This is a genomic window from Longimicrobium sp., from assembly GCA_036389135.1.
Classification (GTDB): domain Bacteria; phylum Gemmatimonadota; class Gemmatimonadetes; order Longimicrobiales; family Longimicrobiaceae; genus Longimicrobium.
In genome coordinates this window covers 1-56,737 of sequence record DASVQP010000007.1, presented here as the reverse complement: position 1 = coordinate 56,737, position 56,737 = coordinate 1, and the positions used below count along the sequence as shown (strand labels likewise).

At 69.4% G+C, this 56,737-nt stretch carries 49 protein-coding genes; 24 read left to right on the top strand and 25 right to left on the bottom strand.

Going from position 1 to position 56,737, the window contains the following annotated elements; all coding sequences use genetic code 11:
* The first annotated feature begins 105 nt into the window (after positions 1 to 105).
* From VF584_01770 to VF584_01760, 3 genes are all read left to right on the top strand, one after another.
* The gene (locus VF584_01770) at positions 106 to 1,140 is read left to right on the top strand and encodes a carboxypeptidase-like regulatory domain-containing protein (protein HEX8208886.1); all 1,035 of its coding nucleotides are present in this window, start codon (positions 106 to 108) and stop codon (positions 1,138 to 1,140) included.
* 284 nt (positions 1,141 to 1,424) lie between these two features.
* Positions 1,425 to 1,826, top strand: a complete 402-nt coding sequence (locus tag VF584_01765; protein HEX8208885.1) for a response regulator — start codon at positions 1,425 to 1,427, stop codon at positions 1,824 to 1,826.
* Positions 1,823 to 3,514: an EAL domain-containing protein gene (locus tag VF584_01760; GenBank protein HEX8208884.1), complete on the top strand. Its 1,692-nt coding sequence runs from the start codon at positions 1,823 to 1,825 to the stop codon at positions 3,512 to 3,514. The genes VF584_01765 and VF584_01760 overlap by 4 nt, the downstream gene beginning before the upstream one ends.
* Positions 3,515 to 3,818: 304 nt before the next feature.
* On the opposite strand, the gene VF584_01755 is transcribed toward VF584_01760, so the two are convergent.
* The 5 genes from VF584_01755 to VF584_01735 form a co-directional block, all read right to left on the bottom strand.
* Positions 3,819 to 4,322 carry an SRPBCC family protein gene (locus tag VF584_01755; protein ID HEX8208883.1) on the bottom strand — a complete coding sequence of 168 codons (504 nt, stop codon included), beginning with the start codon at positions 4,320 to 4,322 and terminating at the stop codon, positions 3,819 to 3,821.
* Positions 4,319 to 4,666, bottom strand: a complete 348-nt coding sequence (locus tag VF584_01750; GenBank protein HEX8208882.1) for a metalloregulator ArsR/SmtB family transcription factor — start codon at positions 4,664 to 4,666, stop codon at positions 4,319 to 4,321. The genes VF584_01755 and VF584_01750 overlap by 4 nt, the downstream gene beginning before the upstream one ends.
* Positions 4,667 to 4,824: 158 nt before the next feature.
* Positions 4,825 to 5,886: a hypothetical protein gene (locus VF584_01745; protein HEX8208881.1), complete on the bottom strand. Its 1,062-nt coding sequence runs from the start codon at positions 5,884 to 5,886 to the stop codon at positions 4,825 to 4,827.
* Complete coding sequence (locus VF584_01740) at positions 5,883 to 6,776, bottom strand: outer membrane beta-barrel protein (GenBank protein ID HEX8208880.1); 894 nt, start codon at positions 6,774 to 6,776, stop codon at positions 5,883 to 5,885. Before VF584_01740 ends, VF584_01745 begins: the two co-directional genes overlap by 4 nt.
* Complete coding sequence (locus tag VF584_01735; protein HEX8208879.1) at positions 6,773 to 7,636, bottom strand: hypothetical protein; 864 nt, start codon at positions 7,634 to 7,636, stop codon at positions 6,773 to 6,775. The genes VF584_01740 and VF584_01735 overlap by 4 nt, the downstream gene beginning before the upstream one ends.
* Before the next feature lie 463 nt (positions 7,637 to 8,099).
* Here VF584_01735 and VF584_01730 point away from each other — a divergent pair, with 463 nt between their 5' ends.
* From VF584_01730 to VF584_01695, 8 genes are all read left to right on the top strand, one after another.
* Complete coding sequence (locus tag VF584_01730) at positions 8,100 to 9,392, top strand: aldo/keto reductase (protein ID HEX8208878.1); 1,293 nt, start codon at positions 8,100 to 8,102, stop codon at positions 9,390 to 9,392.
* 16 nt (positions 9,393 to 9,408) lie between these two features.
* A complete protein-coding gene (locus VF584_01725; GenBank protein ID HEX8208877.1) occupies positions 9,409 to 10,077 on the top strand; it encodes a hypothetical protein in 669 nt (222 codons plus the stop codon).
* 85 nt (positions 10,078 to 10,162) lie between these two features.
* Positions 10,163 to 10,834, top strand: coding sequence for a hypothetical protein (locus VF584_01720; protein ID HEX8208876.1), 672 nt, complete (start codon positions 10,163 to 10,165; stop codon positions 10,832 to 10,834).
* Positions 10,835 to 11,428: 594 nt separating this feature from the next.
* Positions 11,429 to 12,139 (top strand): dienelactone hydrolase family protein, encoded by a 711-nt coding sequence (locus VF584_01715; protein ID HEX8208875.1) that lies wholly within the window; start codon positions 11,429 to 11,431, stop codon positions 12,137 to 12,139.
* Positions 12,140 to 12,324: 185 nt separating this feature from the next.
* Positions 12,325 to 15,222 (top strand): pitrilysin family protein, encoded by a 2,898-nt coding sequence (locus VF584_01710; GenBank protein HEX8208874.1) that lies wholly within the window; start codon positions 12,325 to 12,327, stop codon positions 15,220 to 15,222.
* Between the two features lie 41 nt (positions 15,223 to 15,263).
* Positions 15,264 to 16,610, top strand: a complete 1,347-nt coding sequence (locus VF584_01705) for an MFS transporter (protein HEX8208873.1) — start codon at positions 15,264 to 15,266, stop codon at positions 16,608 to 16,610.
* Positions 16,611 to 16,857: 247 nt separating this feature from the next.
* Entirely contained in the window at positions 16,858 to 17,655 is a 798-nt protein-coding gene (locus tag VF584_01700) for a LytTR family DNA-binding domain-containing protein (GenBank protein ID HEX8208872.1), read from the top strand.
* Positions 17,656 to 17,825: 170 nt separating this feature from the next.
* The gene (locus VF584_01695; GenBank protein ID HEX8208871.1) at positions 17,826 to 18,743 is read left to right on the top strand and encodes a histidine kinase; all 918 of its coding nucleotides are present in this window, start codon (positions 17,826 to 17,828) and stop codon (positions 18,741 to 18,743) included.
* Positions 18,744 to 19,111: 368 nt separating this feature from the next.
* On the opposite strand, the gene VF584_01690 is transcribed toward VF584_01695, so the two are convergent.
* On the bottom strand, positions 19,112 to 19,579 hold the full coding sequence (locus VF584_01690; protein HEX8208870.1) for an SET domain-containing protein-lysine N-methyltransferase: 468 nt from the start codon (positions 19,577 to 19,579) through the stop codon (positions 19,112 to 19,114).
* Positions 19,580 to 19,694: 115 nt separating this feature from the next.
* Here VF584_01690 and VF584_01685 point away from each other — a divergent pair, with 115 nt between their 5' ends.
* Positions 19,695 to 20,420, top strand: a complete 726-nt coding sequence (locus VF584_01685; GenBank protein HEX8208869.1) for an energy transducer TonB — start codon at positions 19,695 to 19,697, stop codon at positions 20,418 to 20,420.
* Positions 20,421 to 20,478: 58 nt separating this feature from the next.
* Here the strand turns inward: VF584_01685 and VF584_01680 are convergent, their stop codons facing one another.
* Positions 20,479 to 21,156 (bottom strand): hypothetical protein, encoded by a 678-nt coding sequence (locus tag VF584_01680; GenBank protein HEX8208868.1) that lies wholly within the window; start codon positions 21,154 to 21,156, stop codon positions 20,479 to 20,481.
* Positions 21,157 to 21,259: 103 nt separating this feature from the next.
* Between VF584_01680 and VF584_01675 the strand changes: the two genes are divergently transcribed.
* The 4 genes from VF584_01675 (at position 21,260) to VF584_01660 (ending at position 24,212) form a co-directional block, all read left to right on the top strand.
* Positions 21,260 to 21,691: an AAA family ATPase gene (locus VF584_01675; GenBank protein ID HEX8208867.1), complete on the top strand. Its 432-nt coding sequence runs from the start codon at positions 21,260 to 21,262 to the stop codon at positions 21,689 to 21,691.
* 184 nt (positions 21,692 to 21,875) lie between these two features.
* Positions 21,876 to 23,042: a bifunctional oligoribonuclease/PAP phosphatase NrnA gene (locus tag VF584_01670; GenBank protein ID HEX8208866.1), complete on the top strand. Its 1,167-nt coding sequence runs from the start codon at positions 21,876 to 21,878 to the stop codon at positions 23,040 to 23,042.
* 393 nt (positions 23,043 to 23,435) lie between these two features.
* Positions 23,436 to 23,693, top strand: coding sequence for a GlsB/YeaQ/YmgE family stress response membrane protein (locus VF584_01665; protein HEX8208865.1), 258 nt, complete (start codon positions 23,436 to 23,438; stop codon positions 23,691 to 23,693).
* A 12-nt stretch (positions 23,694 to 23,705) separates the two neighbouring features.
* Positions 23,706 to 24,212, top strand: a complete 507-nt coding sequence (locus tag VF584_01660; protein HEX8208864.1) for a ferritin-like domain-containing protein — start codon at positions 23,706 to 23,708, stop codon at positions 24,210 to 24,212.
* A 59-nt stretch (positions 24,213 to 24,271) separates the two neighbouring features.
* Here the strand turns inward: VF584_01660 and zapE are convergent, their stop codons facing one another.
* Entirely contained in the window at positions 24,272 to 25,300 is a 1,029-nt protein-coding gene (gene zapE, locus VF584_01655) for a cell division protein ZapE (protein HEX8208863.1), read from the bottom strand.
* Between the two features lie 458 nt (positions 25,301 to 25,758).
* On the bottom strand, positions 25,759 to 26,637 hold the full coding sequence (locus tag VF584_01650; GenBank protein HEX8208862.1) for a DMT family transporter: 879 nt from the start codon (positions 26,635 to 26,637) through the stop codon (positions 25,759 to 25,761).
* Between the two features lie 148 nt (positions 26,638 to 26,785).
* Between VF584_01650 and VF584_01645 the strand changes: the two genes are divergently transcribed.
* Positions 26,786 to 27,358 carry a pyridoxamine 5'-phosphate oxidase family protein gene (locus tag VF584_01645; GenBank protein HEX8208861.1) on the top strand — a complete coding sequence of 191 codons (573 nt, stop codon included), beginning with the start codon at positions 26,786 to 26,788 and terminating at the stop codon, positions 27,356 to 27,358.
* A 175-nt stretch (positions 27,359 to 27,533) separates the two neighbouring features.
* Here VF584_01645 and VF584_01640 read toward each other — a convergent pair whose 3' ends face one another.
* Together VF584_01640 and VF584_01635 are read right to left on the bottom strand one after the other, a co-directional pair.
* Positions 27,534 to 28,100, bottom strand: coding sequence for an outer membrane beta-barrel protein (locus VF584_01640; protein ID HEX8208860.1), 567 nt, complete (start codon positions 28,098 to 28,100; stop codon positions 27,534 to 27,536).
* Positions 28,101 to 28,308: 208 nt separating this feature from the next.
* Positions 28,309 to 29,886, bottom strand: a complete 1,578-nt coding sequence (locus VF584_01635; protein ID HEX8208859.1) for a VWA domain-containing protein — start codon at positions 29,884 to 29,886, stop codon at positions 28,309 to 28,311.
* Positions 29,887 to 30,193: 307 nt separating this feature from the next.
* On the opposite strand from VF584_01635, the gene VF584_01630 reads away from it, so the two are divergent.
* Positions 30,194 to 31,951, top strand: coding sequence for a DUF885 domain-containing protein (locus VF584_01630; protein ID HEX8208858.1), 1,758 nt, complete (start codon positions 30,194 to 30,196; stop codon positions 31,949 to 31,951).
* Between the two features lie 384 nt (positions 31,952 to 32,335).
* Here VF584_01630 and VF584_01625 read toward each other — a convergent pair whose 3' ends face one another.
* Both VF584_01625 and ligD read right to left on the bottom strand, forming a co-directional pair.
* Positions 32,336 to 33,364, bottom strand: coding sequence for an ATP-dependent DNA ligase (locus tag VF584_01625; protein ID HEX8208857.1), 1,029 nt, complete (start codon positions 33,362 to 33,364; stop codon positions 32,336 to 32,338).
* A 143-nt stretch (positions 33,365 to 33,507) separates the two neighbouring features.
* Positions 33,508 to 34,464 carry a non-homologous end-joining DNA ligase gene (gene ligD, locus VF584_01620; protein ID HEX8208856.1) on the bottom strand — a complete coding sequence of 319 codons (957 nt, stop codon included), beginning with the start codon at positions 34,462 to 34,464 and terminating at the stop codon, positions 33,508 to 33,510.
* 130 nt (positions 34,465 to 34,594) lie between these two features.
* On the opposite strand from ligD, the gene VF584_01615 reads away from it, so the two are divergent.
* Entirely contained in the window at positions 34,595 to 35,104 is a 510-nt protein-coding gene (locus VF584_01615; protein ID HEX8208855.1) for a MarR family transcriptional regulator, read from the top strand.
* A 382-nt stretch (positions 35,105 to 35,486) separates the two neighbouring features.
* Here the strand turns inward: VF584_01615 and VF584_01610 are convergent, their stop codons facing one another.
* The 4 genes from VF584_01610 to lpdA all read right to left on the bottom strand — a co-directional run bounded on the left by VF584_01610 (position 35,487) and on the right by lpdA (position 45,773).
* Complete coding sequence (locus VF584_01610; GenBank protein ID HEX8208854.1) at positions 35,487 to 41,795, bottom strand: Ig-like domain-containing protein; 6,309 nt, start codon at positions 41,793 to 41,795, stop codon at positions 35,487 to 35,489.
* Positions 41,796 to 41,960: 165 nt separating this feature from the next.
* A complete protein-coding gene (locus VF584_01605; protein ID HEX8208853.1) occupies positions 41,961 to 43,073 on the bottom strand; it encodes a hypothetical protein in 1,113 nt (370 codons plus the stop codon).
* 560 nt (positions 43,074 to 43,633) lie between these two features.
* A complete protein-coding gene (locus tag VF584_01600; protein ID HEX8208852.1) occupies positions 43,634 to 44,152 on the bottom strand; it encodes a restriction endonuclease in 519 nt (172 codons plus the stop codon).
* A gap of 217 nt (positions 44,153 to 44,369) precedes the next feature.
* On the bottom strand, positions 44,370 to 45,773 hold the full coding sequence (lpdA, locus tag VF584_01595) for a dihydrolipoyl dehydrogenase (GenBank protein ID HEX8208851.1): 1,404 nt from the start codon (positions 45,771 to 45,773) through the stop codon (positions 44,370 to 44,372).
* Between the two features lie 532 nt (positions 45,774 to 46,305).
* Here lpdA and VF584_01590 point away from each other — a divergent pair.
* Both VF584_01590 and VF584_01585 read left to right on the top strand, forming a co-directional pair.
* Positions 46,306 to 47,148 (top strand): DUF1206 domain-containing protein, encoded by an 843-nt coding sequence (locus VF584_01590; protein HEX8208850.1) that lies wholly within the window; start codon positions 46,306 to 46,308, stop codon positions 47,146 to 47,148.
* A 90-nt stretch (positions 47,149 to 47,238) separates the two neighbouring features.
* Positions 47,239 to 47,715, top strand: coding sequence for a DUF1579 domain-containing protein (locus tag VF584_01585; protein ID HEX8208849.1), 477 nt, complete (start codon positions 47,239 to 47,241; stop codon positions 47,713 to 47,715).
* A 359-nt stretch (positions 47,716 to 48,074) separates the two neighbouring features.
* On the opposite strand, the gene VF584_01580 is transcribed toward VF584_01585, so the two are convergent.
* Genes VF584_01580 through VF584_01565 form a run of 4 tightly spaced genes read right to left on the bottom strand, consistent with a single transcriptional unit; the run spans position 48,075 to position 50,661 of the window.
* The gene (locus VF584_01580; protein HEX8208848.1) at positions 48,075 to 48,644 is read right to left on the bottom strand and encodes a DUF1802 family protein; all 570 of its coding nucleotides are present in this window, start codon (positions 48,642 to 48,644) and stop codon (positions 48,075 to 48,077) included.
* Positions 48,622 to 49,776 carry a glycine cleavage T C-terminal barrel domain-containing protein gene (locus tag VF584_01575; GenBank protein HEX8208847.1) on the bottom strand — a complete coding sequence of 385 codons (1,155 nt, stop codon included), beginning with the start codon at positions 49,774 to 49,776 and terminating at the stop codon, positions 48,622 to 48,624. The genes VF584_01580 and VF584_01575 overlap by 23 nt, the downstream gene beginning before the upstream one ends.
* On the bottom strand, positions 49,773 to 50,366 hold the full coding sequence (locus VF584_01570) for a mismatch-specific DNA-glycosylase (GenBank protein ID HEX8208846.1): 594 nt from the start codon (positions 50,364 to 50,366) through the stop codon (positions 49,773 to 49,775). Before VF584_01570 ends, VF584_01575 begins: the two co-directional genes overlap by 4 nt.
* A 13-nt stretch (positions 50,367 to 50,379) precedes the next feature.
* Complete coding sequence (locus VF584_01565; GenBank protein HEX8208845.1) at positions 50,380 to 50,661, bottom strand: hypothetical protein; 282 nt, start codon at positions 50,659 to 50,661, stop codon at positions 50,380 to 50,382.
* 136 nt (positions 50,662 to 50,797) lie between these two features.
* On the opposite strand from VF584_01565, the gene VF584_01560 reads away from it, so the two are divergent.
* Both VF584_01560 and VF584_01555 read left to right on the top strand, forming a co-directional pair.
* Positions 50,798 to 51,454: a hypothetical protein gene (locus VF584_01560; GenBank protein HEX8208844.1), complete on the top strand. Its 657-nt coding sequence runs from the start codon at positions 50,798 to 50,800 to the stop codon at positions 51,452 to 51,454.
* Between the two features lie 178 nt (positions 51,455 to 51,632).
* Positions 51,633 to 52,796: a hypothetical protein gene (locus VF584_01555; protein HEX8208843.1), complete on the top strand. Its 1,164-nt coding sequence runs from the start codon at positions 51,633 to 51,635 to the stop codon at positions 52,794 to 52,796.
* A gap of 251 nt (positions 52,797 to 53,047) precedes the next feature.
* Here the strand turns inward: VF584_01555 and VF584_01550 are convergent, their stop codons facing one another.
* Both VF584_01550 and VF584_01545 read right to left on the bottom strand, forming a co-directional pair.
* Entirely contained in the window at positions 53,048 to 53,323 is a 276-nt protein-coding gene (locus tag VF584_01550) for a twin-arginine translocase TatA/TatE family subunit (protein HEX8208842.1), read from the bottom strand.
* 222 nt (positions 53,324 to 53,545) lie between these two features.
* Positions 53,546 to 53,932 carry a response regulator gene (locus tag VF584_01545; GenBank protein HEX8208841.1) on the bottom strand — a complete coding sequence of 129 codons (387 nt, stop codon included), beginning with the start codon at positions 53,930 to 53,932 and terminating at the stop codon, positions 53,546 to 53,548.
* 147 nt (positions 53,933 to 54,079) lie between these two features.
* On the opposite strand from VF584_01545, the gene VF584_01540 reads away from it, so the two are divergent.
* Complete coding sequence (locus tag VF584_01540; GenBank protein ID HEX8208840.1) at positions 54,080 to 54,517, top strand: hypothetical protein; 438 nt, start codon at positions 54,080 to 54,082, stop codon at positions 54,515 to 54,517.
* On the opposite strand, the gene VF584_01535 is transcribed toward VF584_01540, so the two are convergent.
* Complete coding sequence (locus VF584_01535) at positions 54,492 to 55,454, bottom strand: histone deacetylase (protein HEX8208839.1); 963 nt, start codon at positions 55,452 to 55,454, stop codon at positions 54,492 to 54,494. The genes VF584_01540 and VF584_01535 overlap by 26 nt on opposite strands.
* Before the next feature lie 7 nt (positions 55,455 to 55,461).
* Positions 55,462 to 56,106, bottom strand: coding sequence for a hypothetical protein (locus VF584_01530; GenBank protein HEX8208838.1), 645 nt, complete (start codon positions 56,104 to 56,106; stop codon positions 55,462 to 55,464).
* Positions 56,107 to 56,737 lie beyond the last annotated feature (631 nt).

Below are 56,737 nucleotides of genomic sequence, written 5' to 3'. Positions count from 1 at the left end.
GCATCCACATCGGCGGCGGGAACGGACGTTCCGGGACGGGGCCCCGCGCTTGCCTTCAAGCGAGTCGTCCGCATTCATCCGTTTCCTTCCGTCCCTCCCGCTTCCATGATCTCCCGCCGCATCCTCCTCGCCGCGCTCTGCGCGATCCTTTCCGCGTCCGCCGCCGGGGCACAGACCGCCGTCGTCCAGGGGCACGCCCTCGCCAACGACGGCACGCCGGTGCCGCTCTCGGTCGTCCGGCTCCTTCCGTCGGCGGGGGGCCAGGGGCGCACCGTGCTGACCGACGCGCGTGGCGCCTTCCGCTTCGACACGGTGGCCGCCGGCAGCTACCGCCTGCGCATGGAGCGCATCGGCTACACCGCGCCGCCCTCCGCCCCCTTCACCGTGGCCGACGGCGCGACCAGCGAGCAGACGCTGCGCGCCGCACTGCAGGCGGTGGTGCTGGAAGGGGTCTCCACCGGCCGCCCCGCGTGCTACACGGGCGACCGCCTCGGTGAAGCCCCGGCCGTGCAGGCGCTCTGGCGCGAGGCGATGAAGGGCGTGGAGCAGCGCCGCGCCTTCGCCGCGCAGTACGCCTACCGCTACAACCAGCGCACCCGCGGAACGGCCCACCTGCGCCTGGTCCGCGACAAGCGCATCAACAGCGACACCACCATCATCATCCACCCGGACTCCGCCCGCGCCCGCCGCGCGCGTGCCGTGGCCGCCGGTGATACGACGCAGACCAAGTCCCTCATGATCAACATTCCCAGCGAGCTGACGCTGGTGCACGAAAGCTTCCTGGTGGGCCACTGCCTGGAGGCCAACCCGCAGCTCGACTCCACCGGCGCCTGGACGCTGCGCTTCCGGGCGCTGCGCTCCGCCCGAGGCACGCTCAACCTTTCCGGCGCGCTGCGGCTGGACTCGCGCACCTTTGCCGTCCGCCAGATCGAGTTCCGCTACCTGGACGGGCGGCGGGAGTGGGCCGCGGGCACGCTCGACTTCGGTGAAGTCTCCACCCCGTTCGGCGCGGTGCGCCTGCCGCGCTCCGCCCAGGTGCGCGCCGACCCCGACGGCGCCATGGGCCTGGTGATGACGCGGCTGGAGGGAACCGTCGACTTCCACAGCTATCGGGCCTTCGAAAAGGTGCGCGGCGGCTGAAGAAAAAGCATCACACAGAGAGCACGGACGGAACCGCGAAGGCACAGAGAACCTCTTTCTGTTCTTCTTTCCGTACCCTCCGCGTCTCTGTGCGAGGCCCTTCCCTCACCGTCCACCTGCATGCGCAAGTCCGTGCGAGAGCCCACGTAAACGGGGGAAACGCATGCGCTTGCACGCGGTAAGTGGCTCGCTTCTTGCCCGCCGGGGCACACCATCCGCGGGTCCCAACAAGGCCTGCCCCTTCCCCCACGCACCACCGATCCGCCCCGGCGGAGGTGAGAAACGTGACCTCGGTAGATCCAAAGCAAACCATCCTGGTGGTGGACGACAACCTGGACAACGTGGAGATCCTCCGCGCCTTCCTCGAGTCGCGCGGCTACACCATCGCCGAGGCGAGCGACGGGAAGTCGGCGCTCGCCAAGATGGAGACCGTCAAACCCGCCCTGGTGCTGCTGGACGTGATGATGCCGGGGATGGACGGGTGGCAGGTGTGCCGCGCCATCAAGAACCACCCGGAGTTCGGCGGCACCACCAAGGTGGTGATGGTGACGGCCAAGGGCGCCTTCGAAGACAAGTTCGAGGGCCTCCGCTCCGGCGCGGACGACTACGTGGTGAAGCCGGTGGACTTCAAGGACCTGCTCGCCAAGGTGCAGCGGAACCTTGCGGCCCAGGGGGGCGCGGCGTGAGGATCGTAGGCTACGTTCGCGACGAGAGGCTGCAGGCGGCCGTCGAAGAGGCCGCGACCGCGATGGGCGCCGAGCTCACCCTGCTGCAGGCCGGCGAGACGGGGGCCGCGGGGGCCGAGGCGCTCACCGCCGCGCTCCGCACCCACCCAGACGTGGCGCTGGTGGAGCCCCGCGCCGACCTCCTGGCCACCGTGCGCGACGAGACGGGGGCACGGGGGATCTGCATGCTGGTGGCGTGCAGCACAGACGAGGAGGTGCGCCGCGCCGTCGCCGCGCGGGCGGACGACTGGCTCTACCTTCCCACCACGGCGGACGAAGTGGCGTCGCGCGTGTGGGCGGTGAGCCAGCGCACGCGCCGCGGCGAGGGCCCCAGCGACCAGACGCAGGCCGCCGAGCACCTGCGCTACGAGGAGCTCCTCTTCGACCGCTCCACCGGCTTCCCCACGCTCCCCGTGATGCTGGAGCAGGGGCGCGACATGCTGGAGCGGCGCGGGCGCATGACGGTGCTCTACATCCAGTTCGTGCGCTACAGCAAGCTGGAGGAGATCTACGGCTGGGAAAAGCTGGACGAGGTGCTGCAGACCACCGCCAACTCGGTGCGCGAGTTCTACGACCGGCGGCGCAGCAAGGAGGAGTCGCTCCTGATGGTGTCGCACACGGGCGACGACGACTTCATCTTCTTCACCGACCTGCCGGACCCCGTATCCGAGGCGGAGCAGCGCATCAACGAGCTGGCCACGGAGCTGGAGGGGCACGTGCGCGCGCGGCTGGAGGGGGAGCACGGCGAGGACGTGGCGGGGCTGTTCGAGATCTACATCGGCTCGGCGACGCTCTTTCGCAACCCCAAGGTGCGCACGGAGCGGCAGATCTACCGCGGGATCCGCGAGGCGTCGGCCGCGGCGCGCGGGGTGGAGAGCCGCGAGCGCACCCGCAAGGTGGCCGACCTGAAGACGCTGCTGCACGACGAGAACGTCTACATCGTATACCATCCCATCGTGGTGACGGCCACGCGCGAGGTGTACGCCTACGAGGCGCTCGCCCGCGGCGGAATGCGCGCCCTCCGCTCGCCCGAGGTGCTCTTTGGCGTGGCGGAGGAGGCGAACCTGATCTGGGAGCTTTCGCGCCTCTGCCGCAAGCGCGCCATCGAGGGGATCGACACGCACCTGCAGGAGAACGAGCTCCTCTTCCTGAACATCGACCCGCACGACTTCCGCGACCCCACGTTCCGCTACATGGACCTGGACGAGCTGGGCGTGGAGCACCCGGAGCGCATCGTGCTGGAGATCACGGAGCGCACCGCCATCACGGACTACCCCAAGTTCGTGGGGTACCTGAACGAGTTCCGCGAGCGCGGCTTCCGCTTCGCCGTGGACGACGCGGGGAGCGGCTACGCGGGGCTGGGGAGCATCGCCAACCTGTCGCCCGACTTCATCAAGCTGGACATCTCGCTCATCGCGGGGATCGACACCAACTTCATGAAGCAGAACCTGGTGGAGACGATGGTCTCCTTCGCCAACGACCACGGCATCAAGGTGATCGCCGAGGGCGTGGAGCGCGAAGAGGAGTTCGACGCCGTGAAGCGCCTGGGCGTGCACCTTACGCAGGGCTTCCTCTTCCACAACCCCGGCACCATGCACCACGCCGGCGGCGGAATGGGGCACGGGGTGAAGGGCGAGCCGGGGCACTGAGGGCCCCCGCGGGCCCCCTCCCCCGCTCGTTCCTCGCGGCCCCTCCCCCAAAACTACCTGGGGGAGGGGCGTTCGCATGGATCTGCCCCGTCACCCACCGTCACGGGCGCGATTCATCACGCCCGTGTCCGGCGCTGCTCCGTCACCTGCCCTCGGCACCGAAAGCCGTAGGGGCCGCCCCACGGGGCTGCCCGTGCCCGCCCCCGCACCGCCGCCTGCATTTCGCACCGAAAACCGGTAGGGGCGGACCTGCGTGTCCGCCCTCCCTGCCGCCACCTCGCCCGCGGCGGTCGGGCCAGCGTCCTCAGCCTTCGGCGGCCGCGAGGTCCATGTAATACTGCTTCTGCGACGGGTAGTAGTCGTTGAAGTCCGGCATCGTGTCGCCGGTGCGGGAGGCGACCAGGTTGTCGAGGTAGTACTCCCACCCCGGCCCCACGTCGCCGATGTTGGTCTTGTCGTCGAGGTGCTGGGTGAAGCGCATCTCGGTGACGCCGGCGGACTCGCTCAGGTGCGCCTCCAGGCGCCAGTCGCCGTAGTCGTTGATGGCGCGCACGGCCAGGTGGCGCGGCGGCTCGCATGCCTCGATCAGCATCTCGGACGCGGGACCTTCGGCCTCGAACGCCATCGTGTAGCGGATCGTCCGCCCCGCCCCCGGCTCCCCCGTCCACGGACCCCACCACCGGGCGGTGCGCTCCGACTCCGTGATGCTCGCCCACACGTCCTCGATGGGTGCGCGAAAGGTGCGGACGATCACGAGATCACTACCCTCCGGCGTGCGGACGAGGCGTCCCATGGGGGTTGGGTTCATGCGGTTCTCTCCTGGGGGATCGAAGGGGATTCACGGCGTTCGCGCCGCGTGCGGTACACCTCGGTCTCCAGCGCGTCCAGGGGACCGGACCAGCGGTCGTGCAGTTGGGCGATCCACTCCTCGAGCGGCGCCAGGGGAGCCGTGTCGAGCCGGTAGAGCCGCTCGCGCCCACGCACCTCGTCCACCACCAGCCCGCACTCACGCAGCACGCGCAGGTGGCGGCTCACCGCGGGCCTGCTGATCTCGAAGCGGTCCGCGATCTCTCCGGCCGACATCACCCGCTCCCGAAGAAGCATGAGGATCTCGCGCCGGACCTGGTCAGCGATGGCAGAAGCGACTTCCATGCTGGATATGTAACCTACTTGTTACTCTTCGTCAAGAACGATGAATACTCGCCCCAGAACATGGGAACGTGCCAATGCCCCCGCCCCCTCTCCCACGGCAGTTTGTGGGAGAGGGTGGCAGCTGTAAGCTGCCGGGTGAGGGCCCTCGCGCGCGCCGCTCAGGGGCAGGGCGACGTCGCCTCGCCGCGGGTGCGGAGGATCGCGGCCTCCGCGAAGCACGCGCGGCGGTTCTCCGCGGCCAGGGTGCGGACGCGCTGGCTCAGATCGGACACGGCAGGCGAGCCCGGGTAGCGCGCCGACAGCGCGGCGACGCTCCGCTGCGCGTTGCGGAGGGTGGCCCCGGCGTCGTAGTAGGCGCCCTGGTTCTTGAGCACCTGCGCTACGGCCAGATCGGCGCGGACTTCGGACAGCTCGCGCGCGCTCGGCGCCGCGACGGGCGGCGGGGTGCGCCGGGCCGGGGCCTCGGGCGTGCGGCGCGCGGGAGCCTCCGCGGGCGGGGCGGGCGCGCGGCGCGGCACGGTACGCGATGCGCGCGGCTCCGTCGTGCGCGTGGAGCGAGTAGCGACCTCCGCGGGCGGCGTTGGTGTGCGGCGCGGCTCGGTGCGCGGCGTGGCCCTGGGACGCGTCCGGGGCGCGGCGCGCGGCTCCGTGCGTGATGCGGCCGGCGCGGACCTGGACTTCGGCTCCGTGCGCGATGCGGTGGGCGCGGCTTTCGGCTTCGGCGTCGTCCTGGGCGGCGCCTTCGGCTTGGGGCGCTCACGCGGGCGGTCCGGCTCGCGCACGGCGATCCGCTCCGCAGGGGGCTCGGCAGGACGGGGCCTGGGCGGCGCGGGCGACTCGTCGTCGCTCTCCGTCCGCGGCGCATCGGGTGTGTCGGAGTCGATGGCAGCTTCGGCGGCGGGCTCCGACGCGGCGGTGTCGGCGCTCGCCACGTCGGCGCGGTACGCGGCGCGATTGGGCGGGGGAGTCGCGAGGAAGGTGACCACGACTACCCCCAGAGCGATGCCGAGCTGCGCGCGCCCCGCCCCCGCCCGGGCCACGGCGTAGCCGATCGCCAGCGCCCCGCTCAGCCCCGCGAGCACCCACGCCACCGTGCGCAGCGCCGGCACGGCCCCGGCGACCGCCAGCAGGAGGGCCAGCCCCGCGAACGGGTTCTCCCCCGGCCTGCGGCGCGGAGGAGACGCGATGGTGTCGTCCGGCCGCGGCCCTTCGCGGTTCATGGGGCCGGGGATCGGTTCGCGCCCGGCGTCCAGCTCAGCCCCACCATCACCCAGCCCCCGCTTCCGCCCGCGCCCTCCTCGAGCCCCCCGGGCGCGTCCGCACCTACCTGGCTGATCGACCCGAAGACCCTGCGGTAGCTGGCATCGAGCGCCACCCTGGGCGTGACCGCGAGCCGCACTCCGCCCGCGCCAGACACGCCAAAGCCGGTCGCGCTCCGCCTCTGCGTTCCCTCGCCGTCCGTGTACTCCATGGTGATCACCGATACCGCCGCGTCCACGTACGGGCGCAGGATGGCGCGCGCCGGGAGGAAGACGACGCGGGCGCCGAGGTCGCTGTTCCCCAGGTCGTACGCCTCACCCTCGGCGGGGTCGATACCGGCGAAGGCGCCGCGCGCGAAGACTGCGAAGTGCGACCCTCCCACGCCGAACTCCACCGCCGCGCCGTGCCCCGCCCCGTCGCCGTCGCCCTCGTCCGGGGTGAAGGAGCCGTTCGCGTATCCGAAACCGAGGAACGCCAGCGGCCGTCCGGAGCGGCGCGTGGCTGGGGCCTGGGGCGCGTCGGGTGCAGCCGGGGCGGGCGGGGCGGGCGGGGCGGACGACTTCGGCAGGGGGCCCCGGTGCGTCATGCACTGCGAGGGCTGGCGCAGGCCCGCCAGGAGCTCCGTGGTGGCGCCGGCGGCGGACAGCACCGCCAGCGCCCGGTCGTCCGGGTCGAAGTGGATGCACCGCTGCTGCACCAGCAGGAGGATGCGCGTGCTGCTGACGTCGCTGCGCAGGAGCTCCTCCACCTCGGCCAGCGTGAAGCCGCGCTGCTGTGCGGCGGCCGGCGCGGCGAAGAGAAGCGCGAGCGCGACGAGCGGCACGCCCCAGCGCAAGTGAGTGGCGGTCATCGGGGTGTCCTCTCGGCACGCGGTTTCGAGTCGGTCATGACCGAGGACCAGCGCAGGGCCACCATCAGCCGTTCCCCGCGCCCGCGGAGTGGATCGGAGGCCACGGGAGGAGCGTCGCCGTCATCCTTCACCTTGTACGAGATGGTGGACCTGCGGTACGCCGCGTCGATCCCCAGCCTGCTGGTGAGCTGGAGGAGGACTCCCCCCGCCACCGACCACCCCCACCCCGACCTGTCGCCCCCGGCTTCCTGGGGGTTGGTGTACGTGATCTCGGAGTATCCGCCCCCCAGGTCCACGTAGGGGCGGATGAACCACCGCGCGGGGAAGCCGAGCGCGCGCATTCCGAGCTCCGTCTGTCCCACCGTGTAGTGGGGGCGCGGGTCCGGGTTCACGTCCGCGAAGTCCCAGCGCAGGAAGAACAGGATGGGGTCGGCCCCGGCTGACAGCTCCAGCGCGGCGCCGTGGCCCACGTCGGTGGACCCCGCGGACCGGAACGTCTCTCGGTTGTAGCCGATCACGAACGACCAGACGCCGTCCGCCTCCGCGGCCGTGTCCGGCGCCTCTGCCGGGGCGCGCGCGGGTTGGGCGTTGAGGGCGAGCGTGGTGCACTGCCCCGGCGAGCGAAGCCCCGCCACCAGCGCCTCGGAGCCACCCGCGGCCGCCACCACCTTCATCGCCGCGTTGTCAGGGACGAAGTGGATGCACCGCTGTTGCACCAGCAGGAGCACGCGCTCGCTGGCGACCCCGCTGCGAAGGAGCTCCTCCACCTCCGCGAGCGTCAGGCCGCGCTGCTGGGCGGCCGCCGGGAGGGTGGACGCGCAGAGGATGCCGGCCAGGAAAAGCGATCGTAGGGTGCGCATCGGGAATGGCGGATGGGCAGGCGGCAGGAGCGGCATCTGGTTGGTCATGGCGCCCCGTACGGACAACAAACGTTGTTCGTTTCGCGTTGCGGCGCAAGGGGATACAACGGGGCCACACCGGGGAATGGGCGCCGCGCGACGACCGCACCGGCGGGACAAGCACCGGGGGGTGAATCTCCGGCTGGAATGACGCGACGCGGGGCGGGGCGTGGTGGCCGTGCCGGTCCAGCGGAGGCGAAGGGGCGTGCGGATGGTGGGATCAATCCCGAAAACAAGGGGGTCCATCCCCGCGGTATTGGCGTGGACGCCCGTTGCGGCTATCCCTGTTCCACGCCGCCGAGCCGTGGTCCGGACGTATTCCCGCGTCGCGCATCCGTGAGGCACGCACGGAGGCTCGGCACATGGTGAGGCTCAGCGGCCGCCACCCATGCGTAGTTCCCGTGAACCCCAACCTGGGCCCCACATGGTCAACCGCCGCGAGTTTTTCGGAATCACCCTCGGCGCCGGTGCTTCGCTGGCGCTCAATCCGACGCTGCTCCGCGCATTCCAGAAGCCGGGCGCAGCGCTCATTCAGCGAGCCATTCCGTCCTCCGGTGAGATGCTCCCGGTGATCGGACTCTCGTTCTCGAACCACGCGTTGTGCGCGGATCCCGCCGCGCTCAAGGAGGTCCTGAAGACGTTCGCCGACAACGGCGGCAGGGTCTTCGACGCGCAGCACGGCAACGCGGCCGCGGAGCAGTTCCACGCCACGGCCGCCAACGAGCTCGGGATTCAGAACAGGCTCTTCTGGTCGACGCGGGGTATCCGCCCCGGCGGGCCCGGCGGCCCACCGCAACCCGGCGCCGACGCCGTGCAAGCGCACGTCGAGATGTGGAGAGCGAAGCTCCAGGCGCCCAGGATGGACCTGGTCATGGTGCCCCCACAGGGGGACCCGGCGCACCTCGCCGCCCTGAAGGAGGAGAAGAGGGCCGGGCGCGTCCGGTACATCGGCGTGCAGGTGATCGCCGATCCCGTGTACCCGCAGCTCGAGGCGATCATGCGCAACGAGCCGATCGACTTCATCGGCATCGACTACGACATCGCCAATCGCGCGCGCGTGGAGGACACGATCCTGCCGCTCGCCCTGGAGCGGAAGATCGGCGTGATGGCTTTCTTCCCCTTCGGCAACAATGGCGGAGTCAGCTGCGGGAGTGGCGCCAACCTCTTCGGGCGCGTCGGCGACAGGCCCCTCCCGGAGTGGGCCGCCGAGTTCGACGCCAGGACGTGGGCGCACTTCTTCTTGAAGTACGTCATCAGCCACCCGGCCGTCACCGTGGCCCGCGTGGGGACGACCAAGGCGCACCACATGCTCGACAACATGGGCGGCGGCATCGGCCGCCTGCCGAACGAGGCGACGCGCAGGCGCATGGCGGAGCTGATCGACGCGCTGCCGCCGGTCACGATGGGGGGGGGCGGACCTGCGGCGGAGGCGGCACACGGGCCTCCAGGTTCCATGGTGCTGCCCGCGGCGGTCCTCGACCGCTACGTGGGTGAATACAGAACGGCAACCGGGGACACCTTCAACTTCCGCCGCTACGGGACGATGCTGGTCGTGAAGGCCGGCCGCGGTCCAGACACCGTCATCTACGGGCGCTCCCAGACCCGGTTCCAGCTGGGCCCGAATTTCATCGAGTTCCAGGTCGGCAGCGCCGGAAAGGCCACCGGGCTCATCTACGAGCGGGGCAGCCAGAAGATCCCGGCACCACGCATCCGCTAGCAGGAGGCATTTCGAAATGATCGCCAATCGATGCGCGGAGGGGATCGCGGCAGGTGTGCTCGCTCTCTCGTTCGCCGCGGGGCCCGTACGGGCGCAGCAGCAGGCACCCGTACGCGTACCCGTGTCAGTACTCCAGCGGTACGCGGGCGAGTATGACCAGAACGGGAGCACCGTCAAGATACTCCTCAAGGGAGACACACTGTTCCGGGAGGTGCCGGGACAGCGGATGGTCTTGAGGCCGATCTCCGAGACCCTGTTCAGGGTGGGCCCCATGTTCACGGCGGAGTTCGTGACCGACCAGGCGGGCGGGGTGACGCAAGTCGTCAGCTCCGGGACAATCCAGTTTCGGCTCCCACGCAAAGAGTCTAGCCCAGCGGCGCCACCGGCGCCGCCAGTCGCTGCGGTGCGTGTTCCCAGGCCGGTGCTCGAGCGGTACGTGGGCACATACGAATTCCTCCCGGGCCAGATGGGCCGAACCGATCTCAGAGCCAGGATAACCCTCACGGGAGACACACTCGTGCGGACGTTGAGCGAGGACGTCGTCCTCACGCCGATCTCCGAGACCCTGTTCAGGGTGGGTGATACATCGTTGGTGACGGAGTTCGTGGTCGATGACGCGGGGGTCACGATGATCATGGGCTCGGGCTTCCAGCAGCTGCTGGCTCGCCTCACGTCGAAACCCTGATCGCAGCCCTCCAGCTGCTCGGCCACCCTACCGGGGCAGCCAGAAGGCCCCGGCATCACGCATCCGCCAGGAAGAGGCATTTCGAATGATCAATCATCGATGCGCAGCAGGGATCGCGGCAGGTGTGCTCGCTCTCGCGATCGCCGTGGGGCCCATACAGGCGCAGCAGCAGGCACCCGTACGCGTACCCGTGCCGGTACTCCAGCGGTACGTGGGCGAGTATGACCAGAACGGGAGCACCATCAAGGTGGTCCTCAAGGGAGACACACTGTTCCGAGAGGTGCCGGGACAGCGGATGGTCTTGCAGCCGATCTCCGAGACCCTGTTCAGGGCGGCCCGGATTTCAACGGTGGAGTTCGTGGTGGATCAGGCAGGCGGGGTGACGCAAGTCGTCAGCGACGGCGCCGGTGTCGAGTATCGGCTCCCCCGCAAGGGGTCGCGCGCAGCGCCGCCACCGGCGCCGCCTGCCGCTGCGGTGCGTGTTCCCAGGTCGGTGCTCGAGCGGTACGTGGGCACATACGAATTCCTCCCGGGCCAGATGGGCCGAAACGATCTCAGGGTCGAGATTCGCCTCGTGGGAGAGACCCTGATCCGTTCGATGCAGGATGACCATGTCCTCACGCCGCTTTCGGAGAGCCGGTTCAGGGTGGGCAATACGTCGCTGGTGACGGAGTTCGTGGTCGACGAGGCGGGGGTGACGCAGGTCATGGGCTTGGGCTTCCAGCAGCTGCTGGCTCGCCTCACGTCGAAACCCTGATCGGAGCCCTCCGGCTGCTTGGCCACCTCGACGCCCGTGCAGTCCTGGGCGGCACTGTGAGAACCCGATGGTTGCCCACGATTGCGGCGGGCCGGCAATCGCGCGCGTTGAGCCGGGCGAAACGCGGTGGCTGTCGCGGTCGTTGCGACCGCAACTCGGCTGAGCTACCCCATCGTCGTTGTACGGACGAACCGACATGCTGGCGGAAGACCGGCAATGACCGTCCCAATGTGTCCGGCTGGCGGTGAACTGCGGTAATCGCGTAGCTATGCACGGTGCACTCTTTTGCCTCATGCTTGGAAAATCATCGTGAAACCGATGGCAATGCTAGTCGCGGCAGGGATCGCCGGATGCACCGTCTCCCCGCACGGGTCGATCGTGATGCCGTCCGGTCTGACGACGCCCCCGGCGCCAACAGGACAAGATACCTGTGCCGTCTCACGTCCTGATTTCGGCGGGCCGGCCTCCGGTGCAGAGCGCGCACTCTTCGCATACGACACCACCGCCCCCCTAAATCTGACGAAGGCCGTCGAATCCAGGGACAATGGCGTGGAGGTAAGTGTCGTCTCCTTCAGTAGTCCAGATGGAGGGACGGTGCCCGGGTTGCTCTTCGATCCAACTTCACGCGCCGGTCTGCGCCCAGGCGTGATCATCCTGCCGGGCGCCGGCGGCGCGGCGCGTCACATGACGGTCGAAGCCATGAGGCTCGCGAGGCACGGCGCAGTCGCGATCGCCATTACTCCGCCGTCCGCTCGCCGGAGCGGCCCTTGGCGCCAATTCACCATCCAGGACCGGACCGAGCAGATCCAGCTCATGAAAGACCTGCAGCGCACCGTCGACGTTTTGCGTACGCGGCCTAACGTCGATCCGCAGCGCATCGCGTTTCTGGGGATCAGTTACGGCGGTACAATGGGTGTACAATTCGTTGGCCTCGAGCGCCGGCTCAAGGCCGCGGTATTGCAAGTGGCAGATGGGGGCCTCGTCACGCACGAGACAGGTCCGGGAGACGGCAACCTTGCCAGACTGAGCTGCGGTGCGCGCAATAGTTGGCTGCGGGCTATGGTTCCCATCGAGCCGATTCGCTTCATCCCGCATGCGTCGCCCACGCCGCTACTGTTGCAGAACGGGCGGGTCGACAACTTCGTGCCCTCGGCTGATGCGGAACTCTTGCACCTTGCCGCGCCCGAGCCGAAGACCATCCGCTGGTACGATGCGGGTCATGCGCTCCCACCCCAGGCTGTGGCAGACAGCTACGAATGGCTGCATGCACACATCGGTCTCGACCTGCTAAAGCCACCGAGCTGATTCCAACTCGTGGCTGCGCATCGCTCCGACTCACCCCTGCGGCCGTGGGTGGCTCGTCGCCACGCCGGCGCTTCCGATCCGCCCATTGAGCCCAGCCAAATTCCAGATCGGGCGCATCGGAGCAGGTCTTTGCTGATTCAGTGCCTTAGGCCACGCACACACACGTTTTGAGGATGGGTGTTCACATGCTCGATTCCGGTCTCGCCCGCACCCTATCGGTACTCGCCGCGGCCTGCACGCTTGCGACAGGTCCGGCGCAGGCGCAGCGGGCAGGCACGCGGGCGGCTGCTCCCGCCGCCGTGGCGCAGGGCCAGATCACGGTACCGGCGATTGGCTACACCCGCCGGATGCTGGCGAACGGCCTCACCGTCTACGCGATCCGCGACACCGGCACGTCCAACGTTCACGTCCAGATGGTCTACGACGTCGGTGCCAAGGACGATCCGGCCGGCCGCTCCGGCTTCGCCCACCTGTTCGAGCACATTTTGAGCCGGGTCACCCGCAACCTCGCTCCCGGTCAGTTGAGCCGCATCGTAGAGGAAGAGGCCGGCGGCACCCGCGGCGCCGACACCCAGTACGACAGGACCCGCTATTTCGAGACGGTGCCGGCCAACCGGCTCGAAGCGATGCTGTGGGCGCATGCGGAGCGGCTGGCGCGGTCGGTGCTCGACCAGCCGGTGTTCGATGCGGAGCGGAGCGCCGTCAAAGACGAGACGCGCGAGCGCGTGCTCGCTCAGCCGTATGGACGCCTGATGTACTATTACGCGTACGAGCACAGCTTTATCCGTCACCCGTACCAGCGCCCGGCCCTCGGCACATTTGCGGACATCGATGCCGCGACGCTCGAGGAGGCGCGCGCATTCCACGAGAATTTCTACCGGCCGGACAATGCGACCCTGATCGTTTCCGGAAATTTCGATCCGGCGCAGCTCGAGCGCTGGGTAGACCAGCATCTGGCCCCGATTCCGCGGCCTGCGCGGCCGATCGTGCGCCATAGAATGCCGGTGCAGCAGGCATCGGCCGCCCGCACGGTCGCCGCCTACGCGCCTAACGTGCCGCTCCCCGCCGTGTTGCTGAGCTGGCAGCGGCCGAAGGGGAACCATGCCGATCACGCCGCTCTCGAAGTGCTGACGCGCATTCTAGCGACCGGTGAGTCTTCGCGGCTCATTCGGCGGGTGGTGCGCGAACAGCCGCTGGCCACATCGATCATGCCGGCCAATCTCGGTTTCAAGGAGGCCGGCTTCTTCGCTCTCCTTGCGATCGCCGCCGGCGGCAGGGAACTGGAGGCCGTCGAAGCGGCGCTCGATGCCGAGGTAGCGCGGCTCCGCGACGAGCCGGTGTCAGAGGCGGAGCTGCGCGGGGCGCTCACCGAATACGTCTCCACCGAGCTGTTCCGCCGCGAAAGTGCCACGGGTCGTGCCGAAGCGCTGGCGGAGGGTGTCGTCGTCGCCAACGATCCGGCCTGGAGCGACAAGATGCTGGTGGCGGTGCAGCGGGTGACCGCCTCCGATGTCCAGCGCGTGGCGCGGCGATATCTGCGCGACGACCGGCGCGTCGCGATCACCTATCGTGACGAAGGACAGCGACAGGGCCCCGCCGAGACCGAGCCTTGGCAGCGCCGGACGGCCGAGGCGCTGGGGCAGACGCTGCCGGCGGCAGTCGGCGCGCCGAATACGTTAGCGCGGGAGGGCGAGCGAGTGGCTCCGCCCGCTCCCGGCCCGCAACGGCCGATTGCCGCCCCCTCCTTTGCGGAACGCCGGCTGGCAAATGGGATGCGCGTCGTGGTCGCGCGGTCGGGTGACCTGCCGGTGGCCGGTGTCTACCTGGTGGTGGGAGGGGGTGCGGCGGCCGATCCCGCCAGCCGGCCCGGGGTCGCGTCGATGACCGCGACCGTGGCCGGAAAGGGCACGACGCGGCTGGCACACGACGCTCTGGCCGCGGAGTTTGAGCGGCTCGGCGCCAACGTCGGTATCAGCGCCGGCCCCGATGCCACCACTGCCTTCGTCACGGCACCGGCCGCCAACATCGAAGCGGCGACGCAGCTGCTGAGCGAGATGGTGCGTAGCCCGGCCCTGCCGCGGGAGGAGCTTGAGCGCGAGCGGCGTCGGGCGCTGGACAACCTGCGCGTGACACTTCGCCAGCCCGGAAAGGTCGGCGATCTCGCTTTGCGCCGCGTCCTGTTCGGCGATGCCCCTTATGGCGCCGGCGCGGCCACCCCCGCTTCCCTTGCAGCGCTCACGCGCGACGATCTCACCCGCCACCACGCCGACTGGTGGCGGCCGGACAATGCGCAGTTGGTCATCGTCGGCTCCCTGGGCCCGGAGCAGGGCTTTGCCCTGGCCGAGCGGGTGTTCGCCGACTGGCGCGCCCCGGCGGCCCCTTTGCCGCGCATGCCCTCCAATCGTGCCGGCACGGCCGGCCGCCCGCGCGTCGTCGTCGTCGACATGCCGGAGGCCGATCAGGCATCGGTGTCCGTCGCTCTTCGCGCTCCGACCCGCGCCGACAGCGATTATTATCCGGTGCTCCTGGCCAACAGCGTGCTTGGTGGCCTACAGACAGGGCGCCTGTACCAGGAAGTGCGCGTGCGCCGGGCACTGAGCTACGGCGCCTATAGCCTCCTCGTGACCTTGCGTGACGGAGGCCTGTTGGTGGCTCAGGCCCAGACCCGCAACAATGCGGTTCCGGAAGTGACCGGCGTCATGCTCGGCGAGATTCGGAGGCTCGCCGCCGAGCCGATCCCGGCGGACCAGCTCGCCAGGCGGCAGACGTTGATTACTGGCGCCTTCGGGCGACAGGTGGAGACGACGTCGGGCCTCGGCTCCTTCCTCAGCAGCCTCGCCGTGCAGGGCCTGCCGACGACCAGCTACAACAGCCACCTGGCCAGTATTGCCGCCGTGACGCCGCAACAGGTCTCCGCGTCCGTGGCGAGCGAGCTCGACCCGGCGCAGGCGAGCATCGTCATCGCCGGCCGCGCGAGCGAGTTCATCGACGCACTGCGCGCCCAATATCCCAGCGTCGAGGTAATCCCGCTTTCCCGCTTCGACTTCGGCCGCGCCGCCCTCATCGGCCCCCCGCAGCCATAGGCGCGCCCTGGCCGACGCCCTCTGAAGGAGACAAGCTCGTGATGACCGGCATCCTCCAGCGCTTCACGCAGATCCGCCGGGAGGAGGTCGCGCCGGTGCTCGCATCGGGGCTCACCTTCTTCTTCATCCTCACCGCCCTCATGGTGCTGCGACCCGCCCGGGAGGCGCTGGGGATGCAGCGGGGGATCGAGGCCGTCCGCTGGCTCTTCGTGGGCACGGCGGTGGTCACCCTCGCGCTGAACCCCGTGTTCGGGATGCTGGTGAGCCGCTTCCGCCGCCTGGTCTTCATCAACGCCACGTACCTCTTCTTCGCCGCCAGCCTGCTGGTCTTCTACGCCCTGCTGGTGATGGCGCCGGCGGCCATCGGCGAGACCAGCGGGATGGTCTTCTTCGTCTGGTTCAGCGTCTTCAACCTGTTCGCCACCATGCTCTTCTGGGGCCTGATGGCGGACCGCTTCTCGCTGGAGCAGAGCAAGCGGCTCTTCGGGGTGATCGCGGTGGGCGGCACGCTGGGCGCCATCGCCGGCCCCTGGCTCGCCTCGCGGCTGGCGGAGCCGCTAGGGACCGCAGGGCTCCTGCTGGTGGCGGCGGGTTCGCTGGGGCTGGCGGCGCTCTCGGTGCGGGCGGTGGCGCACCTGCAGCCGGAGCGGGCGCGTCCCGCGGCCCTGGACGACCCCGGGGCGGCCCCCGCGGTGGACGAGCGCGCGGTGATCGGCGGGAGCGCGTGGGAGGGGCTGCGGGCGGTGTTCCGCTCCCCGTACCTGCTCGGCATCGCGGCGTACGTGCTGATCATGGCGGTGATCGCCACCTTCCTCTACTTCACCCGCCTGCAGATGGTGGCCGCCCTGGGCGAGGGCCTGGACATGCGCACCACGGTCTTCGCGCGGATGGACCTCTACGTGCAGCTCACCACCCTGGTGCTGCAGGCGCTGGTGGCGGGCAAGCTGATGAAGCACGTAGGGGTCTCGGTGACGCTGGCGCTGCTGCCGATCACCGCGGCGCTCGGCTTCCTGGGGCTGGTGCTGGTGGCCTCGCTGGCGACGCTGGTGGTCTTCCAGGCGGCCTTCAACGCGGTGGACCGCGCCATCATGCGCCCCGCGCGCGAGACGCTCTTCACCGTGGTGAGCCGCGCGGACAAGTACAAGTCGAAGGCCTTCATCGACACCTTCGTCTACCGCGGTGGCGACGTGGTGGGCGCGCAGGTGGAGGGGGTGCTGGGGCGCCTGGGGATGGGGCTCGCGGCGCTGATCTCGGTCGCGGTGCCGCTCGCCGTCGGCTGGGCCGCCCTCGGCGTCTGGCTCGGCCGGCGGCAGGAGCGGCAGGCGGAGCACCGCCCCGCGACGGCCCCCGTCGAGACCCCCGCGCGGGCCGAGGTGGGCGCGCTCTAGCGGCGGGTCTCACGCAGACGCGCAGATGAGGAAAGGACGAGAACGGATGGGCTCACACAGAGACACAGAGGGAGAAAGAAAGAAGGGCCAAAGAAGTTGTCTGTGCCCTCGCCGTTGCCTCTGTGTTCTGTGTGATGCTTCTCCTGTAGTTCGTGAGCGGTCTCCTGCGTGCTCCTATTGACTGGGTCCGAAGGATGGTGGCAGGATGTTGGGAGCACAGACGGGCACGCCAGCACCACAGGACCGAATGGAGATCCGGGTTCTAATCGTCGATGACGAGGCCCTCGCACGCGAGCGAATCCGCTCTCTGCTCGTTCAAGAGACGGGCTTCCGTGTCGTTGGAGAGGCGGAGAACGGGTCCGCGGCAGCGGCCGCGGTTCGGAAGCTATCGCCCGACCTCGTCTTCCTCGACATCCAGATGCCCGGCCTCGACGGCTTCGGGGTCGTAGAGGAGGTCGGCGTGAGGAACATGCCGCTGACCGTATTCGTGACTGCCTTCGATCGCCATGCCGTACGAGCCTTTGAAGTTCACGCGCTGGACTACCTCATGAAGCCATTCACACGTGAACGCTTCCTCGAAACTCTGGGCCGCGTTCGCGATCAGCTTTTCCGGACCGATCAGGCAGTAATCTCGGACAGGTTGGAGCAGGTTCTCCAGTCGTTGAACCGGGGTTCCTCCTACGTGGATCAGTTTACGATCCGAACCGGAGTGCGGCATACGATCGTCCGCGTGGAGGACATCAACCTCGTCACGTCCGAGGGGAACTACCTGCGGCTCCACACGGCCGGGACGTCCTATCTGCTTCGCGAGCAGATGGGGCGGATCGAGGAGCAGCTCGATCCGAGCGAGTTCGTGCGGATCCACCGCTCGACGATGGTACGCACGTCGCTGATTACCGAGGTCGAATCCGTCTTCCAGGGGGAGTACATCGTGACGTTGCGGGACGGAACGAAGTTGAATTCCAGCCGGGGCTGCCGGGAGAAACTCGAGAGGGCAGTACGCATCGTCTCCAGCCGGGACTTGCCGTCCACACCCTCCCAGTGATGATGAGGCAGCCCGCGAACGAGCATCCCACCGTTCGATCGTCGCTGTATTGGCCTGCGCTGGCTTTCGCTGGATGGTCGCTTCTCGGGCTCATGACGAGCCTTCTGAATCTGATCAGTTTCCGGTTCACCGGTCCGCCTCGCCCCCCCGCGGATGCCTTCGTGATGGGGATGACCGACATGTACATGTGGGGCCTGCTCAGCGCAGCGGCCATTTTCGTGTCCCGCAAGGTCAGCTTCGAGAGGTTTGGCTGGACGTCCGTGGTCCTGTTGAATCTGGCTGCCGCGATCACTCTCCTGCTGGCCCGCTACCTCGTAGAGCGCGAGATACTTGGCTGGGCGGGGTTTCCGCGCGCACCACTCGCCCAGGGCATTACCCGTAGCTTCGCACCCAGGCTGCTGACCTATCTGGGCCTGCTCCTGGCAAGTTACGGCTGGGTTTACATCGTCAAGCACCGCGAGCGCGAGCTGCGAGAGGTTCAGTTGCGCGAGGAGCTGGTCCGGGCACAGCTCGGCAGGCTCAAAGCGCAGCTGGAACCACACTTCCTGTTCAACACTCTGCATTCCATATCCACTTTGCTGCACCGCGACCCGTTGGCTGCCGATCAGATGGTCAGCCGACTCGCGGATCACCTTCGGACGACGATTCGAGCGACCGATACCCAGCTCGTCGAGCTCGAGCAAGAGGTCGCCGAGCTGCAGCCCTATCTCGAAATCGAACAGATTCGGTTCGGCCAGCGGCTGAGGCTCACGATCGAGGTCAGGTGCTCAAGCCGTCTTCTCGTCCCGCACATGATCCTCCAGCCTCTGGTGGAGAACGCGATCCGGCATGGCATCTCCCCATCCGTGCAGGGCGGGCACGTGCAGATCCGGGCAGAGCAGCTTGACGATCACGTGGTGATCACGGTTGAGGATGATGGTGTAGGGATCTCGGGGAAGAGCGACACCTCTGGGCACGGGGTCGGGTTGGCGAACCTGCGGGCACGGCTTGAACACCTCTACGGGTCGGATCAGAGTCTCGACGTATCGCCGCGCGATGGGGCCGGCACGGCGGTGCGCGTGATGCTCCCAGTCCAGACGGGCAAGTGATACCATTCGTCGTTCATTTTTGTGCAAAGCCGGAAAGGGAAGTCTCACGCAGAGGCGCAGAGACGCAGGAGAGAACTGAAACTGCATGGCTCACACAGAGACACGAACCACAGAGAGAACCGCATCAAGGTTTTCTCTGTGGCTTTCAGTTCCTTCTGTGGCCTCTGTGTGAGCTTTTCTCTGTTGTTCTCTCCCTTGCGTTTCTGCGGCTCTGCGTGAGACAAGCCGGTCAGAATGCACACCGGTTTCATCTAAATGGTATGTTTCCCAGTTGGTGCAGTGCATCCGATATAGCGTAGTCAGGTCGCCGGTCGATGCAGGGAGGGGGCGGCGTGATGATCAGGCCCCTGCCGGCGGATCAGCGCACGTCACCGCTTCTTGGCCAGCATCGTCCCGCGGCAGTTGGGGGCGCCGCAGATGCAGGGGTAGCGGCGCTTCATGGCGGGGGAGTGGCGCACCTCCAGAATGAAGTGGTAGTCGTACGCCAGCTCCTCGCCCGGCGCGATGTCGCGCAGGGACTCGATGAAGATGCGTCCGTCCTCTTCAACCGCCTCGCAGTTGGGGTCGCACGAGTGGTTGATCCACCGCGCGATGTTGCCCCGGAACGCCGCGTCGAGCACCGCGCCATCCTCCAGGGCGAAGAGGAAGGTGTGGTAGACCGTGTCCGGATCCTCGGGATAGCGGGCCTCCGCTTCGTCCATGGTGATCCGCTCGCCCGTGTACTCCACGATGCGGGTGCCGGCTGATATTGGCACGCGCGCGTACACGCCACGGCCGTGGATTTTGGACCGGCGCATCGCCAGCCCCTTCGTGACGGAGAACTTGTTTTCGGGCATTCGTTTCCTGTGAAGTAGCGACTACAAACGTTGTCGGACGGGGCGCAACTCGCTACTATTCAGCGGATGGACCACCCGCGGGTCCGCACGAACCCCTCCAAAAGCCAACCTTCTCATGACCCATTCCCTCCGTGGGACGGCGCTCGGTGCGCTCGTCTTCGCCGTTGCGTTCGCCGCTCCGGTGGATGCCCAGCGTGCCCGCGACCCGCAGCTCCTGACCGACAAGCCCGCCCCTCGCGAGGGGTGTACCACCGTGCGGCAGCCGGGCACCCTCCCCTCCGTCGCCGCGCTGGCGGACTCCGCGGCGCTGGCGCAGAGCATGGCCAGCTTCGCCAAGGACAACCCGATCAGAGACGGCAAGATGACGGCGCTCTACTCGGTCGCCTTCGCGGCGAACGGGAGCGTGGAGCGCGTGGCGCCGATCGACTACTGGCTTCCGCAGGGCGAGGAGCCGCAGCTCACCGCGCTGGTGCGCCAGTCGATCCGCGCGCAGCGCCCGGGGAACCCGTGGAGCGTGCGGCTGCGCGTGGACCCCGCCGCCGAGACCGTCGTGCGCGTCGGGCGCTCCGAGGTCTGCCAGCCCCGCTCCACCACGCGGTTCGAGCTGGTCACCGCCGCAATCGACCAGCAGCAGGCTCCCCCGCCGATGCGCGTGCGGGTGATCGTGGGCACGCAGGGCGAGATCCGCAGCCTCGAGGTGGTGCGCTCCTCCGGCGAGAGGGAGCTCGATCGCTGGGTGCACGACTCGCTCCTCAGCCGCAGGTTCCAGCCCGGCCTCATCGACGGCGTGCCGGTGATCATGGAGCGCGACGAAGACGTACGCCTGCGCTACCGCCCCTGAGGGCGACGCAGCACGAGGATGCCCCGGAGGCGCGGAGACCCGTTCTCCGCGCCTCTCGTCATTCCACCATCCACCGCGCCGCTTCCTGCGCGATCTTCGCCGGGATGGTGTGGCCGCCGTCGAACTCGCGGTACTCCACCGGATACCGCGCACCCCGCAGCCGCGGGACGAGCCGGCGGCTGCACGCGTCGATGGGGAGCACCGAGTCCCGCGTGCCGTGCGACACGAAGATGTGCGGAGCCCCGTGCTGCTTCCCCGGCCTCGCGAACCCGGGCGAGAAGGCGACGATCCGCCTGAACAGATCGCCGTTGGTGATCCCCAGCGAGAGCGCGTACGATGCGCCGTCCGAGAACCCGCTGGCGACGATCCGCTCCGGGTCCACCGCCACGCGCCCGAAGACGTGCGCCAGCGCGCCGTCGATCGCCCGCACGTCCGCGCCGAAGCCGCCCAGGATCACGTCCCAGGTGCGCCCCGCCGACTTGAGCGCGAGCAGCACGAATCCCAGGTCGTCCACGAAGCCGTGCAGCGGATCGAGGCCGTGCCGCGCGGTGCCGCCGGCCCCGTGCAGCGCCAGCACGAGCGGCGCGGGCGTGTAGGGCCGGTAGCCGGCGGGCACGTACAGCAGCGCCTCCGTCCCGGCGAGCGCGAGGCGCTGCAGCCCCGGCTCCACCGTGCCGGAGGGCGTCCCCGGCCGCGCCGCGACCCTTCCGTCCTCTCCGCCGCTCGGTGCTCCCATCCCTCCCCCTGCGCAGAGTGCCGCCGCCCGGTTCCAGCCGACGGGTGAGCAACTCGCACGCCCCGGTGTCCACAGGGCACCGTTCTCGCGGAGCCACCGCCGCATGGAAGCCGTGATCCTTGTGGGAATCCAGGCCTCGGGGAAGTCGACCTTCTACCGCGAGCGCTTCTTCGACACGCACCTGCGCATCAGCCTGGACATGGTGCGCACGCGGCGGCGCGAGCGGCTGCTGATGGAGGCGTGCATCGCGGCGGGGCAGCGCTTCGTCATCGACAACACCAACCCGACCGTCGCCGAGCGGGCGCGCTACCTGGCCCCGGCGCGCGCGGCCGGCTTCCGCACCATCGGCTACTTCTTTGAGCCCGACCCAAAGGGCTCCGTGGCGCGCAACGCCGGCCGCCCGCGCCAGGTGCCGCCGAGCGGGATCTTTGGCACCCTCAAGCGCCTGGAGCGCCCCACCCTCGCCGAGGGCTTCGACGAGCTCCACATCGTACGCATCCTCGAAGGCAGCTTCACGATCCAGGCCTGCGAGTGACGCAGCCATCCAAAGAAACAGCCTCACACAGAGAACACAGAGGGAACCGCAAGCCACAGAGAACTTGTTTTTGTTGTTCTCTCTGTGGCTCTGTGTCTCTGTGTGAGCCAGCAGTTGCAGTGCGCTGGCACGGCGCTCGCCATCAGCGCAGCGGAAGGAACCCGACCCCCGGAAGACGCGAGCGATGTCCGAACCCGTGCAGACGTTGGAGAAGCCCCCCACGCCGCTCGAAGAGAGCGCGACGCGCGCGGCCGAGCTGGCGAGCCTCCTCTCCAGCCGGCGCGGCGAGAAGCACGTGGTGGCCATCCAGGACTTCCCGGACCCGGACGCCATCTCCACGGGGCTCGCGTACCTGGAGATCGCGCGGCGCTTCGGCGTGGAGGTGGACGTGATGTACGACGGCAAGATCAGCCACCCGGAAAACCTCGCGCTGGTCAACCTCCTGGAGCTGCACCTGGTGCCGTACGAGGAAGGGTTGGAGCTGGACGGGTACAACGCCGCCGTCTTCGTAGACAACCAGGGCACCACCACGCACCTCACGGAGCGCCTCGCCGCCGCCGGCGTGCCGACGCTGGCGGTGATCGACCACCACGATGCGCAGGGCGTGCTCGACCCCATCTTCTCCGACGTGCGCCCCGTGGGCGCGGCGGCCACACTGATCTCCGAGTACCTGGAGAGCGGCGAGCTGCTGACGCTGGAACCGGGCAACGAGGCGCACGTGCGCCTGGCCACGGCGCTGATGCACGGCCTGCACAGCGAGACGGACGGCTTCGTCCACGCGCGCCCGCCGGAGTACCGCGCCGCCGCGTACCTGAGCCGCTTCATGGACTCGGTGCTCCTGGAACGCGTGCTCTGCGTGCAGAAGTCGCACGCCACGCTGCGCATCATCGAGGAAGCGCTGCGCAGCCGCGTGGTGCGCAGCGGCTTCTCGGTGGCGGGCGTGGGCTGCGTGCGCCTGGCGGACCGCGACGCCATCCCCCAGGCCGCGGACTTCCTCCTCACCGAGGAGAACGTCCACACGGTCATCGTCTACGGCCTGCTGGAAGACGGCGACGAGGGGCGCGAGGTGATCTCCGGCAGCCTGCGCACCAACAAGGCGACGCTGCACGTGGACCGCTTCCTCAAGGAGTGCCTGGGCAACGACCCGCGCGGCCGTCCCTACGGCGGCGGCCGCTCCCGCGCCGGCGGCTTCGAGATCGACGTCGGCTTCCTCACCGGCGACGATGACGACGACGAGCAGCAGCGCCTGAAGTGGGCCCTCTTCGACCGCCGCATCCGCCGCAAGATCTTTGAGGCCGCGGGGGTGGAGCACCTGGATGACGTGTTCGAGGAGGAAAGTCCTAAGTCCTGAGTCCTGAGTCCTGAGTCCTGAGTCCTGAGTCCTGAGTCCTGAGTCCTGAGTCCTGAGTCCTGAGTCCTAAGTGCCTGGTGGCCAGTGCCTGGTGCCAAGTGAGGGCGCGGAGCCACAGAGATGGCTCTGCGCCCTTTCGTTTTCCCTCCGTGTCTCTGTGTGAGATCGCCGTATGCTTTTGCCGAGGCGGAATGATCGGGCAAAGAAGACTGCAATGTCGTTCAGCACTCAGCACTTAGCACGTTGCACTCCGCCCCAGTCCCCTCCTCACTCGCGCACCAACGCACTCCCGCACTCACGCACTTCCCCCGTTCGGCACCTGAATTGCGTTGGACGCGGCTTTGACGGCGGTCCATTGGGGGCCGACGATTTCACCCGTTCGTGAGGCGAACCATGAATATCCTTTGGATGATCATCCTCGGCCTGATCGCTGGCGCCATTGCCAAGCTCATCATGCCGGGCCGTGATCCGGGTGGCATCATCGTGACGATCCTGCTGGGCATCGCGGGCTCCGTGGTCGGCGGGTTCCTGTGGAACACCGTGATGGGCGGCAACGGCGACAACAAGGCCGGGCTGATCGGCTCCGTCATCGGGGCGCTGATCCTGCTGGCGCTGTACCGCATGGTCGCCGGCCGCCGCTCGCACGTCTAACGGAGCGAACGAATGGCGGTTACGGAGATGCGGGAGCTCCTCCTGCACGAGCTGGGCGACATCCTCTACGCCGAACGGAAGTTCCTGACCGGCACCAAGGGGATGGCGCGCGAGGTCAACAGCCCGGAGATGAAGGCCCGTCTGGAGGAGCACGTGCGGGAGACGGAAGGGCAGATCGAGCGCATCCAGGAAGTCTTCAAGGTGCTCGGCGAGAAGGCCAGGGCGGAGAAGTGCGAGGCGGCGATCGGGCTCCGCGAGGAGCACGACTCCTTCAAGTCGGAGGAGAAGCCGTCCAAGCCGATCCTCGAGGCCTTCGACATCGGGTCTGGCCTGCGCATCGAGCACTACGAGATCGCGGCCTACCGCACCGCCATCGCCATCGCCACCGCGATGGGCGAGAACGAGTGCCTCCCCCTCCTCCAGGAGAGCCTGCTGGAAGAGGAGGCGATGGCCAAGTTCCTGGAGAAGAACGCCGTCCGCGCGGTCAAGAAGCTCATCGCGCAGACGCAGGCCGAGTAGCCGGTCGGCCGGCGATACGATCGAAGCCCCCGCGGCACCTGCCGCGGGGGCTTCGTCGTTCAACCAGGCCCCTCCCCCAGCATCTCCTCCATCCTCGACAGGCAGCGCGAGAACTTCTTTCCGAACGGCCCCGCCACGAAGTCGCTTGGGAAGATCTCGCCGAGCGACGCCCGCGAGGTCGCCGCGAGCGGCAGCGCATCGTCGTACACCTTGTCGATGAAGTGCACCCAGCGCAGCCCCTCCGCCATGCTCCCGATCGGCGCCATGTCGTCTACGAGCAGCCCCTCCAGCGAATCCGCGAGGGTCGCGTAGCGGATGGGGTGCACGTCCCCCAGCGCGGCGAGGAGGGCGGCAAAGGGCGCGCGCAGCGTGCGGGGAGCGGCGGTGCGGGCGGCTTCCTCCATGCCGGCATCGTCCAGGAAGAGCGCGCGGCCGGGGTCGGCGCGGAAGAGGCGGTGGCGGAAGTCCTCGCCCTCCACGCGGAGCGTCTCGAACGCCGCGGACAGCTCCTCGATCTCGGCGGCGAAGCTCTTTTGCGGAAAGCGGCCGCGCCCCAGCTCGTCGGGGACGGTGTTGGAGGTGGCGGCCACGCGCGCGCCGTCCGCCAGCGCGCCGCGCAGGAAGGCGATCGCCATGCGCAGGTTGCCGGGGTCGTCCAGCTCCCATTCGTCCACGCACACCAGCCGCTGCCCGCTGAACAGCTCGCGCGTCCCCTCCACGCCCAGCAGCCCCATGGTGTAGACGAGCTCGTCGAAGCTGAGGTAGGCGCGTGGGGCGGGCGCGGCGTTCCAGAGCGCGGCCAGGAGGTGCGTCTTCCCCACGCCGAAGCCGCCGTCCAGGTACACCCCGCTTCCCGTGCGCGACGGGCGAAAGAGTCCGCGCCACCCCACGCGCGTCCCCTCCCGCAGCTCGGCCGCCACCTCGCGCAGCCGCTGCACCGCCGCCCCCTGCGACGGATGCCGGGAATCGGGCCGGTAGTCGTCGAACCCCTTATCCGCAAACCTCGGCGGCGGTACGAAGCCGGCCAGCAGCTCGCCCGCCTCGGGGCGTCGCGGAAGTCCACTCAACAGCGTGTCCAGCGAAAGCACGGGATCGGGGCTTGGGGTGAGGGGTGGCTTGGGTCGTGGCGAGTGAACTCGCGGCAACAACAGCACGAAGTCCGCCTGCGCGGACTCGGGGGCGGGATTCGTCCGGGCGGCGGGATGCCGGCGCGGTCAGGAGTCCGGTTTCCAGGAGCGAATGAATTCGCCGCTGGAACCACGCAAAGTCCGCCTCCGCGGACTCCGGGTCCAAATGTCGCGCTACTGGAGCCGGCTTTAGCCGCCTTCCCGTGGTTCCAGCCGGGGGATTCATCCCCCGGTTGATGCGGGGCTGGCGCCTCCCGCGTTGACGCCGCTCTCTGGTGATTAGCCGCCGGACCCGCGCCAGCGCGCCCCGCACCCACCGCTCGCCCGGAGCCTGCGAAGGCAGGCTTCCCGCGGTTGTTGCAGCGGTTTCAACCGCCGGCCCCCGGATTCCTCACCCCGGATTCCTCACCCCGGACTTCTCACCCCGGCGCCGCCTCCGGCTCCGTGACGGCGCGCCCGTCCCACCACGTCTTCAGGACGGTGGCGCCGATGATCAGCACGCCGCCCGCGATGGCCCAGCCGCTCGGCTCCTCGCCGTGAAAGATCCAGGAGAGGACGGGGTTGAGCGCGGGCTCCAGCAGGAGCAGCGTGCTCGCCTCCAGCGCGCCGACGTGGCGGATTCCGGCGCTGAGCAGGACGTACGCCGCCGCGATCTGGAAGACCCCCAGGTACCCCACCGCCAGCCAATCCCCCGTCCCCCCGCCCGTCACCGGGAGCGCGGCGGGGAGGCAGAGGAGGAAGGCGAACAGATTTCCCGCGGCGATGGTGGGGACGGCCGACCCCTCGCCGCGGCTCCCCGTCCAGCGCAGCCCCATCACCGTGAAGCCGTACAGAAGGCCGCTCGCCGCGCCCAACAGGTTGCCGCGCGCGGGGTCCGGCGCGGTGCGCACCGGCTCCTCGGCGCCCAGGAAGAAGAGCGCGAGCCCCAGCGCGATCGGCGCCATGAACGCCACGTCGCTCCTGCGGATCTTTTCGCGCAGGAGGAGGGGGCTCAGCAGCAGGACGTAGAGCGGCGCCGTGGACTGCAGGAAGATGGCGTTGGCCGACGTCGTCAGCTTGTTCGCGGTCACGAAGGTGACCAGAGTCAGCGCGTACGCCAGCCCCACCGGCACCACGTGCCACGACCACCCCCGCCGCGCCGACGGCACCAGCAGGATGATGGCGAGCGCCGCGATTCCCGAGCGGAACCCGGCCACCTGCCAGCTCGTGAGCGTGGTCGCCTTGATGGCCGCGCCCCCGGTGGAGAAGAGGAGGGCGGCGCCCAGGATCTGGAGGCGGTGCAGGGTGCGCGGGTTCACGTATCGGGCGGTGCGGAGATGCGATGGTCGTCAGAGGGCGCCCAAGGATGCCGCGCGTGCGGGCGCGGGGCAAGGCCGGGCGGCACGCATACTGCTCACCCGCCCGCCTCCGGACCTTACACCAACCTTGGATTTTGGAGGTCGTAGCATGTCGGAATGGAAGGATGGAAAGCACGGCGCGAACGAGAACGTGCCCACCGAGAAGAAGCTGGCGGAGCTGTACCGCCTGATCGAGGGGATCGAGATCGCGATGTTCACCACGCGCCGCGCGGACGGGCACCTGGTGTCGCGCCCGATGGCGGCGCAGGGGCAGGCGGAGGGCGCGGACCTCTGGTTCGCCACCGACGTGGAATCGCACAAGCTGGACGAGCTGGAGACGGACCCGCACGTCAACGTCTCCTTCTACCGCGACCGCACGCGCGAGTGGGTGTCGGTGAGCGCGCGCGCCCGCCTGGTGCGTGACCGCGCCAAGATCCACGAGCTCTACAAGCCCGACTGGCGCGCCTGGTTCGGCGACGAGGGCGGCGAGCGCGACGGCGGCCCGGACGATCCGCGCATCGTCCTCATCGCCGTGGACGCGGACTCGGTGGTCTACATGGTGAACAACACCCCGCGGCCCGTCGTCCTCTTTGAGGTCGTGAAGGGCATCGTCACCGGCAGCGAGCCCAACATCGGCGAGACGCGCACGCTGTCCGGGCAGGAGATGCACGGGAGTGCGTGAGTGCGGGGCTGTTTAAGGAAAAGAAGCATCACACAGAGGGCACAGAGGGAACTACAAGTCGCAGAGAACCTCTTTTGTGGTTCTTTCCGTGCCCTCCGTGTCTCCGTGTGCAGTTCGACGGGGTGCCTCCGAAACCGGAGACACCCCGCGATGCATCAGACGTGCTGATGTCCGTTTAGAAGGCGATGTTCAGCCCCACGCCGGCGTTGAGGTACGACACGTTCATGTCCGTGTTCAGGACGCCGCCCAGCGACAGGCCCTCGATGTTGTACTGCCGGTAGCCCACCGCGGGGGTGACGCGGATGCGCTGGCCGAGCGGGATCGCGATCCCGGCGCCGACCTCGAAGCCCATCTTCGCGTCGCCCACCTCGGTCTCCTCCACCTCCAGCTCGTGGAAGAGGAGCCCGGCGGCCACGTACGGAGTCGGGCGCCCCGCGGCGCCGCCCAGCGAGGCCGTCAGGCCCGCCGAGTACCCCTGGTCCAGCACGTCGTCTTCGGCGCCGTCGATGGAGAAGTTGGTGCGGCTGTAGCTGCCGTACAGCCCGAAGCCGGGCACCAGCTGCAGCGCCGCGCTCCCAGTGAAGCCGATGCCGTTCTCGATGTCGTCCGCGAAGTCCCCGGCCGGGATCGCCGCATCGCCGCGGATCTCCACCGACAGCGGAATCGCGGACTGCGCCGAGGCCGTACCCGCCACACCCAGCACCGACAAAGCCGCCAGAACAAACGTAACTTTCTTCATCATGTCCCCTCGTGAAAGTAGGAATGCGTCCCACGGCGAACTTCCGCGAGACGCATCCACTTTAAGCAAACGCCGGGCCAGTTTAGCCACAAACCCATTTACCCCAACAGTTTAACCATAATTACACTCCCCATCTGTTTACCTGAAAGCCACAGAGATATCCTTCTGTAGTTTTTTCCGTACCCTCTGTGTCTCTGTGTGAGGACAACCGTCAGCCGCCCCCCACGCCCAGCCGGCGCGACGCTTCCACGAGCTGCACGAACTCGGCTCGATGGCCCTGAAGGTCCGGGCCGCGGGCGGAGCGGGCGCGGGCAAGCACCGCGTCGTACGATGCGGAGCCGCGGTAGGCGGAGCCGCGCAGCAGCATCCCCCACTCCGCTACGGCCGCGGCGAAGCGGAAGTCGTCCGATGCGCGCGCGGCGGGCGTGACGCGGTTGGGCACGGCGCGAGAGAGGGCGCGGCTGTGCACGCCGTTGGGCGCCTTGTAGCGCAGCCGCACCGTCAGCAGCTCCCCGCCATCCGCGCCGGCGCGGGGGACGACCTCGTAGAGCGCGGTCACCGAGTGGCCGGCGCCCAGGTCGCCTGCATCCTTGCGGTCGTCGCGGAAGTCGCGCGCGGCCAGGGCGCGGTTCTCGTATCCGATCAGCCGGTAGCTCTGCACGCGCGCCGGATCGAACTCCACCTGGATCTTCACGTCCTTGGCGAGCGTGTGCAGCGTCCCCGCCATCTCCTCCACCAGCGCCTTGCGCGCCTCGCCGACGTCGTCCACGTAGGCGTAGTTGCCGTTTCCGTGGTCGGCCAGCGCCTCCATCTTGCTGTCCTGGTAGTTCCCCGTGCCGAAGCCCAGCACGGTCAGCGCGATCCCGTCGTTGCGCTCGCGCTCGACCAGCTTCACCAGTTCCGCGTCGCTGCTGACGCCCACGTTGAAGTCGCCGTCGGTGGCCAGGATCACGCGGTTGTTGCCGCCGGGCATGTAGTTGCGCCGCACCGTCTCGTACGCCGTGGTGATGCCGCCCGCGCCGTCGGTGGAGCTGCCCGCGTACATCGCGTCGATGGCGCGGCGGATGGTCGCCTTGTCCGCGCCGGAAGTGCTGGGAAGCGCGACGCCCGCCTGGCCCGCGTACAGCACGATGGCGACGCGGTCCTGGCGGCGAAGCTGGTCCGTGAGCATGCGCAGGCTCTCCTGCACCAGCGGCAGCTTGTCCGGCGACTGCATGGAACCCGAGACGTCCACCAGGAAGACGAGGTTGCTGGGCGGGAGGCGCTCCGTGCTCATCCGCCGCCCCTGCAGCCCCACGTGCACCAGGCGGTGGCGCGGGTTCCACGGCGCCGCGGAAACCTCGGTGGTGATGGAGAACGGGTCCTGGCCGGCGGGATCGGGATAGTCGTAGTCGAAGTAGTTGACCAGCTCCTCGATCCGCACCGCGTCGGCAGGCGGCAGGGTGCCGCTGGTGAGGAAGCGGCGCACGTTGCTGTACGATGCCGCGTCCACGTCGATGGCAAAGGTGGAGAGCGGCGCCCGGCGCGCATCCATGAACCGGTTTTCCGCCAGCGATGCGTAGCGCTCTCTGTCCCGCCGCGCCACGCCGTGCTCAACGCCGGGCGCAACCCCCTCGGCAACGTCCGGGAACCGTGGCTCTATCTCGTGCAAAACGGTCCCGGCGGGCTCGGCGCTGATCTCCGAGAAGTCGACCAGCTCCTCCCGCTGCATCGATGAGCGCTGCTCGTATCCGGATTCGTTGCAGGCTGCCAGCAGGAGGACCAGCAGGATGGGAGAGCGCTTCCACATGCGGCACCGTCCGGGTGGAGATGGATCGCGACGCCGGCGGGTGCCGGGGGGATGGCCCCCATGGTGCATCGAAGGGGCCCCTGGCGCGGCGCGGCGCAAGCCGTTGCGGGTGCACGCCTTGCGCGCTTCGCCGGCCCATCCGGAGACGTGGCCTGGGCGTTCGGTCGCCGTTCGATGAACCGGGGAGCTTCGTTCATTGAACGGCGGAGGCACCCCGTCTTCTGACGCCGGGTGGCGCCCCGCGCGGCGGGCGGGCTATCTTCGGAGGGACCTCCAGACCCGCACACACTTCGCACGGATGAGCTCCATGAGCCGTACCGTCCTGCTCGCGCTGGCGCTGGCCGGGTGCGCCCCCGCGGCGCCCCGCACCGCCCCCGAGCCCGCGCCCGCGAACGCCGCCCAGCAGGCGCGCTACGACCGCTTCGCGCGCACCTTTCTGGACTGGTACTACGCCGCCAACCCGGTGCGCTCCACCGGCCTGGGGATCCACCGCTTCGACGAGCGCCTCCCAGACCTCACGCGCCCCGCCATCGACCGCCGCAACGCCGAGCTGCGCCGCTTCCTGGCGGAGCTGGGCACCATTGACCGCGCGTCGCTCAACGAGGACGCGAGGTTCGACCACCAGATCCTGGACCACGCCCTGCGCGCCGAGCTGCTGGAGTGGGAGGAGGTGCGTGGCTGGCAAAAGGACCCGTCGTACTACAACGGCGTGGTCGCCAGTGGGCTGGCGTCGATCGCGTCGCGCGAGTTCGCGCCCGCGCCCCGGCGGATGGAGCTGCTGATCGCGCGCATGGAAGGGATCCCCGCCGTCCTGGCCGCCGCGCGCGCCAACCTCGCCGGCGTCCCGCAGCTCTGGGCGACGGATGCGGTGCGGAACACGCGCGGCACGGTGAGCTTCCTGCGCCAGGACCTCCCGGCCGCCCTCGCCGCGCAGGGCGCCGACCGCGCCGATCCGGCGCTGCGCACCCGCTTCGAGGCCGCTCGCACCCGCGCCATCGCCGAAATGGAGGGATACGCGGCGTGGCTGGAGCGGGACGTGCTGCCGACGGCCCGCGGGGACTTCCGGCTGGGGCGCTCCGTCTTCGAGCGGAAGGTAAAGTACGAGGAGTTCGTCGACCTCTCGGCGGACCAGCTTCGCGACGTGAACGAGCGCGCCATCCGCGACTACCACGCGTGGGTGGCCCGCGAGGCGGCGCGCATCGACACGCGCCGCACCCCGCTGCAGGTGATGGACTCCATCACGCGCGTGCACCCCACGCCCGAGCAGCTCATCCCCACCGCCCGCGCGCAGCTGGACACCATCCGCCGCTTCATCGTGGAGCGCGGCATCGTCACGCTGCCCAGCGACCGGATGCCGGTGGTGCGCCCCACGCCGGAGTACGCGCGGCAGGGCTTCGCCTCCATGGACACCCCCGGTCCCTTTGAAGTCGTCGCCACGGAGGCGTTCTACAACATCACCAACGTGGACCCCGCGTGGACGGCGGAGCAGAAGGAGCAGCACCTCACCTACTTCAACTACCCGGGCCTCCTGGGGATCACGGTGCACGAGGCGATGCCCGGGCACTTCGTGCAGCTCCTCTACCGCTCGCAGATCCCCACCGAGGTGCGCAAGGTCTTCACGCCCGCCTCGCTGGTCGAGGGGTGGGCGCACTACACGGAGCAGATGATGGTGGACGAGGGGCTGGGCGGCGGCAGCCCGGCGGTGCGGCTGGGCCAGCTTCGGCGCGCCCTGCAGCGGCACGCGCGCTGGCACGCCGGCCTCTCGATGCACGCCTACGGCGCGTCGGTGGAAGACGCGGCGAAGCGGTTCGAGGAGATTGCCTTCTTCGCCCCCTTCCCCGCCCTGCGCGAGACGCAGCGCGGCACCAACGACCCTACGTACCTGTACTACGCGCTGGGCCGCATGCAGATCCTGAAGCTGCGCGACGACTACCGCCGCCACCTGGAATCGCAGGGCAAGCCCTTCTCCCTGCGCGAGTTCCACGACCGCTTCCTGCGTCTGGGCCTCCCCGTCTCCCTCGCGCGCCGGGCGATGATCCCGGGGGATACGGCGGCGGGGCTGTAGGCCCGCGCCGGACCAGCCCCCTCCCCCCGGCCCCCTCCCCCGCCTGCGGGGGCGCAGGGCGGGTGAGGGGGAGAACTCCGTGCGTCGCGCCAAGGCCTTGTAGGGGCGTGATTCATCGCGCCCGCCCTCCGCGCCGCCTCGACCCACGCCCAACGCACCCGATCCCGTAGGGGCAGACCTGCGTGTCTGCCAACCCTCGCCGCCACCCAAAATCCCGCTCACGGCACCGCAACCTCGTAGGGGCCGCCCCACGTGGCTGCCCGTGCCCGCCTCCACGACGAACCCTGCCGCTCCGCGCCCAAACACGCCACCGCCCCTCCCCCAGGTAGTTATTGGGCGAGGGGCAGCGAGGTGACGAGCGGGGAGGGGGCCTACGCCCGCCCCCTACAACAGCGCCGCCGTCGATCGGCTGTCCTTGACGACCTGCTCCATGCTGCACAGGCGCGGGTCCTTGTCCGGCCGCCAGCGCAGGAAGCGGGTGCCGTGGCGGAAGCGGTCGCCGCTGAAGTGATCGTACTGCACCTCCACGACGAGCTTGCTGGCCAGCGGCTCCCACTGCGTGGAGCGCTCCGTGCTCCAACGGCTCGGCCCGCCCGGCGCGGAGCCGGTGAAGCCCGGCGCCTGCACCAGCCTCTCCAGCTCGGGAGTCAGGCGCGCGCGCTCCTCCTCCGGAATTGCGCTGCAGAAGCCGACGTGGTGCAGCAGCCCGTCCGCCGTGTAGAGGCCCAGCAGGAGCGAGCCGACGATCTTCTTCTTCGCGGCGTAGCGGAAGCCGCCCACCACGCATTCGGCAGAGCGCAGGTTCTTCACCTTTACCATCGCCGTGCGCTCGCCGCTGGCGTAGGCGGCGTCCAGGCGCTTGGCCATGATGCCGTCCAGCCCCTTCACGCCGCCGCAAAGCCAGTCGTTCGCCTGCGCCGGGTCCGTGGTGGCGCGCGAGAGTCGGATGCGCTCGTCGTCCCCGAAGAACTGCTCCGCGAAAGCCTCCAGCTTCGGGCGCCGCTCGGCTAGCGGGCGCTCGACCAACGGAGCGCCGCGGGCGCCCAGCAGCAGGTCGAAGGTGATGAAGACAGCGGGGTGCGCGGCGGCCAGCTTCTGCACGCGGCTCGCGGCGGGGTGCAGGCGCAGCTGCAGCTCCTCGAAGCTGAGCGAATCGCCCACGGGCACCACGATCTCGCCATCCAGCACGAAGCGGTTGGCGCGCAGCGACCGGAGGTTCTCCACCACGTCGGGGAAGTAGCGCGCGAGCGGCTTGCCGCTCTTGGAGCGCAGATCCACCTCGTCGCCGTCGCGGAAGGCGAGGCAGCGGAAGCCGTCCCACTTGGGCTCGTACTGCCACCCTTCGCCCGCGGGAATCTCCGCCTGCGATTCGGCCTCCATGGGCGCGTAGTCCAGCGCGATCGGCAGCTCCATGCGTGGATCTCAGGGTCTTAGGCGGACATCGAAAATCGAAGTGCTAAGTGCTAAGTGCTAAGTGCTGAACGGAAGTGCGTTAGTGCGTGAGTGCGCTTTTCACTCAGGACTCAGCACTTAGGACTTTAGCACTTCCGTCCCGTTCACATCACCTTCGAAAGGTCGAAGCGGCCGCGGTTCAGCACGAGCGGGCGGTACAGGTCGCCCAGCTCGGCCACGCGCGCGGGGACGTTGCGCAGGGTGAAATCCTCGATCTCGATCCCCGCCTCCACCTCGTCCCAGGTGACTGGCGCAGAGACGGTGGCGCCGGGCTTGGGGCGGACGGAGTAGACGGACGCCAGCGTGCGCCCCCACGCGTTCTGGTTGTAGTCCACGAGCACGCGCCCGGCGGGCCGCTTCGCGATGCGGTACTCGGCGGTCACCAGATCGGGGAAGCGTTTCTCCAGCGTCTGCGCGAACCACTTGGCGTAGGTCCACACCTGCTTCTGCAGCGGCCCGCGCACGATGGGCACGTAGATGTGGATCCCCTTGCTCCCCGTGGTCTTGGGGTAGCTCTTCATCCCCTGCCTGGCCAGCGCGTCGCGCACGTGGAGCGCCACCTGCCGCACGCGCGCGAAGTCTGCGCCGGGGACGGGGTCGAGGTCGAAGTGAAGGTAGTCGGGGCGGTTGTAATCCTCACACACGCCGTACCACTGGTTGAGGTCGATGCACCCCAGGTTCACCGCCCAGAGCAGCGACGCTTCGTCTTCGATGATGGGGAAGTCGATGATGCTTTTGGACCTGTGCTCGATTGCGCACGTCTTCAGCCACTCGGGCGCGCCCGGCGGCGTACGCTTCATGAAGAAGAACGGGCCCTTGTAGCCGTTGGGATAGCGCTTCATCACCATCGCCCGCCCGCGCAGGTGCGGCAGCAGCCACTGCGAAACAGAGAGGTAGTAGCGCAGCAGGTCGCCCTTGGTGATCCCATCCTCCGGCCAGAACGGCTTGTGGAGGTTGGTGAGCCGTACCACCCGCCCTCCCACCTGCACCTCGCACTCCTTGCCGCGCTGCGGGATCAGCTCCGTGCCGGCGCTTTCCTTTAAGGTGGATCGGGGGCTCATCAAACGTGGGGTTCGGGTTGCCACCACCTGCGCCGCTAGCGCCTTTCGGATGCGCAACAACCCTGCCGGTGAGGTCCGGGTGTTGCGGACCCGCGCGTTCGAGACCCGCGCGCGCCAACACGGAGCCGAGATGCCCCTCACCCCCGAGCTCGATCCCACGCCCGCCGAGGCGCAATCGCTCACGCTGCGGTTGTGGGCGGCGCTGGCGCGCGCGTACGGCGCCGTGCAGGCCCACGCCGCGGACGACCTGGCGCGCCACGGCCTCACGCCGGCGGAGTTCGGCGTCCTGGAAGCGCTCCTCCACCGCGGCCCCATGCTCCTGGGCGAGGTGCAGCGGCGCATCCTGGTCTCCAGCGGCGGCATCACCTACCTGGTGGACCGCCTGGAGAAGCGCGGCCTCGTGGAGCGCCGCGGCCACCCGCTCGACCGCCGCGCCCGCCTCGCCGCGCTCACCGAGGAGGGCGAGTCGCTGGTGAAGCGCATCCACCCCGAGCACACCGCGCGCATCAAGGCCGCGCTCGCCTCCCTGGGCAAAAAGGAGAAGCGCGAAGCCATCCGCCTCCTGCGGGCGCTCGTGGGGGACGGGGATGCCCCCTCCCCCCGGCCCCCTCCCCCGCCTGCGGGGGCGCAGGGCGGGTGAGGGGGAGAACTCCGCCCGCGACGCGGCATTCGTGGTAGGGCCGCGATTCATCGCGCCCGTGCGCGACCCCGCTCCGCCGCCCGCCCGAAACGAACCCATCCCGTAGGGGCGCGGTTCATCGCGCCCGCCCTCCGCCCCGCCTCGACCCTCGCTCTACGCACGCAATCCGGTAGGGGCAGACCTGCGTGTCTGCCCGCCCCTGCAGCCCCTCAACCCGCGCCATTCGCACCGAACCTGTAGGGGCCGCCCCACGTGGCTGCCCGTGCCCACCCCCGCGGCGAACCCCGCACCCGCGCACCCATACACGCCAGCCGCCCCTCCCCCGGGTGGTTATCGGGGGAGGGGCAGCGAGGTGACGAGCGAGGGAGGGGGCCCGCCCCGCCTACCGCACGATCACCCGGTCCGTCCCCCCGCGCCCGAACGTCTCGGGCGAGTACATCTCCTCCGCGCGCGGGGGCGGGACGATGAAGAGCCCCGGGGTGGTGGCGCGGGCCACGTACGTGTAGCTGTACACTCCCGCCGGCAGCAGCGACGTGAACGCCTCCGCGCGGTCGTCGCGCAGGTTCTGGTGCTCCCACCAGCTCCCGCCCCAGTAGCCGCGGAACGAATCCGCCCCGCGCCCCATCGGCCGCACCGGCCCGCCGTCACCGCCGCCGTCTGGCTGGGCACCGCGCAGCTCGTTGTTCACCGGCTCCCACCCGGCCGGGAGCGGATCGATCAGTGCCACGTGCAGCCGGCGCGACGGGGTCGTCATCGTTACTATCACACGGATGCGCGCGCCCGCGCGCACCCGCCAGATCCCGTCCTCGCCGCGCGACACGTCGCCCGCGCTGTCCACCGCCTCGTAGGTGCGCTCCACCGCGAAGCCGCGCTGCATCGGCGTGAGCACCAGGTCGCGCGGGGCGTAGCGGAGGCCGGCGCGGTAGTACAGACGCCCCGTCCCCTCCATCCCCACCGTGAGTGACGGGGGGCGGAGCTGCTGGAGGGTGCGCATCGGGATCTCCGTCTGCCCGCGGGTGGCGGAGCGGCCGCGGAAGGGCGCGCTCCCCGCCAGCCGGTCGCCCAGCCAGACGCGGGCGACGAAGTCGGGGGTCTGCGCCTCGTACTCGCGGAAGTAGCGCTGCACCGCCAGCAGCACCCACGCGTTCTCCTGCGTGTTGCTCCAGCGCCCGCGGACCCGGTTCCCCAGGAGCCCGCGCACCGTTTTGGCCACCAGCTCGTTGCGCGGGTCGGCGGCCAGGAGCCCTTCCAGCACCACCGCGTCCGTGCGCCGCGCCGAGTGCAGCAGCAGGTACTCGCCCTCCGTGTAGCGCGTGGCGAAGGTGGCCGTCGAAGCCGTCTCCGTCGCGCGGTTGTTCACCAGGCGCAGAAGCGAGTCGCGCACCTCCACCGGCCCGCGCTCCCCCGCCGTCGCCGAGAGGAGCCACCCGGCCGTCTCCAGCTGGAGCTGGTTCACCCCGCCCGCCTCGGCCACCATCCGGCGCACGTCGCCCGACACCTCGTCCCCCATGCGGCGGCGGGTGTAGAGGGCGTAGGCGTGCAGCGCGCGGCGCGCGTCCGCGGGGTACGCCTGCGGCAGGTTGCGGGGGATGGCGCGCAGGTAGTTGCGCGCGCGGCCGAGGACCTCCGGCGGCACGTCGTACCCGGCCTCGCTCACCCGCTGCAGGGCGTGCGCGGCGTGGATGCTGGCGTACGGCGCCGACTCGCGCCCGCGCTGCCACCACGCGAACCCGCCGTCGCCGTTCTGGCGCGCGGCCAGCAGCCGCACGTCCGAGGCGACCGAGGCGCGCAGCGAGTCCGCGGAGGGCAGCCCCTCGGCGTTGAAGGCGCCCAGAACGTCGCGCAGCGCCGCCACGGCGATCATCCGCGACGCGATCTGCTCCGTCCCCTCGAAGCGGTAGCCCACCAGGTAGAGGAAGGCGTCCGTCAGCTCGCTCAGCGCAGTGGACGAAGTGGTCACCTCCAGCCCGCCGAACGACGGGATGACGTCCATCGGCACGTCGAGCGGAAGGGTGGCCGCGCCCTCGGCCAGGTTGCCGTAGGTGGCGAACGCCTCGGCCGTGGACGGGGTGTAGACGGGGAGCGAGAACTCCGCCGCGTCCGTCGCGCCATCCGCCGCGGCGGCCACCACCTGGAAGCGCGCCTGCCCGGCCTGCACGGCCTCGGCGGCCAGGCGCACCTCCACCCGGTCGCGCGCGGGGATGGTGACGCGCCGGCCCGGATCGGTGAAGCTCACCCCCACGGCGCGCGCCGCCACTTGCACCACCATCGGCGCCCCCGTGGTGTTCTGGAGGACGACGGGGAGCTCGAAGCGGTCGCCGAAGTTGAGGAAGCGCGGCGGCGACGGCCTCACCATCAGCGCCTGGCGCGCGGTGATGGCGCTCTCGCCCAGGCCGAAGCGGGTGGCGCCCTCCACCGCGACCGCCGTCACCCGGTAGCGCGTCAGGTTCGACGGCATCCGGAACGGTACCCGCACCCGCCCCTGCGCATCGGTGCGCACGGCCGCCATCCACACGGCCAGCGGGTCGAAGTTGGTGCGCACCGCGATCGTCGTCTGCTGCTGCGGCGCCGAGCTCGCGCGGAGCTGTAGCTGGGCCATCGGCGGCGGCGGCGCCTCCATGGGCAGAGCCATCGCAGGCGGCGGGGGCGGCGGCGGGGCGGACACCGGCACGGGCATGCCGCTGGCCCCATTGCCGGTCACCGACTCCATCATGGCATCGGCCGTCATTGCCCCTTCCCTCTCCGCCTGCTCGCTGACGAGGTAAAGCAGCAGCGGCGCGGTCGCGTCCGCCCCCACGCGCACCGTCTGGACGGCGCCCGCGTAGCCCTCCTGCATCGTGACCAGGGTCAGCGTCCGCTGCGGCACCCCGCGGATGCGGAAGCGGCCCTGCGCATCGGCCACGGCGGAGAGCGTGGAGCCCTGCACCGTCACCCGCACGCCGCCCACCGGCTCGCCGGTCTGCACGTTCACCACGCGCCCCACCAGCGTCCCGGGCGCCGGCGCGAAGTCGGGCGCCACCACCCGCACCAGCGGCCGCAGGTGCAGCGCGTTGATCCCCGCCCCGCGCTCCCGGTAGAAGAGGAGGAGCGGATCGGGGATGCGGTAGCCGCTCAGCGCGAGCACCGCCTCGTCCACCACCACCAGCGCCACCTCGGCGCCGGCCACGGGGCGCCCGCCGGCGTCGCGCACCTCCACCTCCACCGAGCCCTCCGCGTCCGGCAGCATCGTACTGTCCGACGGCACCGCGCGCACGGTCAGCGTGCGGGTGAGGGGCGGCACGCGCAGCATCACGGTGCCGGTCGCCATGTCCACGCCGCGGGCGGTTGGACGCTCCTCGGTGCCGCCGGATGTCGCACCCGTCACGTCCACCTGCACCCACACGTTCGGCACGTCCGCCTCGGTGATGGCGATGCGCAGCGTGTGCGTGGCCCCCTCCGTGGCAAACGGCTCCGTCCTCACGATCCCGCTCCGCCCGATCGTCACCACCCCGCGCACCGGCTGGAAGGGGAGGCGCAGGAGGATGCGCGCCGTGTCGCCCACGGCGTAGCGCTCCTTGTCCGGTATCATCTCCACGCGCCGCGCCTCGTTCTCCTCGCCGCGGCCGGGGAAGCGCACGCCAGGCCCCGCCACCCACATGCGCAGCGTGGTAAAGGTGCGGCGCCCCTGCGCGTCGGTGGTCACCCCTTCGATGCGGTAGTCGCCGCCCACCACGCGAAAGGTGCAGCGCACCGGCGTCGTGCCGGAGACGCGGGAGCAGCTCTCGCTCCCCGCCTCCACCTCGCGCCAGCGCCCGTCGTCGAAGCGCCACTCGTTGCGGCGGATGCGCACGTCGATGGTGCGTCCGGGGACCGGCTTCCCGTCCAGCCCCACGGCGATCATCTCCAGCTCCATCGTGTCGCCCGCCTCCAGCCACGAGCGGGGCGTCCTCATCCCCAGGTACACCGCGGACGGGTGAACCAGGAGCGACGCGCTGGAGGTCCACGTCTGCCGGTTGACGTCGGTGACGGTGGCGTTCGCCGTCACCTGGAAGGGGCGCGGGGGAACGGCGCGGTCGAAGTCCAGCCGGATCGCGTGCGCCCCCGACGCGTCGGTGACGCCGCTGAAGCTCTCGCTCTCCTCGCCGCCGTCGTCGCCGTCCCTCCACCACCACCAGGGGCGCGTGGGGCCAAAGCTCCACTCGTCCCACCCCGGCGGGGAGAAGAAGCCGGGCGTCGCCGTCACGCTCCACTCCACCGGCGCGCCGGGAAGGCCGCCGCCGCTGAAGTACGACGCGCGCGCCACCACCTCCGTTCCGCCTCCCACGAAGTGCGGGCCCTCGTCGGCCGTGACCGAAACCTCGTACTCGGGCCTGCGGAACTCCTGCATGAGGAAGGAGAAGCCGTGCGAGTCGTTCGGCGACCCGGCCAGGCTCACCTGTATGGATGCGTGGCCCAGGTTGGCCCCCTGCGGCACCACGAACGACGCGTCGAAGCCGCCCAGCTCGGTGAGCTGCGCGGTTCCCTTGGCGATCTCGTTGCCGCGCGAGTCGCGCACCTGGTAGTCCACGGTGCCGCGGCCGGGAAGGGCAATGACGCCGTTTTTACCGAACGACATCCGCCGCGCCCACCCCTTGAAGCGCACCGTTTCGCCGGGGCGGTACAGGTTGCGGTCGGTGAAAGTGTACCAGGACACGCGTGCGTGCTCGGGCTGACGCGCGAGATGCACCCACCCCGCGTTCCCCATCCCCGGCGCCAGGAGCGCGACGTCGCCGCCGGAGCGCGCCACGATAAACGCCTCGCGCCCGGTCGCCGCGGGGAGCGCCATCGTCGCCAGCCCATCCGCGCCGGTGGTGGCGGCCGTCCCCGCGGGATGCAGCCTCACCTCCACGCCGGGGAGCGGCCGCCCGTCCACCAGCGAGCTCGCCCACGCCGTCAGGTCGGTCGCGTCGCCGAAGGCGGCGAGGCCGATGCGGGTGGACTGCACCCACAGGTACACGCTCTGGTTGCGCTCCCAGCCGGTGGGACCCTCCACCGCCTCCACCGCCACCACCACCTGCCCCAGCCCGCCGTCCAGCGCGGGGGTCAGGTCCACCGCCACCTCGCGCGTGTCGCCGGGCTGGCCGCCGGGCTCCACCACCCGGCTGGAGACCTCGCGGCCGGGAAGGCGCCTCGGCTCACCGCGCTGGCGCCCGCCGCCGCGCGCGAAGGCGAACCACTCCTCGGGCGCTACGCGGTGCACCCGCACGCGCAGCCGCTGGTGCCCGCGCGCGAACACGGAGACGGAGCGCGGCCCCTGCGGATCCAGCACCACCATGTTGTGCGCGGACCAGAGCTGGGCCACGGGCGGGCCCACCTGGATCGACGCCGTCGCCGGCGTGCCGAGCCGCTGCCCGAACCGGTCGCGCAGCCCCGCGTCCACCCGCACCGTGTAGCGCGTGTTGGGCCGCGTCCGCCCCATGATCATCAGCGAGTAGCCCTGCGGGGCGATGCGCATCCCCTCGATGGCGGGCTCCACGCGCACGAGCGACGCATCGAAGAGCGAGTCCGCCAGCGGGGTGGTGAACTGCATCACGAGCGGCATCCCCGGCCTGCACCCGCCGCCAAAGCCGCAGGTGCCGCGGACGAAGATGAAGCTCGTAAAGGTGGTGAACTCCCACACCTGGCGATCGGCGGTGCGGCGCGGCCCCTCGGCCGAGGGCGTGCCCGGCTCCACCGTGACGGTGACCTGCGCACCCTTTGGGAGCGGGTTCACGGGCCGGAACGCGACCCAGCGCCCCGCCTCCAGCCCCCGCACCCGCGCCTGCGCATCCGCGTCCGCCTCCACCTCCGCGGCGGTCGCCAGGCGCACGGGCACGCGCGCGCCACGGGCCTGCACCGTGATGGTGGCGAGGACGGTCGCGGGGCTGACGTCCTGGTCGAAGCGGACGACGAGCACCGGCTGCAATCCGATCGCGTCGGCGTACGGCCACCCGCCCGTCGCGCGCGGCGCGGGCGTGCCGAACGTCCAGCGCACCGCGTCCGCCAGCCGCCCGCCCGTCGCGGACGTAGTGCCGGCGGGGATCTCGACCGTGAACTCCGTCGCCATCGGCAGCCGCCCCTGCGGCTCGAACCGCAGCGTCCTCACGTCGATCCACTGCCACCGCCCCGGCGCCTGCGGAGAGAGCCGCGCCGGCACCGCCCGCCCCTCCACGTTGCCCACGGACGAGAGCGGCACCATCGGCTGCGAAAAGGTGATCGTCACCTCCGCGCCCAGCGGCACCTCCCCCTCCGGCGCGCGCCGCGTGACCGTCAGTGCGCCCGTCCCCACCTGCGGCACCGGCACCGACCCCGCCGTGTCGCGCGCCGGGAAGCCGGTGACCACGGTGGCCCCGGCGCGCGGCGCGGGCATCGTCTGCGCCGGGAACGCGAAGCTGTCGCGCGCCGCCGAATCCGGCGCCAGCGGCCGTGCGCGCCCCAGCACGCGCGCCGCCTCCAACGCGCTGATCCTCTCCCCCTGCGTCGCGGGGAGCGCCGCCGGCCCCAGCACCCGCCCCTGCGACACGCGGAACTGGAGCCCCGTCGTATCCACCACCCCCGGCCCGATCACCCTCGGCGGCGACGTGGGATACAGCGGAGGGACGCGCACCACACGCTGCGCATCCCCCTGCGAGGGCGCAAACATGGCCGCGGCGACCACGGCGGCGGCAAGAAGACGGCGGAGACTGGGCATCATGGACAGGCTCGGGAGGACGGAATCGAACTCACATCGCGCAACAGCCGCAGCGCATCACATAACAGGAGACGCCGAAGACCAGAAATCCAACACACGGGCGCTTCTCAGGTCCTCAGCGGACCGCGTCTGCCCCTCACTGGCTCCGGCCCGCCTATCGGGCTCGCATCAGATGATCACGAATGCGTCCGGGGCCACACCATACGTGTTAGTGAAAAGCGTAGACGCCCACATGCGCATCTCCTCATCGGAAGCGGTCGGGCTTAACCATCGCAAGTCGAAGTCGAAGACGCCGTCCGCTGCGATCCACTGGCGAGTAAGACTGTACGTCACAAGTATGGAGTAGAAATTGTTGAATGTCTCGTAGACTTCAATCTCGGGCTTGTTGTGAATCAGCCGTGGGCGAACCTCACCACCCGGTACATCCAGGAACAACGCCTCGTGCTCTTGGAATAACGTCCTGATTTCGGCTGGGTCTAGTCTGGTTGCTTTCACCGATCCCATCCACACACCTGGCCAGACAAAGAAGGCTGGGTTCCTCGCTTTGTCTGTTTGGAAGCGTACGAATCGGGCAAAAAACACCCTTATTAGAAGGTCCGGAGTGGAGAACCGGAACACAGCATCCTCGGTGAGTAGCTCGTCGATAGCCGCGTTCTTCTCCGGCCAAGTTGCCACGAGTCTGGAAGCGGCGAGTGGGCTTGGTGATCTCGTAAATGCGCAGAGGGCAGTCGTGATTTGCTCGTACTCCTCATTCGAGTAGTCGGTGATCACCTTTTTCAAGTCCGGCTGACCCGCCACCCCATGACAGAACAGGTGAAAACGAGAGCCAGGATCAACATCAATTAGGAACGATTCATAGATGTGGATATCGAATGGGAATCCCTCCGTGGGGTTGATTGCGAGGTCACAGAGAACTAGGAAGAGCCCGATCAGTGGGTCACCCACTGATTGCGGACGCGGCTCGCCCACCACTCGCAGGAAGTGATTAAAGGCTGCTACATACCGTTCCCCAAGCATCCCGAGGCGTTCGAAATCCTGCCAGTCCCATTCGCCTCCCGACGTGTGATGAAGGTACTGAAGTTGTGAGAATCGAGCCTGTCCTTCAAAAATATGATACGCGCCGACCGGTGCAATTCCGATTGGAGAACCGTAGTAGAATCCCTGAACTTGTTTTTGTCTCAGCTTCGCGAAGCCTTCTTCCCACCGCCTTGCATCGGGCAGCGTGGTGAGGGTCGGATCAAAGCTCGCGGACAATAGCTGTATAGCAATCGCCCACGTCATTTCATAGCTATGACCAGTTGACTCAAAGTATGGTTCTGCCGCCCAGCTGGGCGCCTCGCGGGAGGATAGCGCGTGTCGGTAGCAGTGCTCTAAGTCATGCCAGTTGTTGAGCACACGGTTGAGATTCGCTTGCACATCGGGCGCAGGCTTCCTGTTGGCTTGGTCGAATCGGCGCAGTGACTTTACTGGTCCGATCTCTGACAACAAAGAGCGGAGTAGTTGATAATTCGTATGGGTCTGTGCAGGATATGATAAGCTAAGCACAAGCCCGAGTGTCGAACCAACATGTTGCCACCAATGAATGGTTTCGTGCAGATATGTGGCAAATGCGGCTATACGGTCAGAGGTAATCTCCCCGTGCAAGTAAGACCCACTTTCACCTTCCTCTAGAATCGAATGAACGTCCGGATGGAGCCGAAGAACGAAGTGCATCGGGTCGTAACGACCCTGGACACGCTCTGAGGCTCCGGGTGGGAGCGACCAGCCGTCACTGTCGCTGTGGAAAAGCCTTCTCTCGGGGTACGCGTAACCTGGGTGCATCGGCCTCAATCGATTGGCTGCTAGATGTTCTCAAACTCCTCCCTTACGTACCTGCTGAAGTCGTGCACAGCAAACCCGGAGCCTGTGACCGCATAGCAAAGGGACCCTGGAGGTCCGAGCGTAGTCAATCCTTCCTCAACGTCTGCCGCCGGATCCCAGGCAGCCGACTCCAACAACCGCATCAGCGTGCCGTCTGGGCTTAGTCGCACCAAGCCTATCCCCCAAGATCGTGCTACGTTGATTGCACCTTTCTGAAAGCCTGACCGAGCCACAACCGTCCCCTTTGTTCGGCTGGGACCGATCTGTTCCATCTTCTTTTGGAACTCTTCTACATCGTCCACCGGGACGCGATGACCATAGTCTTTGCACTCCCAGATCCAGATGAGGAATGGCTCCGTGCTCCCTGGCCGGTACACCTCCAACGAAACGTCCGTTACGATATCGGCGTCTCGGGCAGCCGAATAGTATCCTTTACGATGAAACACCTTTCCTGCGGACGGAGCTATCCCAAGCAACCCGGATTGAAGCTCGATCTCCAATCGTCCGCGGACCTCCAGTTCGAATGGGCGTCCTAACTCCGCCACGTGAATCTCCTGAAAGCGGTTGCCAAACAACGAGTTTTCAACTGTGTGACTGCTGCGAGTTCAATTGGACCAGTTTACGTGAGTTGTCTAGGATCGAAAGGCCGAGACCGCGACTTTTGTGCGATCCCGACCTTCGTTCCATGTCGTCGCGGACGGGTTAGCTGCCGCCGCCTCAGATGTGCAGCGCGTGCCCCATGGACGCCAGCGCCGCCTCCGCCACCGCCTCGGAGAGCGTGGGGTGCGGGTGCATCGCGCGGTCCATCTCCTCCATGGTGGCCTCCAGGTGCCGCCCGACCACGAACTCGGCGATCAGCTCCGTGGCGTGCGGGCCCACCAGGTGCGCGCCCAGGATCTCGCCGTACTTCTTGTCGCGGATCACCTTGACGAAGCCTTCCGAGTCGCCGGCCGTGAGCGCGCGGCCGTTGGCGCTCCACGGGAAGGAGCCGATCTCCACGTCGTGCCCCGCCTCGCGCGCCTGCGCCTCGGTGAGGCCCACGGAAGCGACCTCGGGGTGGCAGTAGGTGCAGTTGGGGATGTTCGAGTAGTCGATCCCCGCGTGCTTGTCGCCGTGGATCGCCTCCACGCACGCCACGCCCTCGTGCGAGCCCTTGTGTGCAAGCAGCGGCGGCCCCGCCACGTCGCCGATCGCGTAGATCCCCTCCACGCTGGTGCGCAGCTGCCGGTCCACCTCGATGAAGCCGCGGTCCGTCAGCTTCACCCCCGCCGTCTCCAGCCCGATGTCCTCCGTCAGCGGCACGCGGCCGATGGCGGAAAGGACGCGCTCCGCCTGGATCGTCTGCGTCTCGCCCTTGGCCGTCTTCACCGTGAGCGTCACGCCGTCCTTGCCCACGTCGGCCTTCTCCAGCTTGGCGCCCGTCAGGATCGTCATCCCGCGCTTGCGGTACGCCTTCTCCACCACGGCGGAGACGTCCTCGTCCTCCAGCGGCAGCACGCGCTCGGCGGCCTCGATGATGGTGATCTGCGTGCCGAAGGCGCTGTGCACGTCCGCGAACTCCATCCCGATGGCCCCCGCGCCGATCACCGCCAGCGTCTTGGGCGGCGACTGCGGGATCATGGCGTCGGTGGAGTCCCACACGCGGTCGTGGTCGATGCGCAGGAACGGCAGGTCGCGCGGCTTGGAGCCGGTGGCGATGATGATGTGCTTGGCCGAGACGGTGGACTTGGCGCCGTCCTTGGCCGTCACCTCCACCTTCCCCCCGCCGGCGAGGCGCCCGCGGCCGGGGAGGTGGGTGATCTTGTTCTTCTTGAAGAGGAAGCCGATCCCCTTCACCAGCCGCTCGCTCACCTGGCGCGAGCGCTTGACGGCCTGGGCGAGGTCGGTCTTGATCTCGCCGACGGTGACGCCGAACTCCTTGGCGTGCCCCAGGTGCGTGATCATGGCCGCGCTCTCCAGCAGCGCCTTGGTGGGGATGCACCCCCAGTTGAGGCAGATGCCGCCGAGCGCGTCTTCCTCCACGCACGCCGTCTTGTAGCCCAGCTGCGCGGCCTTGATGGCGGCGACGTACCCGCCGGGGCCGGCGCCGATGACCACGATGTCGAAGCTCGTATCCGCCAAAGTGCACCTCTGGATCTCGGATGGTGGGCGGCGCCCCGTCCCGCGGAGCCCCGCGCCCGGATTCGGTCTCCGGGAAACGCGCCCAAAGTACGGGGGAAGGCACGGAAGTGCAAAGCCAGGGCGCCCGGGCGAATGCTCCGTGGGTAAAGAGCGGGGCGCGCGGCCACCCCTTTCCCCTGTCATCCTGAGCGACGCGCTTCTCCGCCCTCGCCCGTACTCCAAGCCAGGGCGCGGAGCGAAGGATCTGCTGCGCGTGCCGAGGGACTCGTCACCCGCCGTCCTCTTGCCTCGCCGGCTAGATCCTTCGGTCGCCGCAAGAGTCCCGCGTGCCGTGCGTAAGGTCGAGCAGGCGGCTCTCTCAGGATGACAGACAGGGGGTGCTGCCCAGTGCTGAGTAAAGCGCACTCACGCACTAACGCACTCACGCACTCACGCACTTCCGTTCAGCACCCAGCACTTCCCCCGACGCGTCACCATTCTTGCTCTGCGATCCAACCATGCAGTCCCACCCTCACGGCGACGGGAGAACGGAATGGCGCGGATCGACGGAGTGGCGGGGCAGGCGGGGGCGGCGGCGCGGGGCGCGGCGCGCGAGGCGGGACCCTGGGTGGAGCGGCTGGCGCGGATGGGGTACGCCGCGCGGGGCGTCGTCTACGTGATCGTGGGGATCATCGCCGCGCAGGCCGCGCGCGGGGAGCGCGGCGTCACGGACCAGCAGGGCGTCTTCGGCGAGATCCTGCAGCGGCCCGGCGGCAAGTTCATGCTCGGCCTGGTGGCGGTGGGGCTGCTGGGCTACTCCCTGTGGCGCTTCGTGGAGGCCGGGCTCAACCCCGAGCACGACAGCGCCGGCAAGCGCGCCCTCTTCGCCATCAGCGGCGTCATCCACGTGGGGCTCGCCCTCACCGCCGTGCGCATGGCGATGGGCTCGTCGTCGGCAAGCAGCGGCGGGAACAGCGGTGCCGCGTCGTGGACGGCGAAGGTGATGGAGGCGCCCGGCGGACGCTTTCTGGTCGGCGCCGCCGCGCTCGGCATCGCGGCGTACGGCGTCGCCCAGCTGGTGCAGGCGTACAAGGCGAAGCTCGACAAGCAGCTGGACCTGTCGCCGCTCAGCCCGGGCGCGCGCACGTGGGCGATCCGCGCGGCCCGGGCCGGGCTGGCGGCGCGCGGCGTGGTGTTCCTGGTGCTGGGCTTCTTCCTCCTGCAGGCCGCCCGCCACAGCAACGCCAGCGAGACCCGCGGCCTGGGTGGCGCCCTTGATGCCCTGCACGACACCGCGTACGGCGCCTGGGTGCTCGGGCTGGTCGCGCTGGGCCTGATCGGCTACGGCATCACGCAGCTCCTCAAGGCGCGCTACCGCCGCATCAAGCCCGCCTGATATCATGTCGATTCCCCCGCCCCCCGTTCGACGCTACCATAGGCCGGGGCAAGGACCCGGCATCTACCCACCGAGCGGAGAGGCACGAGCATGTCAGACGCGGCCATGCATGTGGAGCTGACGAAGGAACACCAGTGGCTGGAGCAGATGGTGGGCGAGTGGAGTTGCGAGATGGAGGCCGCGCTGACCCCCGGCGGCCCTACCCAGACGCACAAGTCCCGCGAAACCGTCCGCTCGCTCGGCGGCGCCTGGCTGCTGTGCGAGGGCGAGATGGGGAGCGGAGTGACGCTGATGACGCTGGGCTACGACCCGGCGAAGGGGCGCTTCGTGGGCAGCTTCATCGGCTCGATGATGACCAACCAGTGGATCTACGAGGGCGAGCTCGACGAGTCGGGGAACGCCCTGGTGCTCTCGACCCGGGGCCCCAGCGTCGAGGACGGCGCCATGACCGACTACCGCGACACCGTGGAGATCCGCGGCCCTGACCACCGCGTCCTCACCTCCAGCTACCTCCTCGCGAACGGCGAGTGGACCCTGTTCATGACCGCGCACTACCGGCGCGTGTAGGCGGGGCGGGCCCCCTCCCCGCTCGTCACCTCGCTGCCCCTCCCCCAATAACTACCTGGGGGAGGGGCGTTTGCAGGCATTCGCGCCGAGCGGCGGGGTGCGTCGCGGGGGAAGGCATGGGCAACCACGCGGGGCGGCCCCTACGGGTTTGGGTGCGAAGGGGGGTTCGAGGGGGGGGCAAGGGCGGGCAGACACGCAGGTCTGCCCCTCCGGACATTGGTGCGCGGGGACGGGCGGCGGCGCAGCCCGTGACACGGGCGCGAGGCGCCGGCTCCGCCCCCTCTCTCGATAACGGCGAGGGCGCAGCCCTCTCCTGTTATCGGGAGAGGGGGCAGCGAGGAACGAGCGGGGGTGAGGGCCTACCCCACCCGCCCCCGCACCTCCGCCCGCAACGCCTCGAACTCCGCATCCCCCACCACCGGCACCGTCCCCGCCGTCGAGATCTCCTCGTCGAGCGCCACCCAGCTCACGCAACCCTCGTAGCCGATCGTGTTGGGGATCACGATGGGCTCGGGGAGCACGTACGCGCGCACCAGGATCACGTGCAGGTACGGCCGCCCCTTGTACTCGAAGCGCGACCGCACCGTCTCCGGCGCCATGGGGTGAAGGCCGGCGAGGCGCGACATCACCTCCAGGCTCTCCACGCGGAAGGCGTCGGCGACTTCGGCGAAGACGCGCAGGCGAACCTCGTCGCGCGAGGCGGGCTCCGAGTGATCGAGCAGGTCGCGGAAGGCGGGGGCCAGCTCCTCCGCGTTCTGGTGGAAGGCGGTGGGGAAGATCCAGAAGGCGCGGTGCTCCACGTCGAAGCCGCCGCGCCGCTCGCTGATCCCGCCTTTGCGCACCAGCAGCGAGACGCGCCCGGCGGCCAGGGCGCGCTCCACCGAGGCCCACTCCTTCAGCGCCTGCCTACTCGACGACGACGAGACCATCGTCCAGCCCGCGCTGGAAGGGGAGCTTCACCACCTTTGCGGGCGGGCCGTCGGGCGAGCCGACCCGCAACTCCATCCCCGGCTCCACCTCGCGGCGCGCGAACCCCAGCGCCCCGGTCTCCCCCAGCATCGGGAGGAAGGCGACGCTGGTCAGCCGTCCCACCTCCTTGCCCGTTTCGGGGTGGAAGAGGGGCGTCCCCGTGGCCGGCGCGGGGCCGTCGCCCAGGCGGAAGCCGCGCAGGTGGCGGTTGACGTGGCCGCGGTGGGCGATGCGCACGATCACCTCCTGCCCCGTGTAGCACCCCTTGGAGAAGGAGATGGCGCGCTCCATCATCCCCGTCTCCTCGAAGACCTCGGTGGGGATCACCTCTTCGGAGAGCTCTGCGCCGTAGCGCGGGCGCCCGGCCTCCATGCGCAGCGCATCGATGGCGGCCAGCCCCACCGGCCGCGCGCCCAGCTCCGCCCCCTGCTCCAGCAGCGCCGTCCACAGGTGGGGCACGACGGTGGGCGCTGCGAACAGGTCGAAGCCGATCTCGCTCCCCACGTAGCGCGTCATCGCCACCATCACGGGCGCCTCGCCAAAGGTCAGCTCGCGGAATGCGTCCTCCGCCATCTCCCCCGGCCCCGCGCCCAGCACCCGCTCCAGCAGCGCGCCCGACCGCGGACCGTACACGCCCAGCTGCTCGATCTCGTCGGAGACGTCGGCCCAGCGGGCGAACATGGGGGGAACGAACTTGAGGAGGTGCTCGTACGTGCCGGCCAGCGCCTCGCGCGGAAGCTCCACCAGCACCTCCTCAATGGAGCGGCGGAAGGCGCGCAGCTCGGCCAGCGTGCGGCCCTTGGGCGTCAGCATCGCGGCGTACACCCCCTGCCCGGCCGGCGCTGCCAGCAGGTCGTTGGTGATGAGGCCGTGGAGCATCTTGGCGGGGTCCTTCCCCCACATGCGGATGCGCGCGCGGTCGCTGCGCTCGGCCACCCCCACGCCGTCGCGCACGGCATGGTACTCGGCCAAGGTGTCGCCGTAGCTCTGAGCCACGGAGCGCCCCGCCACGTCGGTAAAGAGGGCGCCGGCCGCCTCCTGGAACCGCCGCATCGGCGGCTCGGCGATCACGCGCATCGTCGTCTCGCTCATCCTTGCATCCCTTCCATCAGAGTCTTGAGCCCGGTGAACCAGCGCGCCTTCTCGGCGAAGGGGATGCGGGCCAGCCCGCTGGGGCTCGGCACCACGAAGTCGGTCACCCCCGCCGCCACCTGCGTCGCCTGCGCCCCCCACGGCGCGGAGGCGAGTCCCGAAGCCAGCAGGTACACGCCCTTGCCGTTGTAGCACACCACGCGCGGCCCCAGCTCCGCCACGATCCCGCGCAGCCTCCGCACCCCCTCGCGGTACTCCGCCGCCGTGACCTCGGCCGCGCTCCGGGTGGGCCGCTTCACCAGGTCCGTCACCCCGATCCCCAGCCCCAGCAGGAGCCGGTCCTCCTGGAAGTGGAAGCGCCGCGGCGTGAGACCCGAAGCCGCCAGCAGGTCCCAGAAGCGGTTGTTGCGCCCCGCGTAGTAGTGCCCCAGCCGCGCCGCCCTCACGCTCGGGTTGAACCCCACGAACAGCAGCCGCACCCCGGGAGCGATCAGGTCAGGCAGGGTACGGACCGTCTCGCCATCGACGAGGTACAGCGGGGGAATGGGGAGTGGGGAATCGGGAATCGGCTGACCAGGATTCCCTCCCATTCCCCATTCCCCATCACCCATTCCCCACGGTCCCCCCGCACATCTCCTTCAGCCGCGCCTCGTTCCCCTCCATCTCCGTCACCAGCCGCCGCACCTCGGCCGTGGAGGCGGCGTTGGGGAGCTCCACCTTGATCTCGTCGCCGGAATCGCGCGGCAGAAAGACGACGGTGATCTTCCACCCCTCCACGCCGGTGGCTTTGCGCGCCACCAGGTCCACACTGTACTCGCTGCCCCCGCACTCCAGCCGGTTGGCCAGGCGGTGCTCCTTCCACGACGAGCTGCGCGAAAGCGCCATCTTTGAGGACCCCCGATCGTTGCGAACCGCGCGGGCGGTTGTTTGCCAGGATTGAAACGCGCATCTTTGGTGCGCGCCCAATGGTAATGGCGCGCCCTCCCCGCAGCAAACGCCGATCCCCCGAGAGAGAGACCGCATGGCCTCGCCCGTCACCCGCTGGCTTCAGGGCGTACCGCCGGAGATACAGCGCCGCCTGGACCGCGCCGAAGCGCTGGCCCGCGAAGACCTGGTGGACACGCACGCCCGCCTCGCCCACGACCTGGTGACCGTGCTGGCGCCGCGGATGCCCTTCGACGAGGCGATCGCGCGCTACATCGAGATCATGGGCCTGGACGGCGAGGACGCGGAAGTGGTGGGCACGCACGCCGTCAACCTGCTGGACGACGCGGACGTGCGCGACGACCTGGCGCGCGAGGGGCATCGCGGCTGGGGATTCGACTGGCGCTACGCCACCCCTCTCGGCGCGCTCCGCTACATCCGCCGCCAGCGCAAGCGCAGCGGCGAGGAGCAGCTCTGGATGGAGCTCGCCGCCGCCCGCTCGGAGGAAGTCGTGGCGAACATGCACATGCGCCACGCCCTTGGCTTCGTCGACATCCTGGGCGACGTAGCGGACCCATCCCGCGCCGTCTCCCTCTACGCCGACCGCCTGGACCTCCCCGACGACCGCGCCCGCAGCGTCTACCAGCGCGTGATGGCTCATCTAGCGGACAAGCTCCTGCCCCGCCTCCACGAAGCAGCGCGCCCGGACGATGGCGCGGCGGCGGCCGACGAGAGCGGGAGTCCTGAGTCCTAAGTGCTAAGTCCTCAACAGCGCACCCAGCACCTGGCACTTGGCACTTAGCACTTAGCACTTAGCACTTAGCACTTAGCACTTAGCACTTCCCTTCCCCCTTGCACGGACCTTGCACCCCCCGCCCGCGCCCCCCGCGACCGCGGCGGGCACGCACGGACACGCAGGACGGACCAAGACCATGCCCAACGAGCTGTACACGATCAGGCGCGCCGCAGTGGCGCTGGCGCTGGGGGCGGTGCTCGCCGCCTGCGGCGGCGAGGGAAGCTCCGAGAAGGGCGGAGAGGGGAAGGACCTCCCCGGCGACACCACGGGCGCGGCACCCGCGGCGGAGGGCCAGGCACAGAGCGCGCCCCCGGCGCCCAAGGGGCCCACCGGGCCGGTGGCCAACCTTCCGCCCAACGAGATGGGGCGCATCATGGTGCTGGAGTACCACCGCACCGGCTCCCCCGAGGGCGAGTTCGTCCGCACGCTGGCGAACTTCCGCAAGGACCTGCAGTCGCTGTACGAGCGCGGCTACCGTCCGGTGACCATGCGGCAGGTGATCGACCGCAACATCGACATTCCCGCGGGCACCACCCCCGTCGTCTTCACCTTCGACGACGCCACCCGCGGCCAGTTCTACTTCCGCCCGGACGGCTCCATCGATCCGAACACGATGGTCGGCTCGTGGGCCGACTTCAAGCAGCGGAACCCGGCGTGGAGCGGCGGCGGCGTGTGGTGCATCCTCCCCGCGGCGTCGCACCCCTCCAACTTCTTCGGCGAGACGCCGGACCGCGCCACTCCGCGTGAGCAGCGCGAGGCCAACATTCGCAAGAAGATGGAGTGGTTCGTGGCGAACGGCCACGAGATCTGCAACCACACCCTCTTCCACGCGCGGCTGGACAAGGCCAAGGACAACCAGCAGGCGATGGACTGGATCGGGATCGGTGAGGACAGCATCAGGGCGTACCTCCCCGCCAACTACGACATCGTGACGTTTGCCCTCCCCCTGGGGATGTGGCCGAAGAACAAGCCCACCGCCTGGGCGGGCACGTACCGCAACGGCAAGCGCTACGAGAACAAGGTGGTGCTGGAGGTATCCGGCGGCCCCAGCGTCGCGCCCTGGGACCGCCGCTGGGACCCGCACTCGGTGGACCGCTTCATCGTGGCCCCCGGCGCCCTGGAAGCGCAGCTCTCGCGCTGGGAAAAGGACCCGACGAACCGCTACATCTCGGACGGCGACGCGCGCACGGTCTCGTACCCCCGCAGCCAGGCCGCGAACCTGGACCGCGGCAAGCTGGGCGGCCTCACCCCCCGTGAGCTCCCCGACCCCGCCCCCGCCGGCGCAGCCCCCAAGTCCTGACCCCACACCAGAGGCGCGGAGAGAAATCTCCGCGCCTCTGTTGTTCGACGCCATCGTAGGGGCGCGATTCATCGCGCCCGCCCTCTGCCCCGCCTCAACCCCTGCCCCGCGCACCGATCCCGTAGGGGCCGCCCCACGTGGCTGCCCGTGCCCGATCATGCGCCGAACCCAGCCCCCCTCCCGCGCCGCACCAAAAACAAAGCGGGGCCCCCGGCATCACCGGGAGCCCCGCTCTCCACCATCCGCCATCCTTACTGCGCGACCTTCTCGGTCTCCGCCGCCGCGACCGGAGCCGCGGCCGCCGGCGTCGCGGCAGGCACCTGCGGCGCGACCGGCGTGGACTGGAGGTAGTTCTGGTCCGCGTTGGCCTGGATGGAGTTCTCGTCCAGCCCGTTCAGCGCGCGCTTGAAATCGCGAATCCCCTTCCCCATCCCGCTCGCGAGCTCGGGGAGGCGCTTCGCCCCGAAGAGCAGAAGGAACACCGCGAAGATGATCACCGTCTCGCCAAAGCCGAGTCCAAACGGCATTGGAACCTCCGGGCCAAAGGATGAAGGGCAATCCAGGAACGGGCGGCGATCCGCCCGGCAGTGCACGACACGTCAGAAGCTCTTGCGAGCCCTCAAGATAGCGGCATCCCCCGCCGCCGACAACCCAAACGTGTAATCCTGTCCCCGAGCCGCATCTCGCGCTGTCAGGCAGACTCAGCCGGCGCGATCCGCATCTCCCGCGCCCGCGGCGGGGAGAATCGCCTACGCGCCGCCCGCCCCCACCGGCATCAGCGAGCGCACCATCTCCAGCACGCGGCTGGGCTCCGCCGGCTTCGCCAGGTAGGCGTCGCACCCGGCGTCGAAAGCGGCCTGGCGGTCGCTCTCCATCGCGTGCGCCGTCAGCGCGATGACGGGGATGTCCGCGGTCGCGGGGTCCGCCTTCAGGCGCCGCGTGGCCTCCAGCCCGTCCAGCAGCGGCAGACCCACGTCCATCAGCACCACGCCCGGGAGAAACTCGCGCGCCAGGCGCACCCCTTCCTCCCCATCCCCCGCCTCCACGACCGTGAAGCCGTAGTGCCGGAGAAAGGTGCCGTAGATGTCGCGGTTGTCGGGATTGTCTTCGACGAGCAGGACGGTGTTCGCGGACATGCGAGGGAATCGCTGACGGAGATGCGGGACGGTCTGGAACGTATGCTTACCCCGGCTCCGGGCGAAACGATCCAGCGTCACGCCCGGCGCCGCTGATGCGTTCTCACGCGGCTTCCATCCCGCTCCCACCACGACAGACGCGCACCGATGAAGATCATCCGCTGGCTAATCCTCCCCGCCCTCCTGCTCGCCGCCGCGTGCGACACCGTCGTCACAGAGGAGGGGACTCCGCTCGAACCGGGGACGTACGCCCTGGTCAGCATCGACGGCGCGCCGCTCCCCGCACCGGAGCCGTGCAGTTCCCTCCGCATCGAAGAGGAGCGGATCACCGTCGGCGCGATCCGCAACGTCGAGTACTACCAGCGCACCACTCGCCCGCCGACGAGAGAAGTGCTCACCGTCAGCGCCGCCGGGAGCTACAGCACCACCTTCGATGGCCGGGTCTACCTGAACCTCAAGCTCACCGGCACCGGCGCATCCGAAGCGTTCACCCCCGTACTGCAGCGCACCGCGCAGGGGCTGACGCAGGTCGTGGGGCAGCCCTGCGACGGGCAATCCGTCAAGCTGTACCAGCTTCAGCGCTGACCGACTGCTCCGCGTGCATCGCCGCCGCCGTGTGGATGGTGCGCACGTGGATGTCGACGGTGTCCTCCGTGTCGCGCGCGTACCCGCCCGCCATTGCGACCGCCACGGGGACGCCCGCGTCGCGGCACGCGCCCAGCACCAGCCGGTCTCGCTCCGCCAGCCCATCCTTGGTCATCGCCAGGCGGCCGAAGCGGTCCTGGTGGAAGGGATCGGCGCCGGCCAGGTAGATCACCAGCTCCAGCCCGAACTCGGCGAGCACCCGCGGCACGTGCAGCTCCAGCGCGGCCAGGAAGGCGTCGTCCCCCGCGCCGTCGGGAAGCTCCACGTCCAGCGAGCTGCGCTCCTTGCGAAAGGGGAAGTTCCGCGCGCCGTGGATGGAAAAGGTGAAGGCGGAGGGATCGGACGCGAACACGGCCGCGGTCCCGTTCCCCTGGTGCACGTCGCAGTCGATCACCGCGGCGCGCCGGATGGCCCGGTCACGCTGCAACACGCGGATGGCGACCGCCGCGTCGTTGAAGACGCAGAAGCCCTCGCCGTGGTCCGGGTAGGCGTGATGGGTGCCGCCGGCCAGGTTCACGGCCACGCCCCACCCACCCGCCTCCGCCTCCCCAAGCGCCACCCTCCCCGCGCAGATCGTCGCCCCGGCCGACCGGCGTGATCGCTCCACCATCCCGTCGCTCCAGGGGAATCCGATCCGCCGCTGCTCCAGATATTCCAGCCGCCCCTCGCGCACGCGCTCCACGTAGTCGCGATCGTGCACCAGCATGAGCTCATCCCACGCGGCGGCGGGCGGCACCTCCAGATCCGGCTCGCGCAGGATCCCCTCCGCCAGGCAGCGCTCGCGGACGCGGGCGTACTTGATCATGGGGAAGCGGTGCCCCTCTGGAAGCGGGAGCACGAATTCGTCGGTGTAGAAGGCGCGCACCGTCAGCGCCACGAGTGGGTCAAGGAATCCCCACCACCTTGTGGGTCTGCACCGAGAGCCTCCACGGCGGCCCCAGCTCCATCACCGCGCGGATCGCCTCCGCGTAGTTCGGCCCCCCCGCCTCGGCGACGTCGATGGGCTGGAGGAAATACTGCTCGAACCGCGTCCCCTCCACCATCCGGCGCACCGCCGCCACGTCCGGCGTGATCCCGGGGATGGAATTGCCGGTGAAGAGCAGCTTCAGCTCGCTCCCCTCCTTCTGCGCGAACTCCTCCTGCTTCGGTGAGATGGTGAGCCAGTCCACGAGCGAACGGTCCACCTCGCGCGACCCGTTGGACTCCATCGCGATCCGGTACCCGCGCGCGCGCAGCGCATCGGAGAGCGGCCGGTCGAGCTGCAGGCTCGGCTCCCCGCCCGTGGCGACCAGGAGCAGCCCGGCGCGCTCGCCCCCAAACGACTTCTCCGCCTCCTGGCGCACGAGCTCGAGCGTACCCTCCAGATCGGTCACGACGCTGGGCCGCAGCCAGTCCGTGTCGCAGAAGGGACACACCTCGTAGCCCAGGTTGCACCCCGCGAAGCGCAGAAAGACCGCTGGGGTCCCCGCCTGCGCCCCCTCGCCCTGGAGCGTACCGAACACCTCTTTGATCCCGTACTTCCTGGACATCACATCCTCGTCTCGATGCCGGCGCGCAACGCTCCCGATGCGCTTGTACACTGCATCACGCATCCCGCTCCACATGCAGGAGCACCCTGCCCCACCGCGAGTGTGGAGCGGATGTCCCACTTGTCCGCGCGCAGTCCCAATAATCCCGCACCCCGCATCAGCCAAGAAACCACAACTCGGCACACTGCAACAGCTTACCAGACCGCCCCAGAATGGCCCCCCGATTGCCAATAGGGTAGCCGAACGTCGGAGACGACGCGCAGAAGGGGGCCAGCGACCGCAGGACCAGTTCGACTCAAAACGCACCCGCAGCACCCACCCGCAGTCCCGCCGCACGACCCACCCGCCCCACGCCCTCGGCGCTGCCACCCCCCCTTTGAAGGCCCGAAGCCTCCCCGGCTTCGGGCCTTCTGCTTTGGCCTCACACAGAGACATGGAGCCACAGAGAGAACAGCAAAAGGTATTCTCCGTGGCTTGCAGTTCCCTCTGCGTGCTCTGTGTGAGGCTGTTCCACGAACAGAAGCCCCCCGACGCTCATCGCTGAGCATCGGGGGGCTTGATACGTAGGCCGGCGGCGCCGTACTCTCCCACCGGGTGGCCCCGGCAGTACCATCCGCGCGAGTGGGGCTTA

Coding starts and splice junctions, on each gene's coding strand:
- VF584_01770 (HEX8208886.1), top strand. CDS start 106: ATGATCTCCCGCCGCATCCTCCTCGCCGCGCTCTGCGCGATCCTTTCC.
- VF584_01755 (HEX8208883.1), bottom strand. CDS start 4,322: ATGAACCCAACCCCCATGGGACGCCTCGTCCGCACGCCGGAGGGTAGT.
- VF584_01750 (HEX8208882.1), bottom strand. CDS start 4,666: ATGGAAGTCGCTTCTGCCATCGCTGACCAGGTCCGGCGCGAGATCCTC.
- VF584_01745 (HEX8208881.1), bottom strand. CDS start 5,886: ATGAACCGCGAAGGGCCGCGGCCGGACGACACCATCGCGTCTCCTCCG.
- VF584_01740 (HEX8208880.1), bottom strand. CDS start 6,776: ATGACCGCCACTCACTTGCGCTGGGGCGTGCCGCTCGTCGCGCTCGCG.
- VF584_01735 (HEX8208879.1), bottom strand. CDS start 7,636: ATGCGCACCCTACGATCGCTTTTCCTGGCCGGCATCCTCTGCGCGTCC.
- VF584_01730 (HEX8208878.1), top strand. CDS start 8,100: ATGGTCAACCGCCGCGAGTTTTTCGGAATCACCCTCGGCGCCGGTGCT.
- VF584_01725 (HEX8208877.1), top strand. CDS start 9,409: ATGATCGCCAATCGATGCGCGGAGGGGATCGCGGCAGGTGTGCTCGCT.
- VF584_01720 (HEX8208876.1), top strand. CDS start 10,163: ATGATCAATCATCGATGCGCAGCAGGGATCGCGGCAGGTGTGCTCGCT.
- VF584_01710 (HEX8208874.1), top strand. CDS start 12,325: ATGCTCGATTCCGGTCTCGCCCGCACCCTATCGGTACTCGCCGCGGCC.
- VF584_01705 (HEX8208873.1), top strand. CDS start 15,264: ATGACCGGCATCCTCCAGCGCTTCACGCAGATCCGCCGGGAGGAGGTC.
- VF584_01700 (HEX8208872.1), top strand. CDS start 16,858: ATGGAGATCCGGGTTCTAATCGTCGATGACGAGGCCCTCGCACGCGAG.
- VF584_01695 (HEX8208871.1), top strand. CDS start 17,826: ATGACCGACATGTACATGTGGGGCCTGCTCAGCGCAGCGGCCATTTTC.
- VF584_01690 (HEX8208870.1), bottom strand. CDS start 19,579: ATGCCCGAAAACAAGTTCTCCGTCACGAAGGGGCTGGCGATGCGCCGG.
- VF584_01685 (HEX8208869.1), top strand. CDS start 19,695: ATGACCCATTCCCTCCGTGGGACGGCGCTCGGTGCGCTCGTCTTCGCC.
- VF584_01680 (HEX8208868.1), bottom strand. CDS start 21,156: ATGGGAGCACCGAGCGGCGGAGAGGACGGAAGGGTCGCGGCGCGGCCG.
- VF584_01675 (HEX8208867.1), top strand. CDS start 21,260: ATGGAAGCCGTGATCCTTGTGGGAATCCAGGCCTCGGGGAAGTCGACC.
- VF584_01670 (HEX8208866.1), top strand. CDS start 21,876: ATGTCCGAACCCGTGCAGACGTTGGAGAAGCCCCCCACGCCGCTCGAA.
- VF584_01665 (HEX8208865.1), top strand. CDS start 23,436: ATGAATATCCTTTGGATGATCATCCTCGGCCTGATCGCTGGCGCCATT.
- VF584_01660 (HEX8208864.1), top strand. CDS start 23,706: ATGGCGGTTACGGAGATGCGGGAGCTCCTCCTGCACGAGCTGGGCGAC.
- VF584_01645 (HEX8208861.1), top strand. CDS start 26,786: ATGTCGGAATGGAAGGATGGAAAGCACGGCGCGAACGAGAACGTGCCC.
- VF584_01640 (HEX8208860.1), bottom strand. CDS start 28,100: ATGATGAAGAAAGTTACGTTTGTTCTGGCGGCTTTGTCGGTGCTGGGT.
- VF584_01635 (HEX8208859.1), bottom strand. CDS start 29,886: ATGTGGAAGCGCTCTCCCATCCTGCTGGTCCTCCTGCTGGCAGCCTGC.
- VF584_01630 (HEX8208858.1), top strand. CDS start 30,194: ATGAGCCGTACCGTCCTGCTCGCGCTGGCGCTGGCCGGGTGCGCCCCC.
- VF584_01625 (HEX8208857.1), bottom strand. CDS start 33,364: ATGGAGCTGCCGATCGCGCTGGACTACGCGCCCATGGAGGCCGAATCG.
- ligD (HEX8208856.1), bottom strand. CDS start 34,464: ATGAGCCCCCGATCCACCTTAAAGGAAAGCGCCGGCACGGAGCTGATC.
- VF584_01615 (HEX8208855.1), top strand. CDS start 34,595: ATGCCCCTCACCCCCGAGCTCGATCCCACGCCCGCCGAGGCGCAATCG.
- VF584_01610 (HEX8208854.1), bottom strand. CDS start 41,795: ATGATGCCCAGTCTCCGCCGTCTTCTTGCCGCCGCCGTGGTCGCCGCG.
- VF584_01605 (HEX8208853.1), bottom strand. CDS start 43,073: ATGACGTGGGCGATTGCTATACAGCTATTGTCCGCGAGCTTTGATCCG.
- VF584_01590 (HEX8208850.1), top strand. CDS start 46,306: ATGGCGCGGATCGACGGAGTGGCGGGGCAGGCGGGGGCGGCGGCGCGG.
- VF584_01585 (HEX8208849.1), top strand. CDS start 47,239: ATGTCAGACGCGGCCATGCATGTGGAGCTGACGAAGGAACACCAGTGG.
- VF584_01580 (HEX8208848.1), bottom strand. CDS start 48,644: ATGGTCTCGTCGTCGTCGAGTAGGCAGGCGCTGAAGGAGTGGGCCTCG.
- VF584_01575 (HEX8208847.1), bottom strand. CDS start 49,776: ATGAGCGAGACGACGATGCGCGTGATCGCCGAGCCGCCGATGCGGCGG.
- VF584_01570 (HEX8208846.1), bottom strand. CDS start 50,366: ATGGGAGGGAATCCTGGTCAGCCGATTCCCGATTCCCCACTCCCCATT.
- VF584_01565 (HEX8208845.1), bottom strand. CDS start 50,661: ATGGCGCTTTCGCGCAGCTCGTCGTGGAAGGAGCACCGCCTGGCCAAC.
- VF584_01560 (HEX8208844.1), top strand. CDS start 50,798: ATGGCCTCGCCCGTCACCCGCTGGCTTCAGGGCGTACCGCCGGAGATA.
- VF584_01555 (HEX8208843.1), top strand. CDS start 51,633: ATGCCCAACGAGCTGTACACGATCAGGCGCGCCGCAGTGGCGCTGGCG.
- VF584_01550 (HEX8208842.1), bottom strand. CDS start 53,323: ATGCCGTTTGGACTCGGCTTTGGCGAGACGGTGATCATCTTCGCGGTG.
- VF584_01545 (HEX8208841.1), bottom strand. CDS start 53,932: ATGTCCGCGAACACCGTCCTGCTCGTCGAAGACAATCCCGACAACCGC.
- VF584_01540 (HEX8208840.1), top strand. CDS start 54,080: ATGAAGATCATCCGCTGGCTAATCCTCCCCGCCCTCCTGCTCGCCGCC.
- VF584_01530 (HEX8208838.1), bottom strand. CDS start 56,106: ATGTCCAGGAAGTACGGGATCAAAGAGGTGTTCGGTACGCTCCAGGGC.